Source organism: Amylibacter sp. SFDW26 (assembly GCF_009184395.1).
In the GTDB taxonomy this organism is placed as follows: domain Bacteria; phylum Pseudomonadota; class Alphaproteobacteria; order Rhodobacterales; family Rhodobacteraceae; genus Amylibacter.
Window position 1 is genome coordinate 344,274 of the sequence record NZ_WEIC01000003.1, and the last position, 55,912, is coordinate 400,185.

The window sequence follows — 55,912 nt, forward strand, 5'->3', positions numbered from 1 at the left end:
GACCTTTCTTCGCAGCTGCCAGCCGTTTCTCTAATGCATCTAAACGCTCGGGATCAGGGCCATCAGTCATTTTTCAGCCCCTCCTTAATCACGCCAAAAGACACACCTTGGACAGTTGCGCGGAAAATAGGGTTTAGGGGGGTAAGAGTCAACGAGATTGTTCTATCTCAAAAACCCTACAACACATTGTTTTTAAATAATTTTATCAACCTGTGACAGGTTTATCGCTAACGATAGACTACCCATGTACACGTTTAATGCATGAATCCATTCATTCAACCATTTGGTTGAAAATACACATTGATCCTTAAGACACGTAAAAAACTTTATCCCTGTAATCTATACGGAATGGCTTTCCTGATTTAGATGCCATCCAACCAAGATCAATAGCATCATTGATGAGTGCTGCCACAAATTTCGGCGTAATTGAATCCCATGGAACACCTCTGCACCACCAATGGGTTATGTCAAGAGACCCATCATCCGATTTGGACCACGGCAAAGTTGCCGTTAATTTACAACCAAACCCATCGCTCTTTTGCACGGTAATGACGTTATAACCACTATCAATTGTCAGCACCCAACGGTAGTCCATACCCCCGACAGAGATTTTCCTCGAATTTTTCTTTGCGATTGCCATCCTTAAAAGTAATTATCATGGCCGACATTAGTCAACTCCTGTGCAAATCGCTTTAATAACTGAGGCTGAGATATCACACCGTACGCACCCCTAACAATTTCCTAACCCTTCAAAGGGTATAACAATACCCGCTAGCAAAAGTGGTTCGAGGTTCCAAAGGGCGGGTAACAGCGTCAAATGAGGGATCACCGAAAAACAAACGTTTAAAAGTAGGTGCAAGGCTTTCAACCTTGTTCAGGCATCATACCACACTTAGGTGGCGCCACCTTCCTTATAACTTACACAAACCCAAGAAACGCAAAACCCCGCCAGCCAGATAGGGCAGACGGGGCTAAAGGCGTGTGTTTCTTTATGGCCTAAATATCCCCCGCGCGGAGCGCAAATCAAAGCTGCGCGAAGCGCATCAAGCTAAAGGCGTGCGCAGCTCAATATAGATAATCCCGCGTCACGGGTACCGCTTGCTGATCCTTGGTGATCTGAAACTGGAACACCACCTGACGATCCAGACGGAATGTCAGTTCAGAGGCAATTAGATAGTACCGCCACATCCGACAGAACATGTAATCATAAATCTCCAACACCTGATCCATATTGGCCTCAAACCGCGCACGCCAATCGCGCAAGGTGTCTGCATAATGAATGCGCCACACTTCGATATCTGTGGTGATCAAATTTGCATCTTCGATCACAGGCAGCACTTCGGACATCGCGGGGCAATAGCCGCCTGGGAAAATATATTTCGCAATCCAAGGGCTGGTGACATTCGGCGGGGCACAGCGCCCAATCGTATGGATCAGTGCCACCCCATCAGGTTTCAGTAGTTTTTTCACCTGTTCAAAATACTCGGCATAATGTGGAACGCCGACGTGCTCGAACATGCCCACAGAAACGATACGGTCGAATTGTTCGGTGACATTACGGTAGTCTTGCAAACGGAAATCCACATGTGCCTCTAAGCCTGCCGCAGCAACCCGCGCCTCTGCCACTTTGTGTTGTTCTTTGGAGAGCGTCACACCCACCACATCCACACCGTAATCACGTGCCAGTGTCAGCCCCATGCCACCCCAGCCACAACCGATGTCCAGTACACGCATGCCCTTTTCCAATCGCAGCTTGCCAGCGATATGCGCTTTCTTCTGCGCTTGCGCCATTTCCAGCGTGTCATTGGGTGTTTTGTAATAGCCGCAGGAATATTGCTTATCCTCATCCAAAAACAGATCGTACAACTGATCAGACAGATCATAATGATGTGCCACATTTTGTTGTGCCCGCCCAACAGGGTTGTGCTGCGAAATCTTTCGTAAAATTTTACGCGCAGATTGCATGAACTTTTGGCCATTCGTGGGATTGTTAAACCGTTCCCCATTCCGCCCAAGGTTCAAAATAGCCAAAGACAAAAAGCCATAAAGATCATCATTCTTAATCGTCATGGTTCCATGCATGTAAGCTTCGCCAACAGCCATATCTGGGTTTGTCAAAATCTTACGTGGCAGATCATCAGTATGGAATATCACCTCGATTGGATCGCCACTGCCATCGCCCAGCTGTAGTGTACTGCCATCATTCAAGGTGATCTTTAATGATCCGCGTTTAAACGATTTTGTTAGGAACGTTTTGAACAATCTATCCCACATACAAAAACTTCTCCGTATTATTAATACGAAGAAGCCTAAGGAATAAAATTACAAAACGAAAGTCACGTTAAGTGGCGGAACTGTTACCGCCAAAAACTGCTTATGACAGCTTTGATGCGTGTGCTTCTTTGAATGTGATCAAGCGGCGTTCTGCCTCGTCCCACAAATGCAGGTTCACACTTTTAAAGCTTTCCAAAACCGTCAGGCGCTTCATTTCGCCAAGAATCGGATGATCCTTGATCACCTCGGTCAGGCGGTAAAATGGAATGCGGCTGTATAGGTGGTGTACATGGTGCACACCGATGTTGCCTGTCATCCACTGTAATGGTTGCGGCAATACATAGTGCGAAGAGCCGTGAAGCGCTGCATCATGCATATCCCAATCCTCTGGCATATCCCAATGCGTTTCTTCGAACTGATGTTGAACATAGAACAACCACATACCCGCAGCAGCAGCTGTGAAACTTGTGATCGCGAAGATCGTAAAGAACTGCCAAAAACCGATCAGGTAAATCATAGATGCATAGACAAGGAACATCATTACAGATGTGCCCAATGAAGAAATCCAATATTTCGCACCATCTTTCATGAACCCAACAGGCAGGCGTTGCTGAATGCCAAAGATATAGATCGGGCCAATAACGAATAATGTCAGCGGGCTGCGGTACAAACGATACATAAACTGCTGCCACTTGGTGCTGTCTTTGTATTCCTGCACAGTCATTGTGTAGATATCGCCAACGCCGCGCTTTTCCAAATTACCCGATGCCGAATGGTGGATCGAATGGCTGCGACGCCACAATGTATAGGGTGTCAGTGTCAAAACACCGATCACACGTCCAACCCAATCGTTAGCCACACGTGATGCAAACAATGAACCATGACCACAATCATGCTGGATCGTAAACAGACGCACCAAAAAGCCGCCACCGATGAAACATAAAAAACCTGTCAGGATATAGCTGACGGACATCGATGCCCATGCAAGTGCCCAGCATCCAAAGAAACCTGTCGCAGTGACTGCAAGTTCAAAAACACTCCGCCACGTGCTCGGCGTTCGGTACTGCGCAAGTGTACGCAACCAATCTTTACTCGGTGTAGCTGTTTCAGTGGAAGTCGCTTGCGCCTTAAGGGCTTGCTGCCCGGACATGTCGTTCATTTAGTTTGGGCCTTAGGCTGTTTTTTGCTCGATATTTTTGGATGAGGTGTACGCTACTCGAAAAAGTGTTAACCTGAAAGATATTTTCCACATAAAATTACAAACAATCGTGTGACATATTTGCGTTTGTGATAACCGCACGCATGTTTCGTATTGTTTTTAATGGGAAAATGAAACTTTCGTAAAAAGCAATTTGTTAACTTTTATCACAATCCTTCTAGATATATTTGCATTTTAGTTAGCGCATGTTCGATGTTTTCAACTGAATTTGCATAGCTCAGACGAATATACCCCTCGCCCAACGTGCCAAAATCAGGTCCACCTATCGTTGCAACCCCTGCGGATTCGAGCAATTCAGACGCGAGTTTTTTCGCCCCCATCCCTGTCTTCGTCACGTTCGGAAACGCATAAAATGCCCCCAACGGTGTGCGGCATGTGATATTTGGCAAAGCATTCAAACCCTCCACCACAATACGGCGACGGCGATCGAACTCTGCCACCATATCCGTCACACAATCCTGCGGCCCTTCAAGTGCAGCCAATGCCGCCCATTGTGCAGGCGCATTCACACAGGACCACGAATTAATCGCCAGCTTTCGCGCTGCATCAATCAATGTGTCAGGCCAAACCGAATACCCCAAACGCCATCCTGTCATCGCATATGTTTTCGACCAGCCATCCAGCAAGATCAAACGATCGCGCAAGGATGGGTAGGACAGCATAGAGATATGCTCTTGCCCGTCATAAGTCATCTGACCGTAAATCTCGTCCGACAAAATGGCGATATCGGGGTGGTGTTCCAGCCCTTTCACCAACGCATCCATTTCCGCTTTGGGTGTGACACCACCACAAGGGTTGGCGGGTGAATTGAAAATGATCAGGCTGGTTTTATCATTCAATTGGTTCAGAACATCATCTGCCCGAAAGGCAAAATCGTTTTCCTCTTTGATAGGGATCGGAATAGGCGTTGCCCCAGTGAATTCAATCATTGATCGATAGATCGGAAACCCAGGATCGGGGTAGAGTATTTCTTTGCCTGGCGAACCAAACATTAAGATTGCCAGAAACATCGTCACCTTACCGCCAGGTACGATCAGCACGTTATCAGGGCTCACATCCACGTTTAGGCGCCGATCAATATCAGCGGCCACACCTGTGCGCAGTTCAGGGATACCCGTTGCGCCTGTATACCCATGATACCCATCACGCAGCGCTTTGATACCCGCCTCGACGATATGTTCTGGTGTATGGAAATCAGGCTGACCAATCCCAAGGTTGATAATGTCACGCCCTTGTGCTGCTAAAGCTTGGGCGCGTGCCAATACCGTAAAAGCATTTTCTTCGCCAATGCGGTTAAACCCATCAATCATCTTTAGCATGACTATCTCTTTATCTCGCACCGTTTACAACAATTTGACATTTAACCTATGTTAAATGTTTTTCTTCTCCAACCACCAGTTTTCCGCCTCGGACAGAAACAATTGACTACACTTCAAAGCAATATCTTTTACAGGGATTGGCTTACTCCTGAACATCCCATAATTCGTCTTCCCAAAACAAAACCACGGATCTTCGCCATTTACAGATCCCATTCGGCACCGATCATTAAGATTGATCGAATAAATTCTTATATTTTTAGCAGCAGTATTGGACTGAGGGTGTATATTGCTCCGTTCAGGATTAGTGTAAGCAAGATTAACACAAAAACTCCCACCAGATGAGATAAATTGAAAGTTAACTAATGCGACAAAACCTTCATCCTCTCTATAAAAATTCGGAAATGAGCCTTTGAAACCTTGTTTTCTGATTACAGGAATACATTGCCCTTTAAGCGCCAATTCCATCGTTTTACGATCTGCGCTCAAATGTGGCTTCTTAAATCTATCAAGAAAACTATTAATCATGAGAGAGACCATCATTCAAGAATTAGAAATCTTCAACAGCATTTTATAGAACCTAATACTATTAAACTCTGTCAATTTTGCGCATATTAAAACCATTCAACCCATCGGTTGACCTTTATACCTCGCAAAGTGTAGGCAATTCTTATGACTGCGAACATCGATCTTGTCTTTGCGGCCCTTGCCGACCCGACGCGCCGCGAAATCCTGACTATGTTGTTAGAGGATGATATGGCCGTGACCGATGTCGCTGAACCCTTCGAGATGTCTTTGGCAGCCATTTCCAAACACCTGCAAATCCTGACACGCGCGGGTTTGATCGCACAGGAGAAACGTGGACGGGTGAAATGGTGCAAACTACAAATGAATGCGATGAAAGATGCGTCTATCTGGATGGAAAGCTTTGGGCAATTTGAAAATGTTAATCTGGATGCATTCGAAAAGTTCCTAGAAGAACAAACAATTCAATTAGAATGATCATTAAATACTGCGCGTGCAAAGTCGCATATTAACATCTGTGCCTCATAATCTGATGGATATGTCTATAAAACCGTCAGGAATGCACAGTGATCAAAACCTTATATATATTTCTGATATGGGTTCTGTTTTACGCTACACCTGCACAGGCGCAAACGATGTTTAATCCGAAAAAGCCAACCTTCACTCCGTTAACGACCCAAGAACAGCAATACGCTCAGACCGCTTGGGCTTATTTCGCACAGAACACTGATACAAAAACCGGGTTAGTGCCGTCTGTACGTAAGTTTCAATCCATGACGATGTGGGATCAGGGTGGCTATCTGATGGCAGTCACATCTGCCTATAAGCTTGGGATCATATCGCGAGACGAAGCAACGGGGCGGATGTTGCGCACGTTTAACAGCGTCGCACGTTTGCCACTTTATCAGGGGCAATTGCCGAACAAAGCTTACAATATCACCAGTCTTACCATGACTGATTATGCTAATAAACCAACACCCAAAGGCATCGGGTGGTCGGCCCTAGATATCATGCGATTTATCACTGGCATGTTAGTGGTGACAGAAATTTTTCCAGAGCTATTACCTTATGCCCACACGATCATAAGTAAATGGGATTTATCACAATTAACCGAAGCAGGACGGTTTCGGGGATTGGCTGTGCGTGGGCAGTCCAATGGAAGGTATGTTCAAGAAGGGCGTATTGGGTATGAACAATATGCAGGGCGCACGGGCTTGAAAATTGGATTACCTGTTAAAGCCGCCGCACAATACGAACCGATATTACGTTGGCAAGGGTATTACGGCTTGAACTTACCAGGTGATGCCCGAACAGCGAAAACGCATGGGGTGTCAGCAGTTACAACATCAGAGCCCTTCTTGCTGGAAGCCTTGGAAATGGGGTGGCGTGATGATGCGTTTTGGGTTGCCCAACATGTGTTCGATGCGCAAATATTTCGCTACAATCAAACAGGCCAAATCACGGCTTTGTCCGAAGACCACATCAAAGGCCCGCCCTATTTTGCCTATAACGCAATCCTTGTGGATCACGCTCCATTCAAAAGCGTAACCGCAAGGCGTGTCGATGTATCCGACAAACGCACCATATCCACCAAAGCCAGCTTTGGGTGGTGGGCCACGATTCGTCATCCATATGCTGTAGAGTTGATTAAAACAGTAGAACATTTGCAAACTGATTACGGCTGGTATGCAGGATTATTCGAGGCGGATATGTCCCCAAATGCAATCCTAACACTCAATACAAATGCGGTCGTTTTAGAGGCATTACACTACAAAGCATTCGGGCCCCACCTTTAATTCAAAATGTCTGTGACAAAGATCACCAATACTGACAAAATCCCTCAACTTTAAGCTTGCCTAAGCTAAACTTTCGACTTAACCCTTCTAAAATACATTCTATATTCGGGGTCGATATGTCAGAAAATGCAATTGAAAAATTTAAGTTTACAGGTAATGCAAAAGAATGGTTTGGGATTTGGATCGTCAATCTTTTACTGAGCATTATAACAATCGGAATTTATTCGGCTTGGGCAAAAGTGCGTGCGAAGAAATATTTTTCCAACCACACATATGTTTCGGATCGTAATTTTGATTACCATGCAACGGGCAAGCAAATTCTTATTGGCCGTTTGATCGTAATTGGCGGTTATATCCTCTTCAACATTGTATTAATTGCGGTCCCATTTCTGGGCTTATTCCTTTTACTTGCCCTGATCGGCCTAATGCCTTGGCTGATTGTTCGTTCAATGATGTTCAATGCGCGTATGACAAGTTTTTCCAACGTACGTTTCAATTTTGTTGGCACGGTGGGTAAAGCCTTTCTTGTTTTCTTCATCTATCCGATTTTAACAGCCCTAACAGCTTATACGACAGCTCCGTTTTTAAGCCGTGCCGTTCGTAAGTTTTCCATTAACAACCACCGTTTGGGCACTGCAGAATTTCACTTCGACGGCCCAATTGGCCCATTCTACAAGGCCTTTTTAGTGGCTATTGCTTGGGTTGTTATCGTCGGCGGATTGGGAATGCTTGCAACTGGTTTTAACATCTTAGAGTTAGCATATGCCATGGATAATCTTGAAACAGACCCTTCAACTGCAGGCTCTATTATTGGTATGTTTTACTTGTTGTTATTCGTAGCAGTTTTACCTGCGGCGATGATTTATTTCGCTATGATCCGTAACACGGTTTATAATGCGACAACACTTACAGGTGGTCACAAATTCAACTCGACAGTTTCGGCAGGAAAAATGCTTTGGATCGCTTTATCAAGCTTTGTTGTCGTTGTTTGTACTTTGGGCTTGATGATCCCATGGGCACAGGTGCGTATGTCAAAATACCTTGCTGAGAACACCGACCTAATTCCAGGTGGGTCATTGGATGATTTCATCGGAACACAACAGGCAGAAGCATCTGCACTTGGCGATGCATTTACCGATTTGGAAGGTATCGATGTTGGCCTGCCCGTTTAAGATATGACGCAAAACCACAATACAGAATGCCCTGCTTTTATCGGCAGGGCATATCCAGCGTTGCAATCCAACCGAGTGGAGGCAACGCTTTTATCAAGTGTACCTTTACCATCGGAAACTGCGGATCAAGATGATTTGGCCTTAAGCATCATAGATGAACATGGTACTGTTATAGCAACCGCACTCTTATCTCATGTTACGGTTGATCCTCCACTTGGTTCTACATCACGCCGTATAACTTTTCCTGATGGCACCTTATTTGAAACGGATGAACACCAAGCCGTTGAAACGCTTACAGGGGAAACACACGGTTCTATATTGCACAGCCTAGAACAATTTCGCCCACGTCTTATGGTGCTTGTCGTAGCTTGTATTGCTGCTGTTTGGGTTTTGTGGCGTTTTGGTTTGGATATTTTGGTTGCGGCTGCAATTGCCTTAACACCACCAGTTGTTGTTGCACAAATTGATCGTGGAACGCTCAGTACTATTGATTTCACAATGTCAGAAGAAACATTGTTAGAAGATGCCCAACAAGCCAAAATACAGAAAATATTTAAACGTCTACTCTCCTATTTAGATGAAGATGACATTGGCACATCAGATTTCAAACTTCTATTCCGAAGCATGCCAGATGTCGGCCCAAATGCATTTGCATTGCCAAATGGTACAGTCGTGATCACGGATGAATTCATCGAGCAGTTCGATGATGAAGATATCTTGGCAAGCGTCTTGGGACATGAAATCGGTCACGTCATCGAGAAGCATGGGCTGCGTCAAACTTATAGATCACTTAGCATTTATGTACTTGTCGCGTTCTTGGCTGGTGAAACTGGCCCCTTTATCGAAGATCTGCTTCTTGAGGGTAATCTGATCATGTCGCTTGCGTATTCTCGTGAGCATGAAACATCAGCCGATCACTTTGGGCTGCATTTGGCACATGATGCTGGATATGATCCAAATGGCCTGAAAAAGTTTTTCGAATGGGTCACTGAAAACGCGGTTGAGCCACCGCAATGGTTATCAACGCACCCGTCCAGCACAGAGCGCGTTCAAGAAATCGATGACTTCATTAAAACGCTAAATTAGATGCGCGAATAGGCCTTTTTCAAAGTAGGCCATTGCTGAAATATCTTTTGGTCTTCATCATAGGGCCAAAGTTTTAATTCATAGACTTTTGCGGGTTCTAGCTGACCATCGACAGATGTGCGCTCATAGCTTTCGTGGTCTTTGACGAACTCAAACCCAAGCCCTTCGCAAAGCTTTTCTCCCTCCATCGAGTAGGCAACAGCGCAAATGGCTTCCGTAATTATACCCGCTTCGGCAATACCCGCAATCTGATCAAAGAATGCGTTTAACATCATCACGCGGGTTTTATAATTTCGGTCTGACAAGATCACCGATAGATCAAGGAAATAGATTTTATAACACCCAGGCAATCCCAACAGTTCAATATTCTTTGACGACAGTTTGGAATTATAGGATTTCCCAGAAACGATCTGGTTATACGCCTCATCCTTTACGGGGATGAAAAACCAATAACCCACGATATCCGAATTGTTACGCACCAAAATGCGCCCACAATCGGCCAACATTTCATGCAGTTGAACCCATTGTTTATGACTACCTAGAGCATCGTCAGAAATGCTTTCAATGGTTTCATCATCCAGATCAATTAGTTTTGTGGTCAGCGTGTCAAAATCCAACCCCATTTGCAGGCAATGACTGAAGTCATGCACCTCGTATGATTTGCTGTTGTGCACATCGCTAACCTCGGATTTTTGAACAGAGGCGCGGATCAATTCTTCGAAGTCATCGATCCCAATTTGCAATTCACGTCGAAGCGCAATGATATGATGAACCTGTGGGACGACACCCATATTTTCCCAACGACCAACAGTACGTGCGGTCGCCCCAACACGGCGCGCTAGTTCTTGTTGTGTCAGCCCACTTGATTTTCTTTTTGCAAAAATCTCCCTGCTCAACGGGGTTTCTTTTTTATTCATTTTTAGCCTGCCACCCCAGTTTTAAAGCACTTAGTCGGGAATTTGAAATCGGACACTGATGTCTACTACGTCCTATCTTACCACAATAAAAAACCTACTTATACATGACTGAATCCATTATCCTTGTAAGCGTCAAAGTAAGCATATTAAATTCAATATTAGAATTTTAATTTTGATCTTTATAGTGGTTTAACGAGTACTTTTTATACATAGGGTGGTTTTTGACGGTCTTCCTGCAAGAACCACCCTATTTTTAAGGCTTTATAGCACCACCCACACTAATTTGAGTTTGTCCTGACATACATTTTTCAATTGCGGGTCGTGCGGCACATAGATCAAAACACATTTTAATTGCAGGATACCGTTTCAAAATATCATCCATAGGTACAAACCATGTAATCAACATAACCAGATAGATATCAGCAAAGCTGAAGCGGTCACCCAAATGATAAGGTCCATTTTTTTGTAGATAAACTTCTACGCACTCCCATGCATCGTAAAGGTTTTCCACTGCGGTCGCTTTAAACGCAGCTTCGGTTTCCAATGACTGTCCAAAGCGGTCAGGGTAATAAAACGTCCGGTAAAATGCTTGAACAGTATTGGACAAATAAATTAGTGATTGCAGGAATGCTCCGCGTAAAGGGTCATTTGATAATGGTGCAAGGGCATCAAGCCCATGATGATCAATCAGATACAATCCTATCGCAGCAGATTCGTATATCACTTCTCCCTTAGGCGTAATCAAAGTTGGCACACGTCCTGTTGGGTTCACCTTTAGATAGTCCGCACCTCTATTTTCACTAGCTTCAATATCAATGGAAACCAATTTATACGGCAAACCAGCCTCTTCCAGAACTGCCTGAGGGGCAAAGCTTGCTGTGCCTTCAGACCAATAAAGTGTATACATATTATGTGCCATATAGTGAGTGATACCAAACGTTAGAGTACTTATTTTACGGGCACAACTATTTGAAACGGTTATTGGCAACAGGTTCGTTGAATTTCGTATCAAGGTTAGATTGCAATAATTTTGATGCTGCGTATTTCACGCTGCGCGTCGACTTGGTGTCTTTGATTAATTGATCATAGAAAGCCGTATCATAGCTATAAGCTCCGCCAGTCAGTAGGTCAGCTTCTAAGCGTAAATCACACTGTCTCTTTTCATCGACACTGCAAGGTATATGGGAATTATAGCCCTGCTCTAAATGCCGTGTTTCATGGATAAGGACACCCGCTATTTCGACAGGATTGCTGGTCCGTAGCTTATCAATGTTGATATCAACCTGATGTGCTTCGAAATAACTGATGCCAGAGTAGCCAAACATTAATCTCTGACTGAAAATTGGATTAACCCGTTTCATCCAATCGTAAAAATCAAATTTTTCAGGCTCAACAGTCATCCTATCAATAAGGAATATTGCATGTGCTAACTTCGCCTTGGCTGTTTCACACTCAAACAACTCAAAACTCCATGTTTCATCAAACTGAAAGTCGTTTTGGTATTTGGATTGCCACAGCATATTCAATTCAGCGCATTCCCCTTTAGACAGGTTGAAATCTGTATTGCGCGCAGGGGAGAGAATATAAAGGAGCAGGGCGATAAACCCAAAAAACAGCACAAAAGAGCGTAACTCTTTTCTTTGTGCTTTTATTCTGCCTAAACTGTCGAACATACGGGTAGTATAAAACAAACCACAGGTGCGTATAGATGCGTAACGCATTGTTGACTCTGTCACCAACACCCGTTACATCCCCGCTAAATCCATAGGAAGTGCCAAACTTCCGGTCTTGAACTGATCAAGATCGCCACCAGTCAGCGAGTTTCGCCCACTGGTGTGTTTTGCGTTTGGCCAACCACTTCCTATATTGATGAAATGATAACGGTCGAAAGGGGCCTGATATGTTTGAGAATTTATCCGATCGCCTCTCTGGCGTCTTTGACAAGCTTACAAAACAAGGTGCTTTGTCAGATGAAGATGTATCCGTTGCGTTGCGCGAAGTGCGCGTTGCCCTGTTAGAGGCTGACGTATCCCTGTCTGTTGCGCGTGATTTTATCAAAGCTATTCAGGAAAAAGCCACAGGTCAGAATGTTACGAAATCCGTAACACCGGGCCAACAAGTTGTGAAAATCGTTCACGACGAAATGGTGCACTTCCTATCAGGCGAAGATGCAAATGCGGGTCAGTTGAAAATTGACAACCCACCTGCCCCAATCTTGATGGTTGGTTTGCAAGGGGGTGGTAAAACAACCACCACAGCAAAACTTGCAAAACGCCTGCTTGAAAAAGAGAAGAAAAAAGTCCTGATGGCGTCTTTGGACACCAACCGCCCAGCGGCGATGGAACAGTTGGCAATTTTGGGTACGCAGATTGGTGTGGACACATTGCCAATCGTCAAAGGTGAAAGCGCTGTAAAAATTGCAAAGCGTGCAAAACAACAAGCGGCTTTGGGCGGCTATGATGTTTACATGCTGGATACTGCTGGTCGTCTGTCCATTGATGACGCGCTTATGGCAGAGGTTGAAGCTGTTCGTGATGTGGCAACACCGCGTGAGACATTGTTGGTGGTGGATGGCCTGACAGGTCAAGATGCTGTGCATACGGCAGAAAACTTTGACGAACGTATTGGCATTTCAGGCGTGGTTCTAACACGTATGGATGGTGATGGCCGTGGTGGTGCAGCACTTTCTATGAAAGCTGTGACTGGGAAACCGATTAAATTCGTTGGTCTTGGCGAAAAGATGGACGCGTTGGAAGAGTTCCATCCAGAACGTGTTGCTGGCCGTATTTTGGGCATGGGCGATATCGTATCGTTGGTGGAAAAAGCTCAAGAGACCATTGAGGCTGAACAAGCTGAGCGCATGATGAAGCGCTTTAAAAAGGGTCAGTTCAATATGAACGACCTACGCTCACAGCTTGAGCAGATGATGAAGATGGGCGGTATGCAAGGCGTGATGGGCATGTTGCCTGGCATGAAAGGCATGTCGAAAAAGATCGAAGAAGCCGGCGGAATTGATGACAAAGTGTTCACGCGCCAAATCGCTTTGATCCAATCCATGACCAAAAAAGAACGCGCCAACCCGCAAATCATGCAAGCCAGCCGTAAAAAGCGTGTGGCGGCGGGCGCTGGTCTGTCTGTTTCCGAATTGAACCAACTTTTGAAAATGCAGCGCCAAATGGGCGACATGATGAAGAAGATGGGCAAAGGTGGCATGTTGAAACAAGCCATGAAGGGCATGATGGGCAAAGGCGGCGATATGCCTGAGATGCCTAAGGATATGGATCCGGGCAAAATGGATCTAAAGGCCATGGAAGAAGCGGCCAAGAAAATGAACAAAGTGCCAGGTGGTTTGCCTGGTTTGGGCGGTGGCAGCTTGCCACTTGGCCTGTCAGGGTTCGGTAAGAAGAAATGATCACTTGTTCGCTGACATATGTGATCGACCCTTACAAAGTGGACGATTTTGAGACCTACGCGAAAGCGTGGATTCATCTGGTGAATAAACTGGGTGGCACGCATCACGGTTATTGGTTCCCGCATGAAGGTGCGAACAACATCGCATATTGCCATTTCTCGTTCCCATCATTGGCAGCTTACGAAGATTACCGTGAACGCATGGCGGCAGACGCTGAATGCCAAGCGGCCTATGCTTTTGCAGAAAAAACACGTTGTATCATTTCATACGAGCGCAGCTTTACGCGCCCTGTTTTGGAAGGTGCGTCACCACAGGAGCTTGGATTGGTATGATACAGCCAATTGAAACCGAGCGCCTGATTTTGCGCCGCCCTGCACCGCGTGACCAAGACATCTGTGTGGATTTCTTTATGTCCGAACGTGCTGCGGGCGTTGGCGGCCCTTTTGATCTGCACGCAGCATGGCGTCACTTTGCTTATGAGCTTGGTCATTGGGAAATCAATAACTTTGGCATGTGGGCTGTCACAATGAAGGGTGATGATACCATCCTTGGCTTGATCGGCCCTTGGCATCCTGCGGATTGGCCAGAGCGTGAAATCGGTTGGATGGTCTTTGGAAACGCCGAAGGTAAAAGCATTGCATATGAGGCAGCAGAAGCTGCCATCAAACATGCCCGTACAGAATTGGGTTGGACTGATTTCGTCAGCTATATCAGCGAAGGTTTAGATCGCTCTATCGCATTGGCTGAACGCCTTGGCGCCGCTTTGGATAAAAATGCCAAAGGCCCAGAAGCACACCCATGCCTTGTTTACCGTCACCCTATGCAGGAGGCTTTATGATGCCTGATGATGTTATTGAACTTGCCGCAGATGTTCTGAAAGGACACCGCGAAAGTATTGATCGTTTGGATGCCGTGTTGATTTATACTTTGGCCGAACGGTTCAAGCACACCAAAGCTGTTGGCGTGCTGAAAGCAGAACATACACTTCCGCCATCTGACCCGATGCGCGAAGCCCACCAAATCGAACGTTTGCAACGCATGGCGTTAGATGCAGACTTAGACCCTGAGTTCGCTAAGAAGTTTTTGAACTTCATCATTAGCGAAGTCATCCAACACCATAAGAAACACCAAGAATGAACGCAGTAAGCACTGCACTCAAATAGCTACTTTAGGAGAAATACATCATGGCTATGAAAATCAGACTGGCCCGCGGCGGCTCTAAAAAACGTCCATTTTATCGCGTTGTAGCGGCTGACAGCCGTATGCCACGTGACGGTCGTTACGTTGAAAAATTGGGTACATATAACCCACTATTGCCAAAAGACAGCGAAGAGCGCGTAAAATTGGATATGGAACGCGTAAACTACTGGTTGGGCGAAGGCGCACAGCCATCTGACCGTGTTGCACGTTTCCTAGAAGCAGCAGGCGTTTTGGCTAAAACAGAGCGTAACAACCCTGAAAAAGCTGTTCCTGGCAAAAAAGCACAAGAACGCGTTGAAGAAAAAGCTCAAAAAGTTGCTGACGCTGAAGAAGCTGTTAAGCAAGCTGAAGAAGACGCAAAAGCAGCAGCTGCGGCTCCTGCGGAAGATGTTGCTGAAGCACCAGCTGAAGAAGCTCCTGCAGAAGAAGCAGCGGCTGAGTAATTGACATTACGCTTGGAGATATAGATGCGCGAATTTTCGCAAGATTTTCAATCCGAGCTTTCTGCACTTATGAAGTGGCGCCGCGATGTGCGCCACTTCAAAACTGACACCGTTCCCCAAGATTTAATCCAAGAATGTTTGGACGTCTTCCAAGACGCGCCATCTGTTGGCTTGTCTGAACCTTGGCGCATTGTGCAGTTAAAAACGGATGCCAGCCGCCAAAAAGCGCTGGAGAATTTTCAATCTGCAAACGCTGATGCATTGGCAGATTACGATGGTGAAAAAGCCAATCTATATGCATCCTTAAAACTGTCAGGCATGAAAGACGCTCCTGTCCAATTGGCTATATTCTGTGAAGAAGACACACCAAAAGGTGGCGGCTTGGGTGCACAAACCATGCCAGAAATGCGCCGCTATTCTGTTGTGGCTGCGATCATGACATTTTGGCTGAAAGCCCGCGCCCATGGTTTGGGATTGGGGTGGGTTTCCATCCTTGACCCTGATCAGTTGCGCGCAGATTTGGATGTGCCCAACAATTGGACCTTGGTCGCCTATCTGTGCATGGGCTATCCCCAGCAAGAAACATTGACACCTGAATTGGAAACCGTTGGTTGGGAAGCACGCGACCCTGAACTGACAAAAGTGATTGAGCGATAATATGTCAAAATCTGATCTGATCTGTATTGGTGCAATTATCGGTGCCTTTGGTGTTAAGGGCGAATTGCGCGTGAAAAGTTTTTGCGCGGAACCATCTGATATTGGCAATTACAATCCTTTAACATCAGAAGATGGTGAACAGAGTTTTGATCTTACGGTCAAAGGCCCCATCAAAGGCGGCTATTCCTGCCGTATCAAAGGCGTTCAATACAAAGATCAGGCTGATGCATTACGCGGTATCCGCTTGTTTACGAACCGCGAAAACTTGCCGTCACTGCCAGATGACGAATTCTATCACGCTGATCTGATTGGGTTGGATGTGATCAATACAGGCGGTGAAAAGCTGGGCCGTATAACGGCAATCCATGACCATGGTGCGGGCGATATGTTGGAAATCGCGGGCAAAGGGATCAAGAATACGGTTATGTTGCCATTCACACGTGAAGCGGTTCCAACGGTTGATCTGGCAGCGGGGCGTATCATCACTGATCCGCCAGAGGGTGTATTCCCAGAGGCCAAAGATGAGTGATAAGCCCGCAAAATCCCATGGCCGTTTGGCTGTGCGCCCGACATTGAAACCACGTGAGTTGATGACCAATACGCCTGATATATTTGGCGCGTGGAAAGTTAAAATCATCACGTTGTTTCCAGAACTGTTTCCAGGTGTTTTGGGCGGTTCATTAACAGGCAAAGCCCTGAAAGAGGGTTTGTGGAGCTTGGAAACAATTGAGTTGCGTGGATATGGCATCGGCAAGCACAAAGATGTGGACAGCCCGCCCGCTGGCGGTGGCGCTGGTATGGTCTTGAAACCTGATGTTGTAGGTGCTGCTTTGGAAGATGCGCGTCGTGGTACGCCGATGGATCCGAAAGCGTGGCCTGTTGTGTATCTGTCACCACGAGGCAAACCACTGACACAAGCAATGGCGCGTGACTTTAGTAAGGCGCAAGGCATGACGCTGCTGTGTGGTCGTTTTGAAGGCGTCGATGAGCGCGTACTAGAAGAATATAACGTTCAAGAAGTATCGCTTGGGGATTTCGTTCTGACAGGTGGAGAGATTGCAGCGCAAGCTTTGATCGATGCAACTGTACGCCTATTGCCGAATGTTTTGGGTAATGAGGAAAGTGCTGTTGATGAAAGCTTTTCCAACGGGCTGTTAGAGCATCCGCAATATACCAAACCTGCGGAATGGAAGGGCCGTAAAATCCCTGATGTTTTATTGTCTGGCCATCATGGCAACGTTGATAAATGGCGTCAGGAGCAATCTGATAAGATCACCCAAGAACGCCGCCCTGATTTGTGGGAAAAACATACGGATGATACTGAATAAGTCCTGAGTGTCGGTTTTCACGCAATAAAAATATGTCAATCATATTGACATATTTCCAAATCTTTCACACCTTGCTGCGATTGAGACATTAATGCGAGGGGATTCTGATGGATTGGCAAACTATATTAGCCACCCGCAACGCGCGGATGAAGGCATCGGAAATACGTGAATTGTTAAAGCTGTTGGATCAGCCTGATATCATCTCGTTTGCGGGGGGTATCCCTGATCCTGCGTTATTCCCAACACAGCAAATACAAGAGGCTTATGCTGATGTGTTTGCCTCTGGCGCGCATGACACGGCTTTGCAGTATTCCGCCAGTGAAGGCTACAAACCGCTGCGCGAATGGATTTGCGCCGAGATGGCGAAACTGGGCGTGCCCTGCTCTATCGATAATATCCTGATCACATCTGGATCGCAGCAAGCATTGGATTATTTGGGGAAACTCTTGTTGTCACCAAAGGATACGGCATTGGTTGGTTGGCCAACGTATTTAGGGGCACTTGGTGCATTCAATGCTTATGAGCCCGAGTATGATCGGTTGCATCCGAATGGCAACAGAACCGCTGCGGACTATATGGAAACCGCTGGTGAAAAAGGCGGGCGTGTGAAGCTGGCCTATATGTCTGTGGATTTTGCCAACCCGACAGGGATTAGTATGGACCGCGCGGAACGGGATGCGATTTTGAACCTAGCGGATGAGATGGATATCGCGATTGTTGAAGATGCTGCGTATCAATCGCTGCGCTATGATGGCGAAGCTATTCCACCCATCCTTGCATTGGAAATTGAACGCAAAGGATCGATCGAGGACTGCCGTACGATTTACACAGGTAGTTTTTCGAAAACGCTTTCCCCCGGTTTGCGCGTGGGATGGGTTTGCGCCGCAACGCCCGTTATTTCGCAACTGGTTTTGATGAAACAAGCATCCGACCTGCATTCACCAAGTATCAATCAGATGGTGATTTCAGATGTGGCGCATAAGCATTTTGATGCGCATATCGCGGTGACACGTGCGGCTTATATGGAACGTCGTGACCATATGTTGGCAGCTTTAGAAAAATATATGCCAGAGGGCGTGGACTGGACACGACCAGAGGGCGGTATGTTTGTCTGGCTAACATTGCCCAAAGGTATCGATGGGGCGGAGCTGTTAGAAAAATCGATTGAAACGCAACGTGTGGCATTTGTCCCTGGGCAAGCATTCTTTGCGGATGGATCTGGCGCAAACACGATACGGCTGAGTTTTTCCAAGTCTAATGGCGATGCGATTGATGAAGGTATTAAACGGCTAGCATCGCTTTTATAGACGTATTAAGCGCCATTCGTTCACAAGACCGTGCAGATCGTTCCATGGTTATGGACGAATGGCAAATCACGCATATAGTAACCCTATGCTCGATTTATTAAGTGACATACTGACCAAAATCTCCCTGCAAGGGACTTTGTATTTTCGCACCGCCTTTACCAAACCATGGGGCGTTGCTGTGCCATCGTTTGAGAATGTGGCGCGGTTTCACTATGCCCATCGCGGCGATTGTTTAATCTCAGTCGATGGTGTGGATGAACCAACATTACTGGCGCAGGGTGATTTGATCATCATTCCGCATGGCAGCGCGCATTCGTTATACTGCGGCCATGATCCTGAAAATACCATCTTGCCATTGGATGAGGTTTTGGAACGATCTGGGTTTGATGGGTCTGGAGTGCTGGTGTTTGGTGGTGATGAGGATGAGCGTGAAACACAACTGATCTGTGGGCATTTTTCCTTCGTTAAGAACGCCAATCATATGCTATTGGAACGCCTGCCGCCGATCATCCATATCCGCAATTATGGCGAGGCCTCTGGCAAATGGATGGAATCCACTTTGCGGATGATTGGCGATGAAACAGGTGGGGTGCAAATTGGGGGCGACCTGATCGCATTGAAAATGTCCGAAGTGATATTTGCCCAAGCCATTCGCAGTTATCTGGACAGCGATGCATCGGCAGAGGCTGGATTGGCTGGTTTTTCCGATCCCCATATCAGTCGCGCCTTGGATGCGTTTCATAAGAAACCCACCGAAGGTTGGAGTGTGGAAAGTCTTGCACGAGAGGCAGGGTTATCACGCACAGGCTTTGCCGTTCTGTTTTCCAAGAAAATGGGGGTAACGCCCATGCAATATGTCACCAGTTGGCGGATGGAATTGGCCAAGCAGATATTGGCGGATCATAAGATATCATTGGCAGAGTTGTCCGATTTGGTTGGCTATGCCTCCGAATCCGCCTTTGCACGTGTGTTCAAAAAAGAAGTTGGCTTTACACCTGCGGGTTATCGCAATCACATTCAGTAACGAATTGTTCAATCCACCAAGCTTTCGAACGATCTGCATATAAAGGCGAACTTCTGAGCATAGTTAGAACGGGAAATCCCCATTATTCTTGTTGTTAGCGGTTCAATACCGATCACATATGAAACAACAGAAAGACATGATTATGCGCTTCATTACGAAAAATATTCACGCTTACCTAGACTATCCAGTGGCTTTGGCTCTTATCGGCCTGCCATTCATTCTTGGCTTGGGTGCGTCCCACCCATTGGCCTTTACCCTGTCTGTCGTCACAGGTGTGGCTGCATTCTTACTGACAGTACTGACGGATCATCATCTGGGTGTGTTCAAAGTTCTGCCTTATAAACTGCACCTCGCGGTTGATGGTGCTGTTGGCGCTGTCTTTACCTTAGCTCCATTCGTTTTGGGCTTTTCAGGTTTGGATATGATTTACTACCTTGCAAACGGTTTGACTGTGCTAGCGGTCGTTGGTTTGCATAAATCGGATGATGCGGCTGTCACTGCATAATATTAAAACCTTCCTTAGTTATCTTAATAACTGGGTAACTAAGGATATCTGTTCAGCGGTATTCAGCTTATATATGTGGCGGCTGTAGACAAAAAACCTGCAATTACATACTTCATTAATAAATAAGGCATTCCATTGCCCGCATAAAATGAAGATAGCAGGAGACCATTAGTATGTTTTTAAAAATGCCCCTACTTATAGCAACAGTATTGGTGATGACCAATCTAATGTCACACGCGCAAACAACAGAAACATCAGACACTCAAACTGGTGATGTTTCTGCCCGGCAAGCCGAATTAACAACGCGATTTGAAACACGCGCTGAACTCACCCAAGAAAATGTCGATCAGTTACTCACAACATACCCTCTGATAAATAGTACTCTGCAAGAAATGAATCCCCCGCAGACACCTGAAATGCAAAAAATAATGTCAATTAGCATTGATGAAAACACGCCATACGAAGGGCTTGGCACAGCATTTGAAGGTACAGATGTACTACAAAGGTTAAACGCTGTTGCTAAAGATAATGGTTATGAGAGTTACCACGAATACGCTCAAATGGCAGATTATCTTTATCAAGTGTATCTATCACAAAGCAAAGCCATCTCTGTTGTATCTAAAACTGAGAGCGATAACCCAGACGCTCCTAAAGTTGAAAACTTACCAGCCTTTTTGCAAGATGGGAGACAACCATCAGAAAGACGAGCAAAATTTCAGTCACAATTGTCTGAATTATACAAAGAGTTTCACATAACAGATGAAACACACAACGTTTTCGCTAAGAACTACGATGCGTTAATGCTTTTCTTCAATCCCCCCAGTTAAATACATGGCACTATAGACACCAAGCACCAAGACATTCCCTCTTGATTGATCCTCCCTTTAGTCCTATACCGCGCGAACTTGGTGTGTATGGATTCGTATCTGTACTTTTTATGCATGCCAAAGGCCCACAGATTTCGGGTGTTACGTGACGGGATTTCTTCTGCCCTTACACACTGCATTCATCGCCTTGCGATCCGTTATCCAAAGCTAACGAAACGTCGACCTGAATCTCTGGCGGGCGCTTATGCGGACCCGAGTGAAGACCAAGAGCCCTGAGGACGGAAAATCACTTCGCCGAATAAACGGCGGGCAAAAGGAAAACGTTATGAACTTGCTAGCACAGCTTGAAGCTGAACAAATTGCAAGCCTAGGCAAAGATATCCCTGATTTTAAAGCAGGCGATACAATCCGCGTAGGCTATAAAGTGACAGAGGGCAGCCGCTCTCGTGTCCAAAACTACGAAGGTGTTTGCATTGCACGTCAAGGCGGCGACACAATCGCTGCGTCTTTTACAGTGCGCAAAATCTCTTTCGGTGAAGGTGTGGAACGTGTGTTCCCACTATATTCAACAAACATCGACAGCATTGCTGTAGTACGTCGTGGCCGTGTACGTCGCGCGAAACTATACTACCTACGCTCTCGTCGTGGTAAGTCTGCTCGTATTGCTGAGCAAACAAACTACAAACCAAAAACTGCGAAATAGGAGCGATCATCATGAAAAGCGATTTGCACCCAGAGTACCACACAATCACTGTTAAACTAACAGATGGTTCAACTTACGAAACACGTTCAACATACGGCGAAGAAGGTTCAGTATTGTCACTAGACATCGATCCATCTGCACACCCTGCTTGGACAGGCGGCAACCAAAAGCTTATGGATGCTGGCGGTCGTGTTTCAAAGTTCAAAAAGAAATACGAAGGTTTGGGTTTCTAAGAACCGCAAACTTATTGAGTTTAGAAAGCCGTTCTTTTGGAGCGGCTTTTTTTATTGGGCATTTACGATCCAATCCACGAATAGCTTTACGGCTGCCTTTGGACGGCGGTCTTTGCGGAATAAGATGCTATAAGGTGCCGCTTGAGCGGCAGCATCCGACAACACACGAACAAGACGCCCCTCTTGCATCAAATCCTCGCTCAATGGTTTACGTGACAACGCAATTCCGAAACCGCGTGCGGCAGCAGCTTGCACTAAATCATAACTTTGGAGCTTCCTGAACTGTTTTTGCTCAGGAATGACTTGCCCCGTTTCAGTTGCCCAATATTCCCACTCCTCTTGATGCGTCTCATTTCGTATGAACGGTATTTCCAACACAGCTTGCGCCCATCCGATATCCGCAATTCTTTCTGCCAACTCTGGCGACGTTACAGGTGTCATATCTTGTTCACATAACCAAACTTGCTCAAACTCATCCCATTTGCGGTCGGATACGCGAATAGCGACATCAACACCTTCGCGGTACAAGTCGCTTACCCTATCCGTGGCGGTAATTTGCAATTCAATATTTGGGTGGATCGCAGAAAATTCAGAGATCCTAGGAGCCAACCACATAGCTGCAAATGTCCTGGGCGCACTAATGGCCAAAAGTGTTTCATGTTGTTGGGCAATAGCAGCCACACCTGCTTCAATTTCCTCAAGTGCTTTTTCAACGTATCCATAGAACATTCGCCCTGCATCGGTAAGCATCACCCCCTTACGGGTTCGCTCAAACAATTGGATGTCCAATTGTGCTTCAAGGCGTGAGATTTGATGGCTTACAGCAGATTCAGTTAGATTCAGGTGGCTTGCCGCAAGCTTGAATTGCTTAAAATGAGCAACGGAAACAAATGAAGTTAGGTTTTGCGTTGATGGTAGCATGACAAAATTTCACTCTGATAAGACAAATGATCGTTCGACTTTGGGTATTAAATATAATTTTCATGAGAAAACAACCATTCTAAGAGGTCTGATATGACAAATATTAATCTAGATAAAAGCTTTCAATCATCCGTTGGCGCAATTCGATATGGCAATATTGGCCAAGGGCCAGATGTGTTCTTAATGCACGGAACCCCGACAAGTTCGATCATATGGGAAGATATCGTTGAAGCGTTAAAGCATAAATATCATTTCCACTTTATGGACCTGCCAGGTTATGGGGAATCTGAAAAGTTCGAAGGCCAAGATGTACGGCTGCGGAGTTTTGCACGTGCGTTGAATGAGCTTATTCAAGAGCTGGAAATAGAAAACCCAACCTTAGTGGGGCATGATTTCGGCGCGGCAACTGTAATGGGGGCACATTTGATAGAAGGATTGCCCGTTAATGCGATCTGTGTTGCGGATGGTGTTTTACTTTCACCATGGGGCACAAAATTTTCGCGACACGTGAAGGAAAACGAAGCCATTTTTGCCGCTGTGCCAGAATATATCCACGAAGCGACTATAAAGGCACATTTAAACACGGCCATGTCCACACACCAAGACCGACAAAAAATGAAATCACTGATCGCTCCTTGGCTAGGCGAAGTCGGCCAAAAAGCTTACTACAGTCAGGTCGGGCAATATGACTATGATTACACAACACAATTAGAAGACTTATACCCAACTATTAACGTTCCTATGATGATCATGTGGGGTGAACGTGATCAATGGGTTCCAATCAGCGAAGGTAAACGCTTACAGACCATGATAAAAAATGCAGAATTTGCAGCCCTCCCTGATGCGGGTCATTTTAGTATGATAGACACGCCTGGTTTATTTGCAAATACATTGGACGCATGGCTATCTAAAGTCAGCATCTAATTTTTAAAGAGCTCTCCCTTTATGCCGTTCCTTTGGAGCGGCTTTTTTATTAAAATCTGATCTTGTTTTCCAGATAGTTTTCGATGGAAAATCGTGCGTTTTTTTGAATTTTCGGCGTATTATAGCCCTCTAAAAATCGCCAATACAATTCTCGCCCAACAAAAAATGCTAATGTTGTATCATATTCATCATTGCTGATAATTTCTGAAGCTAACATTGCGGACCAATCATTCGACGCAATACCATAAGTCAAATGATCTGTATCAATAGGGCTATATATTTGCAGCCAAACCAAAAACTTTGCAACATCTTTTGCTATTGGCAACCAATGCTCACCTTGAATATCAACACCACAAATCACACCCTTAGAAAAATGTGCATTTATACCAACAAAATCTCCGTGTGAGGCGGCTTGAATAACCTTACACCCTTTTATTGTATCTGCCCGTTGCCGTAAGTTTTCCAACATTCTCAAACATAGGGCTTTATCCGTTTTGTCTTTCACGTGATCAGTACTGATATCTTGCAATAGGTGGTACCAATACATTGGCCCAAACTTTGCAGACCTACTACGTGGACGTGTATATTTTTTTAACCAGTTCCCGCTTTTTTTAACAAGTTGCATACGTTTTGACGGTGGTGACTTTTCAATAACATCCCCCAAGCGACGCCCTTCAGCATAGCTTAAAACAGCGATTCCTTCATCGGGAAATGCATATAGGCACTTATTAACCTGAAGATTTCCGTGCCCCATCTTCTCGCCGATATAGTCCAGCTCCTTTTTCAAATTTTCGACTGTTCTATGCGCATTGTCGTGTAAAAATTGTTTGATAATGGCTTTTTCATTATTGATACGCGCAACAAAAACATTCGTACTTTCTGTTACTTTTAACGCTTCAATGATTTCACAACTTTTTATTTCACTTTGCTTTTCTAAGGTGCCTGTCAAATCTTGGGATATGTGGAAAGCATCCTGCAATATGTGTGGTTTACGCTCTTGGGTAAGCCCCAGTCTTTTTGCGTCGAACCCCATATTCGCGAATTTCATCAGTAACTTTTGCTCAAACTCCTTTTCATCTAGAGACAGGCAGTGTTTGGCAAAATACCAATAGACGAATTGTGCGTATCCCCCTTCTTTGCTTAGGGCTTGTGATAAGGCATCAGGAAACTCATCGGGGGTTTTCACGGTTTCCACATTGTGATGAAAGTCCGACTGCCCAAATAATATCGCAGGTTTGCGATGCAAAAAACCTTCCATAGCTACGGCTGAATTAAAGGACACAGTCACACTGCAACGCGAAAGGATATCATGTACATTTGCGTTTGTAGGATAGAATTCCATCCCTTCATGCATCAATTTAGACAGAATTTTCGCATCCTTAATCTGGTTAGATATAGGATGCGCTTTAACAACGATTGGATGGCCTTTTGAATACTTATGTACTGTGCGCAACATTTCTTCTGTTGTACAATACGCATTACCTTGTTTCTCGGGCAAACCACCTTGCAAGAATACCGCTATCGAATTTTTAGGAATTTCCTCAACTTCGGAAGGTTGATCGTAACGAGAGTGACGTTTTTCAACGAGCCGTTTTCGCAGCCTTTGAAACATCCCATTCGCAACATCGAATGGGATCGTTTCAGGATTGTATTCAGCAGTTGAAATCACACTATTACACAAAACACCTTTTGGGTCTAAATGCCAAAAAGGTGGTATGTATGCGATTGTAGCATTCAGGACATTTGGTGCACTCATCCAGCCATTTTCAACAATATGCAAATTATCGTCGTCTATCAACGCTGCCGCATCTGGATCATTTTCAATTTTCAGACGCGCATCACGCTGAACAACCTCAACCGTACCGCCGTTTTGGGTGATCGTTTCTTCGATTTTTGCAAATAAAGCCAGGTGACTTTGCTCTTTATAATTTTCTATAAAGTTTTTGGGAACGTGAAAAACAATCTTTGAGGTCAATTAACATCGTCCTTATTGGCTCAATTTTAATATATTATTAACGATATATTCATTGTAAATAAATTAGTTAATTTGATCTTGTATTATACGCCAATCTCCTTTCTTGATATTTCAAACAACTGAGTAGTTTGCATATATGCAACGTCCAGTTTCATCTTGGATATATCATTATGAATAACCTTAAAGGCATTCTGCTCGTTATTGCTTCAATGGCAGGTTTTACACTGGAAGATGCTTTCATCAAAGAGCTGTCCACCACAATTTCTACGGGCCAAATTCTGGTGATTGTCGGCATCAGTGGTGCCGTTATCTTTGCTCTTATGGCAAGTTATAAAGGACACCGCATTTTTGCGAAACGCTTTTGGACACGCATCACACTTGCACGTTCAGCGACAGAAGCATTTGCGGCTATAGCTTTTGTTACGTCATTAGCTCTTGTACCACTTTCAACAGTCGCTGCTGTTTTCCAAGCGACCCCTTTGGCAATCACGATGGGAGCAGCTTTATTTCTAGGGGAAGATGTTGGTTGGCGACGTTGGGCAGCGATTATAATCGGGTTTATTGGTGTTTTGATCATTATTAGACCAGGCTTGGGGGCGTTTAACCCTAATGTTTTATTCGTCCTAATAGCTGTAATATGTGTGGCTGCACGCGATCTGATTACGCGGCTTGTCCCAAGTGATATCCCATCCACAGTCGTATCCAGCCAAGGCTTTGCACCTGTGGCGCTAGCAGGTGCTATTTTGTTGTGGGTTCAATCAAAACCAATGACACCTGTAAACACCTTAGAAACCTATTACTTTATTGGTGCTGTCGCTTTTGGAGTCGCTGGATATTACGCTATTGTAGCAGCGATGCGTGTTGGGGATGCATCTGCTGTTACCCCCTTTCGATACACTCGATTGCTGTTTTCATTACTAGTTGGTGTCGTAATATTTAAAGAGCGTCCTGACCTATTAACACTGCTAGGAGCCGCAATAATTATCACCACTGGCCTGTATACTTTTTTAAGAGAACGGCGCTTAGCCAAAAAAAGTAGTGGATAACAATAGGTAATATAGGATATCTATTGTTTCCAGTTCACAAACAATATTGTAATCGAGTATTCTATAACGCATAGTGCGCACATGCCTATACTATTGGGGCGTTGGGGAATTGAATGGCACATATAATTGTTTTCGGTAACGAAAAAGGCGGATCGGGTAAATCTACCACTGCAATGCATGTATTAACGGCGCTGTTGCGTTCGGGTAAAACTGTGGGTGCATTGGATTTGGATCTGCGTCAGAAAACGCTGACACGTTATATTCAAAACCGTATTCTTTATATTGAACGTACAGGTATTCGCTTGCCGTTCCCTGAAACGGCTGTTCTAAAAAAACCATCTGAGCTGGGTATGGAGCCAGGCTTCAAAGCAACTTTGAAAGCATTCCAAGATGGGCTGGCGCAGTTGGATCAAACCAATGAGTTTATCGTAGCGGACTGTCCAGGCAACTATACACAGTTGAGTGAGCTAACACATGCGATGGCCGATACATTGGTCACACCGATGAATGATAGCTTTGTCGATTTTGATCTGCTTGCACGCATTGATGGCGAAACGAACAAGGTTGTTGGCCCATCTATTTATTCTGAAATGGTGTGGAAAGCGCGTAAAGCGCGGGCTGAATCAGGGTCGCGCCCAATGGATTGGTTTGTGACACGCAACCGTATGCATGCCCTGTCTATGAAGAACAAACGCCGTGTTGGGGAAGCACTGGAAGATTTGGCACGCCGCATTGGGTTTACATTGATCCCCGGCTTTTCAGACCGTGTGATTTTTAAAGAGCTGTTCCCAAATGGGCTTACCCTGTTGGACTTGGCTGACATCACTAGCGAACCTATGAGTATGTCTAATTTGGCGGCGCGCCAAGAAGTTCGCGATCTGGTGAATGCGCTGAATTTACCTGATGTGACGATCAACTTCTAAGCAGGAATTATGCCGAATCTTGTTCGTGGCAAATCTGTTTTGTTTCCAATTCTGTCAAAGGTTCTGACAATAAACTGCAGAATCCGCCTTGAGATTCTTTAGAGAAATGCCTGCATGTGTGGCAAATTCCAAAAGCTTTTCCGCCGCTTTTTTTCAATACACTCTCTAATAAATCTGTCAGACCTTTATGAAGGTCTTTTCTGTCTGATACGTTTAAATCATCCAAACCACGGTTGATAATATTGATATCAGATGTTGCTTTCTGACCTTGATCCGTCAGCGTGAAACTTACGACACGTTTATCCATTATGGAACGCTTTTCACTTAAATATCCTTTGCGAACCAATGCTTTAAGTGTTTGAGACATCGTTCCGCGCGTTGTATCCAAGTATTCTGCCACGTGTGAGGGGGATCTGGAAAACCTGTTTGCACGCGCAAGATAATCCAATGCATCTCTTTGTGCTGGATTTAAATCCCCTGCCCAACCTTCGCCCGCATCTAAGCGCGCCAATCGGTTTAGCAAACTGCGTATTTGTTCTGTTTGTTTCATATTTAAATCATAGCGACTCGAAATAAAACTTGCAATAGTTTCGACTCGCCACTAATTAAGAAACATATAACCCTAATGGAGAAAGAATCATGAAACATTATTTATCCGCAATCGCACTAAGCGCTGTTGCTTCTGTAGCAACAGCAGGTGAAGGACATGATCACGACGCAAAAGGTGCCGTGATTTCAGCAGCTGATGAAACGAAAGTAGCGGCTTTCGACATACTTTCAGCGCATGTAAGTCGTAAGGGGCGTGTTATCACGTTCAAAATGGAAGCAAATGGAACGGCTGGCAGTGCAGTTCCTGACAGTACTGGTGAATTTGGCGGCTCATCAATCTGGGCTTATGTATGGCCAACAAATTTAGACCCTAAAGTTGTAGGGTTTGAAGCAGGTACAGGTATCCTTGCCCTAGCCGCAACTAATCACCCTGACTTTGACGACACACCACTGTTTGATGAAAATATCGATGGTGACACAGGAAATGATGGCGCGCATTGGCACAGCCATTGGGTGGTTTTGACACCGAATGAAGAATGCGGCCCAGGTGCATTATCTGTACGTGATATTCCAGATGGTGAAACACCACAAATGCCAGCAACATGGCCAGGTGTTCCAATGTTCTTGGACAGCCCAGGTTACACACCTTATTTTGATGGCCCAACAATTTCCATCAATGTGGCTTTGGCAGCATCAGATGCCGCTAAAATTGATACAGCTGCATATGATGGCGTGACTGCTGCATTGCGTGTGAATGCGGACCTACACGCGCCATTGGCTTGTGTGACAGATGTATTCGATGTGGCATCTGGCGATTTGTCCCTACCTGGCAAAGTTGACTGATTACTTGGTGCAGGGCGCATAAGCCCTGCACCCCCTATTAAAGGTAAATAAAATGGCACCTGAATTAAACGTATCGCAATGGTTTAACGCACCCCAAGATCTGACTTTGAAAGATTTGCGGGGCAAAGTCGTAGTTATCGAAGCATTTCAAATGTTGTGCCCCGGTTGCATCTTAGAAGGTATACCGTTGGCGAAATCTATCCATGCCGCGTTTCCATCTGATAAAGTTGCAATGATTGGGCTGCATACTGTGTTTGAACACCATGATGCGATGACACCAGTTTCGTTAAAGGCATTCTTACATGAGTTCAAAGTTACGTTCCCTGTAGCGGTCGATAAAGCAGGGCCAAACAACATTCCGCAAACAATGGAAACCTACGGTATGCGTGGCACGCCGAGTTTAATATTAATTGACCCAGAGGGTGAATTACGCGCACATCATTTTGGTAACGTTTCCGAACTGCAAATCGGGGCAGAAATCGCAACCTTATTGAAATAATCTATCGTGGTTAACTTCTTGCTGATGCTTTTAGATGTGCTGCGAATTCATCACGTAAAAAGTCGCGTGTATTGTTACCCCTTAGGATTTTTGTCAGCTCACCTTTGCCATCAAACAGTAAGATTGTGATGTGTGGAACGTGGTATTTATTCGCGAATGCCTGACCATCTGTGCTGCGAATATTGGCAACGAGATATTGCAAATCATCATCGTCAAAATTGCCCAGAGCTTTGCGCGTTTCTTTTTGCAAAGCTTGGCAGCGGGGGCATTGCGGATCGTGGATTTGAACGATCGTTGGCATGCCGTTGCCCACTTTTGTAAGATCACCTTCTTCCAGGCTGCATTTAACATTCACGGCTGCAAATGCGCCACCTGCGCCAACCAAGCTTAGCGCAATTGTGCCATTTCTAAGCTTTCGTAAAAAAGCGCGACGATCATTTGGCGCGCTTTGTTGCACCGTATTAGGCTTATTTTTGGTTCTTTGTTTTTTCTTATTTTTGCGCATAGCGTATTATTCCCCTGATCGCATTGTGAACCAATGCATTAGGGGAATGCTAACCATAACAAGGGGAATGCAAAAGCAAGTTGGTCATCAAAATCACGTGATTGGGTTTAGCTGCCTGGGGATACCGTTACACAGGTCTGACTGCGTGCGCGCAGGCGTGAACAAGCTTTGTTTGCATCCGCTTGGGACAAGCCCACAAACCGTGCGCGGTACAAACGAGCACCGTTTACTGTCGCTGGCGCGATGCGGCGTGATGCACCTTCTAATGGGCCTAAATTGCTAAGTGCGGCTGTTAGAAGTGTTTTTTCGGCTTCAAACTTTGAGCCATATGCGCCCAATTGCACAGACCATACACGCCCCGATGTGGATTTACGAGATACGACACGCGGTTCTGTTGAAGCTTTAGCTACAGCAACAGGCTGCGGAGTCGTCACAAGCGCTACAGGCACAATATTCGTAGGACGCAATACCGGCTTTGGAGATGTCACTGCAGGTATTGGTTCTGCCGCCTGTTCTGCTAAAGCTTGTTTTAGCACGGCTTCAACTTCGGCTTGATCGACTGCTGCAACTAAGACTGGTTCTGGAGTTGGCACTGTTTTTGCGACCCGCATTTTAGGAATAGGACTTTTGCGAACGGCACCACTTATCACCACCTTGATGATCTTGGGCTTTTCGTTCGTTACAGGTGCAATCCTTGTAGGTTTGCGTTCAGCCAAACGTGGGTTCACACGACCAAAACCAAGGTCCAGAAGTTGTGCAACACGGGCATTTCGAGATGACGATGTTTTACCCCCAAACACTGTTGCAATTACACGTTTACTTCCACGTTCAGCAGACGCAACCAGATTAAAACCCGCTGCGTTTGTATAACCCGTTTTAATACCATCAGCACCACGATAGTTGCCCAACAACTTGCGATTTGTATTTGCAACTTGGCGTACACCAGCATCCGTAGAACGGCGAGAGAACAAGTTATAGTATTGTGGATAATCGTAGAACAGGCGGCGACCTAACAATGTCATATCACGTGCCGTGGATAGATGGCCTGATTGTGTTAAGCCGTGCGCATTTTTGAAAGTGGATGATTTCATCCCCAAACGTTTTGCTGTCGCTGTCATACGGCGAGCAAAAGCGGCCTCACTGCCCGAGACCGCTTCGCCCAATGCCGTAGCTGCGTCATTTGCAGATTTCACAGCAGCGCCACGGATCAGATATTTCAATTCAATACGCTGACCTGCTTTCAAGCCAAGCTTTGAAGGTGGCTCGGATGCAGCGTGTTTAGAGATACGTACTTTTTTCGTTAAGCTGAGCTCGCCGCGTTCAATAGCTTGGAACACAACATAAAGCGTCATCATTTTTGTAAGTGATGCTGGGTGAAGCCGCGTATCAGCATTACGCGAATGAACAACCTGCCCTGTGCGGGCATCCATCACCATCGCAGCATACGGTGCAGCATAGCTAATGCTAACTGCATAAAGATTCATCAATAGGAATACTACCATGGCTGTTAGCCAATGGTTCAACTGCCTTAGCATCGGTTATCTCCGATATCTGCCTGTTACTGCCTCATCCGCTTTGCGCGGTATTCATTGAGGAAAAGGTAGCATGACATTTATTTTCAGAAAATAACTATTTTACAGAAACTTAGTTTATGTTCTTATCGCAACAAAACTGGCGTATTTTTGCTCAAAGCCTTTAGCGACCACTACACCTAGTAGTTAACCTTTCATTAACCACTAGACCTCTGCCTCAAAAATGCCCCAATTGAACTCAATTGAACTCAATTGGACTTTTTTATTCCTTACAGCGGCGGTATACACTGTCTTAAATTACACACTGAAACGTACAGCTTATGACAAAACCTATTACATTATCCAACGATGACGATTTTGATAACGACACAGCCGTCGTTACAAAAACCAAACCAAAAACGGCGAAACCGCCGATGTATAAAGTATTGTTATTAAACGATGACTATACACCGATGGAATTCGTTGTGCATGTGTTGGAGCGATTTTTTGCGATCAGTCATCAATCTTCGATCGAGATCATGATGACCGTACATAAAAAGGGTGCTGCTGTTGTTGGTGTATTTTCCCATGATATAGCGGAAACCAAAGTGACCCAAGTGATGGACTTGGCACGTAAACATGAACATCCACTGCAATGCACGATGGAAAAGGAATAGGCGTTCACGCCCTACACATATGGCTCAATCTTCCCGTCTTTCTAAACTGTTTGATACTTTAACAAACGAACTGCCTGAGGGTGGTCCGATCCTGATTATGCGTGCAACAAATGATCCAGCCTATCGTCGATTTGACACAAAAGATGTACAAGCGGTGCAAAGTTTCAAACCAAGCTTTGACGCTTTAGAGAGTGTTGGATTACGCCCCACGCAAGACATGCCTGCATCAGCCAAAGCTGCGGTTGTAGAATTAACCCGATCCAAGCCAGAGAACCTTGCAAATGTTGCTAAGGCTTACGAAGTTCTAGACGTTGGTGGAACTTTGTTCATCAATGGCGCCAAGACGGATGGTATTGATAGCATCTTGAAGAATGTGAAATCTAAGATGGATGTCGAGGGGAGTTATTCAAAGTCCCATGGTAAAACCATATGGGTGAACAAAGCAGCAGTTGATAATCCGTTTAAAGAGTGGGCCGCGCTGACGGATATGTCCCAAAACAAAGATGGGTTTTGGACGGTTCCAGGTATTTTTAGTGCTGACGCTATTGATCCAGCCAGTGCATTACTGTGTGACAGCATTACAGTACCACTAAAAGGCAAAGGTGCCGACTTGGGTGCAGGTTGGGGCTATCTGAGCCAAAATGCATTACTAGCCTATCCAGAGATCACATCGTTGGATTTGTTTGAGGCTGAAAAAAACAGTCTTGTGTGTGCGCAGAAAAATATCCGCGATGAACGCGCGCGGTTTCATTGGACAGATGTACAATCCATGCCCGAAAAGGGTGCATATGATTTCATTATCATGAACCCACCATTCCATGTGTCACGCAAAGCGGATGTGTCTTTGGGACGTGATTTTATTGCAAAGGCATCTAAGCTATTGGCACCCAAAGGGCGCCTGTGGATGGTGGCGAATAAGCAATTGGCCTATGAAGCAGTACTTGATGCCAACTTTAACACTTGGTCATACGAAGAGCAGACACCTATCTTTAAGGTGATCCATGCGCGTCGCCCTAAGTAACGATTGGCACGCGGACATCCTTTCCACTAGTCTACCCTAACAGAATCACAGAACGGACCACGTATGTCTTTTTCGATTGAAGGTAAAACAGCCATAGTCACAGGTGCTGCAAATGGCATTGGGCTTGCAATTGCACGTCATTTCATCGACCAAGGTGCCAATGTCATGTTCGCCGATATGGACGAAGACAAGCTGATCATGGAATGCGATTCCTTGGATTGTCCTCAGGCACGATATTTCAATGGTGATCTGCGTAAGAAACTTACAATTGCAAACTTACAATCTGCAACGATCGACGCTTTTGATCGTATCGACATACTAGTGAATGCCAGCCGTCAGGTTTTGCCATCTAATCCGTTAGAGCCAAAAGCAGACAGTTTTGAAGCGTTGTTTCAACAAAACGTTTTGGCGAACCTGCGATTAACGCAATCTGTCGCCAAGATCATGATCCAACAAGCAGAAGGCAGTGATGAGATCAGCAATGACTGTATAGGTTCGGTGGTTAATCTAAGCTCTATTGCATCAGATCGCGCCCACCCTGACCTACTAGCCTATTCTGTAAGCTGTGCCGCGTTGAACCAAATGACGCGGTCCTTGGCTGTCAGCCTTGCCCCTGACCGCATTCGCGTGAATGCAATCGCCATTGGATCTGTGATGTCAGCCAATTTGCAAAGTTATCTGAAAGATGACGATGAGCTGCGAGATCAAATGGCAGAGGTTACGCCACTGGGGCGCATTGCAGAAGCACAGGAAGTTACCGAAGTGACGCAATTCTTAGCTGCAAACAGTGCAAGTTTTGTAACGGGCCAAATCCTAACTGTTGATGGTGGGCGTACACTTATTGATCCTATGGATACTGCCGTTCATTAAAAGGGAGAGCTGTGCTCTTACTTGAGTGGAGGAGTAAGAACACAGCTCGGGTGAATGACAAGACACATACACTGTTAAATATGTGTAATACTGGCACCCCCACAGCACATCGCTTATTATTACTCATTACAAACTCAGGAAGAATCCTGTGACACTTTAAAAGCTTGAAACAAATAAATATAACTTAGTCGAGAACACGATATATTCATTGCTTCTTACATTACACACAGCAAAAATTGCTGCTTGAATAAATGCGCTGTGATTAATGATAAGCACATAATCCGGGGCATTAAGTATCGGAATGTCACGAAATATTCAAAAACATCACGAAATTGTAACCAATAAAATTGGGGCACTCATCTGCGTTTTGTAAGGAAATTATTCCAACGGTCCTCTAGTATAACCACACTTTTAGCACTGACTGGAGCTGTTGTGTTACTCGTTAGTTCTACTAAGAATTTCCTGCCTTTTTTCCGAATACTTTTGATCGCACGAAAACTCACCCAATGTGAGCGATGAACTTTCATACCATAATTAGAATCGACTAATGCGATAACTTTTGAAAAGGGTTGCCTGATAAACTTTTCCTTATCATCCGTTATCACCCGTACATAATGACCTTCGGCTTTTATATGAATGATACTTTTAGCAAAACTTTTAAGCCGCTTATATGACGCATTCGTAGAATACATAATTGATGCAGGGTTAAGCCACCTACCGTATGTGATGAGAACACATAGAAATATGAATGCTAAAACTACCGTGGCTATTGCGGCTTGGATATAAGCAAGAAAAGGGTATTCGATGTTGAAAATTTTTATTAAGCACTCATCAACTACGTATATAAAATAGAATGTCGTTGGGAAAGCGATTGCTGAAGAGATTGTAAAGTTTCGCGTAATTTTTGGATAGAATGATCCTGCAAAGATAACGCATAAGAGACCAATCAAAATTGCCGCTAAAAATGAAATATGAAAGTAAATCAGAAGTGACAATATATCTAATTCTACCATTACAGAAATTGTCACGACGGCACTTAATTTCAAAAACCAAGCGACCAACAAAATGCTAAGCGTAATATATGAATATCCGATATAAAACGCTCTATAATAGGACGCCCAAAATACGTCTTTGAAAGCACATGATGGCGTTAATCTATGATGTATGCGTATGATTTTGTCTTTTCGAACATCAGCCAAATTACGCGATTTTACCAACATCCTTTGCAGCACTGGATGCACCCTTTACTAAACTGGCAATCATTAATAATTTCACTGCGCATATAGTTTTCGCAAACCAAAAACCATACGTGTGATTGCCCATATAAATGCAAAAAGCCCCTGCAAACGCAGAGGCTTTTAAAGTTCAAATATAGCTTAGCTTACTCAGCTTCACCGCCGTCTTTTGGCAGATTAAACAGGCTATCCGCATCAATCTCTGGCTCTTCATCTTTTTTGACGTCATCAGTCAAAGTGAAGTTCTCAAAACCACTGACTGAGCTTGGCATTTGTGGCTCGTCAGACATCTGCAGTGATTGTTCTGTAGATACAAGCTTCATGCGCTCTTCTTCTGACATCACAGTACCGTCTTTCGCAGCTTTTTTCGCAGCTTTTTGAACAGCCGCATCCAATTCGATTTGCTTACACAAACCTAATGCAACAGGATCAATCGGTTGGATATTTGCAATGTTCCAGTGTGTGCGTTCGCGCAACGCCTGAATTGTTGGCTTGGTTGTGCCAACCAACTTAGACACTTGGCCGTCTGTCAATTCTGGGTGGAATTTCACCAACCACAAGATACCTGATGGGCGGTCTTGGCGTTTTGACAATGGCGTGTAGCGTGGACCACGGCGTTTTTGTTCACCTTCAGCAGCAGCGTTATACTTCAACTCTAACTTATGGATTGGCTTTTCTTCGCCTGCTTTGATTTCTTCGGCAGTCAATTGGTTGTTTGCAATCGGGTCAAAACCCTTGATGCCTTGTGCCACTTCACCGTCAGCGATGCCGTTCACTTCTAGTTCGTGCAAACCACAGAAATCTGCGATCTGTTTAAACGTTAAAGTCGTGTTATCAACCAACCAAACAGCGGTTGCTTTTGCCATAATAGGTAGAGCCATATCAGCGTTCCTTATCCATACATCTCTCCCGTACCGAGAATCGGGTACCAGCCGCTTTGGCCAGTGAATTTTCCGTTTCAAGAGGGGAATTCTCCGTCTATATAGGGGGAAACGACCAAAAGGGAAAGTCCTAATGTTTCGCAGCCTTATCGCTCTCTTTCTGTTATCTTTCCCGGCATATGCAGAAGGCGAACGACCAGGCGATTTTGATTATTATGTTGTGTCATTGTCATGGACACCTACATGGTGCACGTTGACGGGCGATGCTCGTAAGTCCCCGCAATGTGACACAGGCAAAGGGCATGGGTTCACTCTGCATGGATTGTGGCCACAATATACTGATGGCGGCTGGCCCAGTTATTGCCGCACTGCAAAGCGCAACCCGTCGCGTGCTATGACGAACGATATGGCAGATATCATGGGCACCAGCGGGTTAGCCTGGCACCAATGGAAAAAGCATGGGCGGTGTACGGGGTTATCAGCACGGGATTACTACGCACTGTCACGCGAAGCTTACAACAAAATCAATCGCCCTGCTGTTTTGCGCAAACTGAAGAAAGACATTCAATTGCCAGCTTCGGTGATTGAGGATGCTTTCATGGAGACCAATCCAAAGTTGTTACAAAATCAAGTAACGATCACTTGTAAAGCACGCCAAATTCAAGAGGTGCGGATTTGTATGACAAAGGATTTGCAGCTGACCAAATGCGGGCGCGATGTGATTAAAGATTGTTCGTTGCGAGATGCCGGATTGGCGAAGATACGTTAGGCTTGGGCTTTCAACACAATCTTACCAATGTGTTCGCCCGCTTCCATACGTGTGTGAGCGGCAGAAGCATCGCTTAGGTCAAAGGTTTGATCCATCACTGGAGCCAGCCTTCCAGCCGCGATTAATGGCCATACTTTGGTGCGAAGACCTTTGGTGATACGGGCCTTTGTTAAATCGGTTTGTGGGCGTAGGAATGATCCAGTTAGAACCAGTTCTTTTGCCATAACCAAAGCCAGATTAACCTCAGCCTTGATACCTTGTAAAAACGCTATGTTTACAAGGCGACCGCCCTGCCCTAAGACCTTTAGGTTACGTCCTGTGTAATCACCACCGACCATATCCAAGACAACATCGATTTTCTGGCCTTTCAGCGCTTCTACGAAATCTTCATCACGGTAATTGACTGCTATATCAGCGCCTATTTCCAAACACTTAGCGCATTTATCATCCGAACCTGCTGTCACAATCGCCCGTGCACCAAAAGCATTAGCAAGCATTATCGCTGTCGTGCCAATACCACTGGTGCCCCCATGGATTAGAACTGTTTCACCAGCTTTTAGTTTCGCCTTGATAAACAGATTGAACCACACAGTGAAAAACGTTTCAGGTAGTGCGGCTGCGGATGCCACATCAATACCTTCTGGGATGGGCAAAACATGTGCTGCATTTGTAAGTGAGTATTCCGCGTACCCGCCACCTGGAAGCAATGCGCAGACCTCATCACCAACAGTCCATTGTGATACGCCCTCGCCCACCGCAGTGATGACGCCAGCGCTTTCTAGGCCCGGTAAATCAGATGCACCTTTTGGTGGGGTGTATAGCCCTGCGCGTTGCAGGCAATCTGGTCGGTTCACCCCTGCGTAATGGTTTTGAATTACCACTTGTCCGTAAGCAGGGATAGGAACATCACGTGCTCCAAGTGTTAAAACCTCTGGCCCGCCGTGACTTGGTAATTCAATGACACGCATGATTAAGCCACGTCTTTTTGGCTAAACCGTGAATGTGAATAGTCCCAATAGATTTCACGCGCGCGCATTGCGATAGGGCATTTTGGCATCATACGGTCTTCGTATTTAGCAACAGGCATCACTTTGGCGATATTACCTGTGCAAAAAATTTCATCCGCAGTTTCAAAATCACTCAGTGTCATTGTTGCTTCGGTGACTTTGATACCATCCGCTTGCAGTAACTTAATCGTTCTTTGGCGGTTTAGGCCGTTCAGGAATGTCCCATTTGGCACGGGCGTAAAGACTTCACCATCTTTTACCGTAAAGACGTTTGTTGATGCTGTTTCTGCCACGTTACCATCAATATCCAGAGACAGCGCATTATTAAAACCGCGCTTGCGTGCATCCGCCATGATGCGCCCGTTATTCGCATAAAGTGAACCTGCTTTAGCCTCGGTCATCGCCATATCTTGGCGCGGGCGGCAAAATGGTGATGTTGTTAGTGAAAACGTCCCTATGGTTGGCATTGGCAATTCTTCGATGCACAACGCAAAACCTGTGCTTTCCGGTTCAACGTCAATGATGCCAGGCGTGCCCTGTTTGGACCACATCATCGGGCGGATATAAAGTTCGGCATCAGCGTTAAACTTTTTACACCCTTCTTCGGACAAGCCAAAGATCTTATCGACATCAACGGGGGAGATCATACCCATAACTTCAGCCGAATGAATGATACGCTCACAGTTCAAAATCAAGTCAGGGCGAACACCTTCGAACTGGCGCGCACCATCAAAAACTTGGCTACCAAGCCATGCGACATGATCTGCAGCACCAATGATAGGTGCGTTTCCTTCGTGCCATTCACCTTCGTAATATGTGACTATTTTTCCGCCTAAAGCCATGCAAAACCCTCCAAATACCTTACATGGCTAACGCGGATTTAGGCACCACTCAAGGCTGAATATAAGCTCTATAGAAAATAGAAAGATTGTTGCGCCACCATATTATAGAATAATGTAAAATTATGAAATCCCTGCATTATTAAGCAACTTATAATATATTGGTTTTGTCACAAAATCTTTTCTAAAACTTCAAACGATTGTTACAGCCTCTGGATACTGAGCGATAGCTTTAACTTTGAGGACATTCCAAATGTACAATCAATCAGCAACTGCAAATGGTATATCCATTGAACACACTTTTAATTCGGGATCAGGTGATGGCGGATCAGAAGTGGTTTCCTATGAAAACGGTGTTCTATACGTAACTAATGGTACGGATGACCGTATTGACGTCTTTGATGCCGTAACAGGCGAAAAAACTGGTGAAATTGATCTTACAACACTACCAGGCTATGCGGGCGTAAACTCTGTTGCCATCAAAAATGGCAAAATTGCCGTTGCCGTTGAGCGCGATCCTGTTGACGGGGAACCTCAACCTGGGATCATCGCCGTTTACGATGCAGATAATCTACAGTTGGTTGATTCCGTTGACGTTGGAAACCTTCCTGACCAGATCACCTTTAGCGATGATGGCACACAAATATATGCTGCAATCGAGGGCGAGTTTGATGTCGATCTGAATACGCAAGCTCAAGGCGGAGTGGCAGTCATCGACATCACTGACACTGGCCTCACCGCGAACACATATGGCTTTGAAGCATTCGACGGTATGGAAGATCAATTGCGTGAATTGGGTGTACGTATTTTTGACGACCAAAGCGCCTCTGTTGACTTTGAACCAGAATATATTGCGATTGACCCAGTGACGGGTAATCTTTTAGTTTCACTACAAGAATCCAACACCGTTGCTGTTTTCGACTTAGAAACGCGTAGCTTTACAGAACTTCTGCCATTGGGCACACAAGACCATTCGCAAGAGGGCTTTGGTCTGGATCCGAACGACAAAGACGATGCAATTGCAATCGATACATATGACATTCAGGGGTTGCGTATGCCCGATGCTTTGGCAGCTGTTGAGATCGATGGAGAAACATATTTTCTGACAGCCAACGAAGGCGATGATCGTGGCGATTTTGACGAGCCAGGTGGTGATGCAGCCCGCGTTCAAGATATCTTGGATGGTAATGTTGAAGGTGTTTCCTTTGATCCATCTGTTGATACAACAGGTTTGGAGCGTTTGAACATTTCCATCATCGATGGTGACACCGACGGCGATGGGGATATTGATGTTATCCATTCATATGGCAGCCGCAGCTTTACAATTTTCGACACAGACGGAAATGTCGTTTTTGACAGTGGTGATCAGTTTGAACAACTCATAGCAGAGTTACGTGTTCCAAACGCATTCAACAATGATGACTTCCCATCCGATGACCCCGACGTAATTGACGAAAACCGCTCTGACAACAAAGGCCCTGAACCAGAGGCTATTACAGTTGGTACTATCGATGGTCGTGTGTTTGCGTTTGTCGGCCTAGAACGCGACAGTGGTATCATGATCTTTGACATCACAGACCCAGCAAACGCTACTTTTGCAAGTTATATCGAAAGCAGTCAAAACGGAGATATTTCGCCTGAGGTGATCCAGTTTATCTCTGCTGATGACAGCACATCAGGTACAGCACAACTTGCTATTTCATATGAGGTTTCAGGTACAACTGTTCTGCTGAATTTGGCAGACCGTATCGATGGACGCGGTACATTTAATAATGACGTCGCAAACGGTTCTTTGTTGGACGACCGTATTTCTGGCCGCAGTGAAGATGATACAATCAATGGTGGTTATGGAGACGATAATATTCTTGGCCGCTCTGGTGATGACGAACTGAATGGTGGTATCGGGGACGACAGGCTTAATGGCGGATCAGGCGACGACACCCTTAATGGTGACGATGGTGATGATCGTCTAAACGGTCGATCTGGTGATGATGAACTGAATGGCGGTGAGGGCGATGATGGCCTCGGCGGCGGGTCAGGAGATGACACACTAAATGGAGGCGAAGGTGATGATCGTCTGGGTGGTGGGTCAGGAAATGACACATTAAACGGCGGCGATGGCGATGATCGAATAGGCGGCGGATCAGGAAATGACACATTAAACGGCGACGAAGGTGACGATCGACTAAGTGGTGGATCAGGAAGTGACACAATAAACGGCGGCGAGGGTGATGACCGACTAAGTGGTGGGTTAGGTGATGACACCCTGAATGGTGGTGAGGGTGACGATACCCTTCTTGGAAGAGCTGGTGCAGATGTTTTCGAATTTACTCTGGGTGATGGTGACGATATGATCCTTGGTTTTGACGACAGCGATAGTATCGATCTTTCTGCAACAGGTTTAGAATTCTCAGACATCTCTATCAATGAAATCAACAGCCGCCTTACAGTGGTAACGTATGGCGCAGACACAATAACGATAACACATGCTGGCTCTGTTGAATTTACACAGGATGATTTCCTGTTTTAATCATAAACAGCATATTGAAAGAGGCTCTTATTAAGGGTCTCTTTCAGCTTGTCATCTTTTTGCCAGGCAAGTCATCTGGTGCGCATGTTGATGGTTTGCGAATGTTATCAAACAAACCAGAAACCATTTTTCCCAAAGGGTTGTTTTTCAGTTTTGCCTTAACGGTTTCAAACTGCATCACGTTATCAATACGGCGATCTAAAAACGCCCAAGTGTTGGCGAAATCTTCACTGTCGTCACCCAGCCAAAATAAGATTGTGGATGAATAAACTGCAGAAAGTGTGGCCCGTTTTGTGTACCAATTTACATCCTCAGATGTATCGCCCAATGCAGTCCATATCTTATCTGTTGTCGACCAAAGTGCTTGTGCACCCTCACCTGCGTTTTGGGGTAATGCAAAAAGTGTCACGCCACGACGCACAGCCTCTTTTTCATCTGCCACAACGCGGATGCGTAATTCTACGGCTTTAGAGATCTTATCGCGGAAACGCATATCAGATAGGTCAGCGGAATTTAGCGCATCAACCATCGCTTCATCCCCCAAACGGTGGAACCCCAGCGCAAGGTCAACGGCACCACGTGGGCATGTTTGGGCGGCTAGCCCCTCATCCACACCCGAATCTTTAACGGCTGCTTTGAACGTTGTATCGGACCAACCATCGAACATAACATGGGGTAAAGCGGCCTCTACCAACTGCTTTTGGGCCAATAAAATATGGTCTTGTTCGGTTTTCTTCTTTGGCATTGGTCTATCCTCCACACACTAGACAAACAGCAATCTCACTGCTATATGGCAGCTTCCTGCAATTCTGCAACTCTAACTCTAGAAAGGTGGTGTTACCACATGCAGGTATCAGTACGCGACAATAATGTTGATCAGGCACTTCGTGCCCTCAAGAAAAAATTGCAACGTGAAGGTGTCTTTCGTGAAATGAAGCTTAAGCAACATTACGAAAAGCCGTCCGTGAAAAAAGCTCGTGAAAAAGCTGAAGCAATTCGTCGCTCGCGCAAGCTGGCTCGTAAAAAAGCACAGCGTGAAGGTCTTTTGTAAGACCGACGACTATAAATAGATAAACCCCCACAGGTTCACCCTGCGGGGGTTTATTTTTGCCTACTTAGTTTTCAATTAAAGTATGGCGTTATTCTTCTAATGCTTTGATCATATCCACGCGTTTTGCATGTCGTCCGCCCTCAAAACGAGCGCTCAAAAAAGCGCCCACTATATCAAGAGCCAACCCTTCGCCAATCACACGCGCACCTAATGAGAGCATGTTGGCATCATTGTGCTGGCGGATCATACGTGCCGAGAATGTATCAGTGCAAACACCACACCGGATGCCTTTAATCTTGTTCGCAGCCATCATGATGCCTTGACCAGTACCGCAAAGAATAATGCCAAGCTGACAGTCACCAGAAGCAACACGCTGTGCTGCGGCTTCACCATGCTTGGGGTAATCTGTACTTTCGGATGTTGTTGGCCCGATGTCGACCACCTCCCAACCAAGAGCTTTGATATGTTTGGCAATGGCCTGACGAAGATCAATATCGGCGTGGTCACTGGAAAGTATGATGCGCTTGTTCGTTGTCATGGGTGAGTTATCCTTTTGATAAAGGGTGTTGGCTTTGTCGTCAGATAAACAAAAGGCGCGAGTGTTACCTTCGCGCCTTTGTGGTTGGGTTTAGTTTTTACCCGTATCGTTTTCAAAGTATTTATCCGTTTGAACGTTTGGCAGTTCACCAAAGCGTTTCATCAGTTTTTCTGGGAAGTATGTGGATTTCACACCTTGGAACCCTTCTAATTGATTAAGGATCGCAATCGTGTTGATTGCACAGGTTGCATCCAATGCGCGACCTTGTGCTTTTGCTGCGGCTAATGCCTGTTCTGCGATCTCAGGTGTCACATAGATCTTTTGCGAAACAACGTGATGTGTGTCGCGTGCATGGAATGATCTGTAAAGCTGTAGGATGTTGTCATTTATACCATATAATAGGTCATGACGCTCTGGTGCATGTGAGTTGAACCAACGTCCAGCAGGATCATACATCACTGTTTGCGATCCATTGATCACAAGGGAAGAGTGTCCACCGCGACCAGATTTATTACTGATCATTGTCATCAACATTAAATATGGTTGCTCTTGGCTAACGTGTTGAAATTTTGCAACTTCGGTATCAGAGGCGTATTTATCATCTGTACCATAGGCACAAGCCGACAAGATGATTGCTGCACACAGCAGCACTGCATTGCGCATCAAAGACATATTCGCCCCCAAGTAATTTTTATGAATTGAAGATTGCTAGGAAAATCAAAGCAGCAATGCTGATTGATCCTACACGGATGCTCCAACGGATGAAGCCGTCAAATGCTGCTTCTTGAGCTGAAGTGTCCATTTTTCCATGTTCGTATTTAGCCATGTCATTAACCCCTATAATCCTATTTGTCGTCTATATTTCACAAAACTACCCGTTTGCAAAGTAACGAAATCGTAGTGCGTCCATCTGATACAAGACTGTTGCCGCTTAACTTGTTGGCGTTTCTTCCAAATCTTCAGCCAACTTAAAACCAATACGGTTTGGTTCTGCTTTTTCATCTTCTTTAGCAGAGGCAACAAGCATAACATTCAACTGGCTGACGTGTTGAACCAACTGCGTTTTGGCACCATTTGGGTCAGTCCCATAAAACGTGATCAAGTCAGGTGCAAAATATCCCATACCTTGAATTCTAAGCGTACCAACTTCACCGCCTGTGAAACCCATGCCAACCTCATGTTCGCTATCCAATTCTTTTTCAAAATTTTGGATATATAAAACAATACGTTCATAGGCCCATTCCGCAGGTGTTTTCTGTTCTAATGGCTTTTTTGCAATGCCCGCTGGCACTGGTTCTGACTGAACACGTTCGCCTTTGTTTGTGTCCACACGCACAGCATAAGCTTCTGGCAAAGCTGCTGCTTCAATAGCTTCGGCTGTGGTTTTAATTCCGTCTGACATAGTTCGTCCCTATTTGCTTTGCCAAATCCAGATACCATCATCGTTGGCAGTTTTAGTCACCTTACCCGCCAGATACAAATGGTTCAAATGCGCAATCGCTTCGACCATAGCCAAACCATAGTTTCCGCCTTCAATTTTTCGTTTGAAGAGCATTGGAAAACAATCAACGGCTGTTTTAGGCGTTTCAACAAACTCTAAAAGGCGCCGCAGGCCACTGTGATGATTCTCTATCAATTGATGCAAACGTGCAGGTAAGCCTGTGAAAGGAAGCTTGTGACCTGGGAAAACAAGATGATCTTCGGTCGCCAATTTGGAAAGGCGTTCGCAACTTTCCAACCATTCCTCTAGTGGGTCTGCATCTGGTTCAGTGGCATAGACACCAACATTAGACGAAATACCTGGTAGAATTTGATCCCCTGCAATCACAAGCGGCTCTTCGTTACACCAAAGCGTGGCATGTGCAGGGGCGTGACCATTGCCGATGTGAACGGTCCATGTACGATCACCAATTGTAATAACGTCATCTTGGGTGATACGCGTAAACCCAAGCGGCATATGATGAACGATATCTGCATAGTTGAATGGCCTGTTGTTTAAGCGTTCTTGATACAGACCATCATCCATACCTGTGGATTTATAAAATGCAGCAAGCTCTGGCGGCCATTCTTTTTGTTGATCCAGCACCATCATACGGGAATAGAGCCATGCTGTGCGCGTTGAAATCGTTTCTGTGCAATGTTCTTGTTGGAACCATCCAACATTACCGATGTGGTCTGGATGGTGATGTGTCATCAGCACTTTTTTGACAGGCTTACCACCAAGTGGTCCCTTTAATAGATCATTCCACAATTTCACACCCCGTTTGGAATGATACCCCGTATCTACGATCAGCCAACCATCACCGTCGTCCAAGGCGTAAACATTCACATGATCCAAAGCCATTGGCAGCGGCAGACGTATCCACAAGATACCTTTGGCGACTTCAATCGCTTGGCCCTCTTCTGGTGCTGTTTCATGGGGAAACCTGATTATACCGAAAGTTTTCTTCATTTCACCATCTGCCCTATTCAAAACTGAGTCTTTGCATCCCAGCACCTGTCCGTTTATGAGAGACAAACACCAAAATGCTGTGGCCGCAATGCCGTATCGACAAAATGGACTTAACGTCAGATGACTGAATTGAAAACGCAAATTCTATGCGATGACCAAAATGGTTTGGAACAGGCCGCAAGCATCTTGTCGGATGGCGGCCTGGTCGCGTTTCCAACAGAAACGGTTTATGGACTGGGCGCTGATGCCTGTAATGGGCATGCAGTGGCGTCTGTTTATGCTGCAAAGGGGCGGCCAAGTTTCAATCCACTGATTGTTCATGTAGCGGATTTAGAGACAGCGAAACGGTTTGCACAGTTTGACAAAACTGCATTGGATTTGGTTGGTGCATTTTGGCCTGGACCTGTGAGTTTGGTTTTGCCGTTGGCGAAAAATCATGGGCTATCTGAATTGGTTACCGCCGGACTGGATACAGTTGCTATTCGCATCCCAGCGCATGAAACCGCACAAGCTTTACTAAAGGCATTTGATGGGCCGTTGGCTGCACCCTCAGCCAACCCATCAGGGCGCATCAGCCCAACATCTGCTGGTCATGTATCATCTGATATGGATGGTATAATTGATGCGGTTGTCGATGGTGGCAAATGTAAGGTTGGTATAGAATCTACAATTCTAAAAATAGAGGATGACCGCGTTTCATTACTGCGCGCAGGTGGATTGCCAGTGGAAGCGGTTGAAGCTTGTTTGGGACATGCGATAGCTAAACCGCAAGACCCAAAGACACCGCAATCACCAGGGCAATTACAATCGCATTATGCGCCCAATGCTGCGGTCAGGCTAAATGCAACCTCGGTTGAAAGTAACGAAGTTTTGCTTGGCTTTGGCGCTGATGTAAAAGGTACTGTGCTAAACCTATCCGCTACGGGGGATATGATTGAAGCTGCTGCAAACCTATTTGCCTATATGCGCAATATTGATGGGATTGCAGGCGTGGAGAAATCCATCGCAATCAGTCCTATTCCGATGACTGGTTTGGGCTTGGCAATCAATGACCGTTTGAAACGCGCAGCAGCACCGCGCGATTAAGCGGAGCCGCCTTCGGCAGATAACATACGGGGATCAATACCCATGCTTTCAATCGCTGCAGTCCATTTTGTTTCACTATCTTCCGAAAAAACCAGTTTGGCATCCGCATCACAGGTTAACCAACCGTTAGCGCGGATTTCATCCTCTAATTGTCCTGGCCCCCAACCAGCATAGCCAAGTGCCAATAGACAATTATCTGGACCATTGCCCTGTGAAATATCCTCTAGGATATCCAGTGTAGCTGTCATGCCAAAATCATCGTTCACATCAAGTGTGGATTCTTCGGCCACATAGTCTTTGGAATGCAATACAAAGCCACGACCATGCTCTACAGGACCGCCAAAATGAACTTCGATTGGGCGGAATGACTGTGATGGCGTAATGTCTAGCTGTTCCAATAAATCAGAGAATTGTAAATCTGATGCAGGCTTGTTTATGATCAATCCCATTGCGCCATCTTCGGAATGTGCGCACATATAAATAAGGGACTTTTCGAAACGAGCATCGCCCATGCCCGGCATTGCTATTAATAATTTTCCATCTAAATGAGGTAATTTAATTTTTGTATCCATATTTAAATCATGGGGCACAAATTCTCAGCGTGCAAGTGCCGATAAGCCGCATGACATATATGTCACCAAAATATGATTTCACCTTTATCAGCAAATCTATAGTTTGAACCCGAAGAACAAGGCCCAGACTATGTTGAAACAGATTCTAAAAATCAGCTGCTTAATTGCTGCCGTAACAAACCCTGCTGCGGCAGAGGATTATTCTGCGCAAACAGGTATTAAAGCTATTGAATTTCTGCAAGGTTGGCGCAAAAAAAACGGCAAACACATGGCCGCAATTCGTATCAGACTGGAAGATGGTTGGAAAACTTATTGGCGTGCACCGGGCGGAAACGGTATTCCGCCTGCGTTTAAATGGAACGGATCTAATAACATAAAAGGTGTTCAGTACCACTGGCCTACCCCAGAAGTTTTTAACCAAGATGGTATTCAGACACTTGGATATGAAAACGAATTGGTTTTACCAATTGAGTTTACACCATCCCAAAATGGCGCACCAATCAAAATCAAGACACATATTGATTTTGGAGTATGCGCTGATGTCTGTATTCCAGTAAATTCTCGTTTGAATGCTGAACTGATAGCAGGGACTGTTGCCTATTACGATGAAATCGAAACAGCTTTGTCTAAGCGGCCAAAATCTGCAAAAGCCGGTGGTGTACGGTCAATATCATGTAAGGTTGACCCAACCGCTGATGGCTTGAGTATTACAGCAAACATCAAATTTAAAGGGCAAGCCCCTAAGGCGCAAAGAGCTGTGATTGAATTTCCTGACAAAAATATATGGATTAATTCCACATCATTGGCACAATCAGGAAAAACTGCGACAGCACAGGCGGAATTGATTTCATTTTCAAATAATCCGTTTATTTTAGATCGCAGTAAATTACGTGTGACTTTAATTGGCGCATCCAAATCAATTGAAATCGTTGGGTGCCCCGCAGCTAGCTAAGAAAGCTTACGCGGCTTGGCAATCGCCAACAGCAACAGAGTCGTTACAGAAATTATCAGAATCATACCCAATATAATTACTATGAGTGTCGCCATAATAGGCGAGTTCGATAATACCTCAGGCAGTATGTTTCCCACCCAATTAGCCGCTGTTTGTGTTGCAAATAATGGCCCTAATGTCGCGCCCATCAATACGACAGATGCACTAATCGCCCCTATGAACAAAAGTTTGAAACGTTGCGGAATACGACGGCCCAACGTTATCCGCTTAGACGATATCACCAAGCGCGAAATATCTTTTTGAACGACGACAAGTGACGGTACTACGAGGAGAACCATTACAACACCAAAGCCCAATCCATAGCAAAGTGTAATAACAGTTGGCTTTAAGAACAAAGCTTGGCGAGATGTTTCAAACAGCAGCGGCATCAGCCCCAATACTGTGGTGAGCGTTGTGAGTAACACAGCACGCAATCGATCGCTGGTTGCATCAACGATAGCAGGAAACAATCCACGTTTTTCCGCATACTCATCAATTGTTGTCACCAGGACAATCGAATCATTAATAATGATACCCGTCATGCCAAGAAGACCGACAACAGAAAACATGGAAAGCGGAATGTCCCAAGCATAATGACCATAGATTGTGCCAACCAAACCAAATGGGATAATCGACATTACAACAAATGGGCGCGACCAACTTGCAAAAATCCATGTAAGTGTCAGGTAAATCCCTAGCAGGCATAGAATCAGCCCCTTAGATGCATCGGATAGAAAGTCTTGCTCTTGTTCCGCCAAACCAGACGTGCGCCATTCCACTCCTAATTCTGATGTAATCTTAGGAAGAATCTCTGTCCGTAATGCCGTTGTAATTTCTTCCGCACGAATTGGGTCATCTTCAGAGATATCACCTGTTACTGATACTACACGAATACCATTTTCACGGCGTACAGTGGTAAATCCTATTTTTGCATCAACAGTTACAATTGTAGAAAGGTTTACATATTCACCAGCGGGGCTGCGAACTTTAGTTCGATCCAAAAAATCGGCTGTTAGTTCATCTTCTTTCAAACGCACGATCACTTCTGATGTGCGTGCTCCAACTGGGAACGAAACGGCTTCAATACCGTTCAACCGATCTCGCAATTCGCGCCCAATGATATCAATTGTAAATCCTAATGCTTGGCCTTGAGGCGTTAACTCTAGGATCAATTCTTCTTTGTCATAGGCCAGTGTATCTTCTAATGCAGATACTTCAGGGTATTGAGATACTGCTGTTTTCAAAGCTTCTGCAGCAGCCTTCAAAACTTCGGCACTTGCTCCAAAGAACTGTACATCTAATGCATCCCCCCCAGGGCCAGATCGCCACCCCCGAAAGCTAACCGTTTCAAGACGTGGGTGATTGCGTACAGCTTCTTGAACATCGCCCAAAAATACAAAAGATGTATAAGGCCTGAAATCCGCATCAATCAACTCAACAGCAATTGATCCTAATAAATCTTTATCTTTAATATCTGCGCCAGCAAGCCCACGACCTGTGTTGCCGCCGATTTCTGCCATCACAAAAGTTACAGGGTTCACGCCGTGTTTTTGTTCGTATTCAATTGCAGTTTCATCAACGGCACGTTGTAACTCGCGCATCATTTCAAAAGTATCACTGCGATCGGCACCTGGTAACATTGCGATGTTACCCGATATTGAGCCTCGTTCTGGTGCATTAAAGAAACGCCATGTAACATCCCCTTTAAAAAACAGCGCTGAACTTAGCGACAATAATACGATCATCAATGCCAATACGGGATAACGGAAAATCAACACCCAACTCATAAACGCACGAAAATATTTGTCGCGAAAAACTTTAAAACCTCGGTTAAAAACACGGCTAGGTAAATCATACCATTTGTCGGCTTTTTGCCCAACGGAATGACTCATATGATTAGGCAAAATAATAAAGCATTCCATTAATGATGCTAATAAGACGACGATTACTGTTAGTGGAATATCAATAATAAGACTACCAAACCGCCCACCAACAAAAGTTAAACTCCAGAAAGCTAAAACTGTTGTGACTGTTGCTGAAAAAACAGGCGGGGCCATACGCCGAGCTGCATTTTCTGCTGCAACTGCACCATCTTCGCCAAAGTTTCGCGCACGAAAATCAGCATGCTCGCCAACAACGATTGCATCATCAACAACAATGCCAAGACAGATAATTAACCCAAAAAGCGATACCATATTTAACGTAATGCCAAACAGATACATAAATCCTATTGCGGCAAACATAGCTGCTGGAATGCCCGCAGTGACCCAAAATGCAGTTCGTGCGTTTAGGAAAACAAAAAGCAACATGATCACAAGTGCCAATCCTAAAATGCCGTTTTCCAAAAGCACATTCAGACGGTCTGAAATAGATTGTGATCTTGTACGGATCAAATCAACACTCACATCTTTAGGAAGTGATAGTTGCATTTCATCAGCAACGCGTTGCACAACAGCTTGCATACGAATCGCATCACCCTGGCGAGAGCGATCAACACGAATTGAAATGGCTGGGTCATCGTCAACAAAATATGCACGTCTACTATCAGCGCCTAAAACTGTGATATCTGACACGTCTGATATCCGCAGCTTAGATCCGTCTGGATTAGACTTTACAACAAGTGTGCCGATATCTTCTGCCGTGCGCTTCTCTACACCTGTCTTAACCCGGGCCAAGCCACTTGCCACATCTCCAGCAGGATCAGTATTTGCTTCTTGGGCAATAGCGTCTGCAACTTGCACCAATGTGATATCATGTTGTACTAATGCACGTTCGGAAATAGCGACAGTAATCTCTGGTGCAGAGACACCACGTATTGTTGTGCGTGTTACGCCTTCGCGAAATAGACGCGCGATAAACTCATCACCAAATCGTCCTAATTGCTCTGGAGATACAGGGCCCGTTATAACAACATCCGTGACACGGTCCCGCCATGCACCACGCCGAATTATAGGCTCTTCAATCCCATCTGGCAAATCCGTAACAGCATCTACCGCAACCTTTACATCATCTGCAGCACGCGCCATATCCCAGCCTGGTTCGAAATCCAGCGATATAGTGGCCCGTCCTTGGCTTGCATCCGATGAACTGCTTTCAACACCATCCACAGTGAGCAATACTGGTTCTAATAAAGCAACAATGCCATCATCGATTTCTTGGGGTCCTGCCCCATCCCACGCCACATCAACGCTGACGAAGTCTATGATAATGTCAGGGAAAAATTGTGCACGAATTTGCGTTGCGGCAGCTGCACCTAATGTAATCATCAATACCAAAAGCAAATTGGCAGCGGTTCCATGTCGTGTGAAATACGACAGTATCCCCCCTGCTGATTTTGGTAACTTGCGCATCGCCATCAGATCATACCTTTACGCTATATATATGATCACTGTGCATTGGCTTGCCCTGCACGTTTTGGTTCAACCTTAATACCCGCACCCAACTGTGGGGCGCGTTCTGTTATAACTTCACGCCCCTCATGCTGACCAATAGAGATAATAATCTCATCCGCTTGTTTACGTAATATATCGACCGATGCTTCCTCCAAACGATCATCATCTGAAAGCAGCAATATTTCTCCAGTCGCCGAGGCTGCTGTAGATGGTAAAACGGCAACGTCTTGCAATGCTGGCTCTTCTACAGAAACACTTACGAAATCACCCGGGCGCAATGTTTTGACAGCACCAGCATCTAGTGCAGCAATTAACACACGCCCTGTTTGCCCTTCACCAACAGCGGCGCTTACCCTGTCAATATGTGCGGGAATTGGATCGCCACCATCCGCAGTAATCAGCACAACAATGTCTTTTAAGTTCTGTGTATTCGAAACCAAACGGTTGTACTGTATGCTTGAAATTCGAAACGAAACTTCAAGTGCATTCGGATCTATCAAAGTTGCCAGACGTTCGTTCGCATTGACCAACCCACCCAGAACACTTGTGACATCACTAAGCACACCATCAAATTTGGCATAGATCGATGTATTGCTTAACTCACGTTGCGCTTCACTGTTGTTAATACGGCTACGCGCCAGTTCGATTTCAGACCGTTTAATCCGCGCCTTTGCATTCGCAATCGATTGTCGTGTCGCCAATATTTGTTGCTGTGCTGAGGATGCTGCCAATTCGGCGTCTTCCATACCAGATTCAGTTCCGACACCGCGATCCAGCAATGACTTTTGGCGTGCTATTGCTTGTTGGCGCAGTTTCAATTGATGTTCAACAGCAACCAATTCATCTTGGGCCAATATTAACGCGCCTTCTGCATCCTCTAATTCCGCAACAGCTTCGTCCAACTGTGTTTGCGAAATCTGTGCATCGGCGCTTCGTGTGGCGGGGTCCGTTTGGAATAGCAAATCATCCTTTTTCACCACCCCACCTTCGCGAAAATTAGGGGCAACTTGAACCAAAGCCCCGCCAGACGCTGCTCTTAATTCCAACGTACGCCCACTAAGCACTTCGCCGAATGTTGCAATAATTGGGGTCGCTTCCCCGCTTTTTAAAGTCAGCACATTTACAGAAAACACACGTTCTTTTGCGGCACGGTCACGCCCAGCGCTGCCATCGTCTTTGAGTGCAGAAATCATCACGGACGCAGCAGTTGCAAGCAATGCAATCGTCATCGTAAGGATAAACAAGCCCAAAAGACCGCGCGTCATAAATTTCATTCTGCCCTCATTGGATAGTCACAGCATAGAGCTCAACATTTCTAAAATTTAAACTAACACTTAGTCTGTATCCGACAAATGATATTTTTGTAACTAAGTTCGTGTTTCAAAATAATGATCAACCACTTGGCGCACAATTGGGATTAAATCGAATTGATCTAACTGGCTTTTATTGAAAAATGCAAAACCTGCACCTTCTGCTAATTCGATGTCCGATGGGTCAATAGGCTGTTCGCATATAAAAACGTAATGCTGGTGGCCTTTTTGACTGGTTGAAATAACGCGTACAAAGGGATGGAAAGCATTTGAAGGGATATTGATACCGATTTCTTCTGCGGTTTCACGGATCACAGCCTGTCGCGCAGTTTCACCTTCTTCAATCTCACCACCGAAATAACCCCATCTACCGCCTGATTTTACATGCGGAAAGTCATCGCGAAATTGTAGCAATATGCGCCCATGCCTGTCTTTTAATAAGACTACGGCTGCTTTGAACGCTCCACTATCATCCCAAGGGCCTAACGTTTCGAAAACATCGGTCATTTACGGCGTTGATGTTCTTCTAAACGCGGCATGATCTCTACGAAATTGCAAGGTTTATGACGGTAATCTAATTGAAAGCGCAGAATTTCATCCCAACCATCCTTGCACGCCCCTGGGCTGCCTGGGAGTGCAAATAAATATGTGCCTTTCGCAACACCCGCACAAGCACGTGATTGAATGGCGGAGGTGCCAATTTTAGCCGCAGAGATCATTGTGAAATAGGTTGAGAATGCATCAATTTCTTTTTCATAAACTTCGCGGTGCGCTTCTACCGAAATATCGCGCCCTGTAAGCCCCGTACCGCCTGTACTGATCACAGTATCAACTTCATCATTATCGCACCACTTACGCAATTGATCGGCGATCTGATCTTGTTCATCAGGCAATATCTGGCGGTCCGCCAATACATGACCATCATTTGTCAGACGATCCACCAGCACATTGCCAGACTTATCATCATCCAGTGTGCGCGTGTCCGATACTGTCAGCACAGCAATGCGGATAGGAATAAAGTCGCGTTCAGTCATTTGATCAGCCTTTTAATCGCGCTTGGATTGCCAGTAGATCAGCCCAAGCATCGCGTTTTTTCAATCCATCGCGCAATAATGCAGCAGGATGGAACATTGGCATTACAAGTTTACCGTAAGCCTCTACCCATGTGCCACGCATACGTGTGATGCCTTTTCGTCCCAATACAGCCTGACACGCTGTATTCCCCATAAGAACGATCACATCAGGATTTACCAATTCAATGTGGCGTTTTAAAAACGGCAACATCATTGCAATTTCTTCTGGTTCTGGATCGCGATTCTGCGGTGGACGCCACGGCATAACATTGGTGATATACACGGCGTTTTCTGGTTTATCCCCTGTCCGCGCCATACCAATAGCCGCAAACATCTTATCCAATAACTGCCCAGCAGCCCCAACGAATGGCAAACCTTGTGCATCCTCGTCACGCCCAGGCGCTTCGCCAATAATCATAACGCGTGCTGATGGATTACCATCTGCAAACACCAAGTTTTTGGCACCTTTTTTCAAAGCACAGTGATCAAACACAGCCATCGCATCACGCAAAGCATTCAAATCATCGCATTTTCCAGCCATGATACCAGCGATTTCCGCGGCACTGTCTTCGACAGGTGGAATAACAGGAATTTCACTTACAGGCGCAATATTAGACCCAGCGCCAAACTTTAGCTTTTTGGATTGTGGCTTAACTTCATAACGATTTATGGGAGTTTCAGAGATGCATTCATCAACACCCAGCTCGATTTGCCACTCAAGAGCCGCTTTTGCAGCCATGTAGTCAAATTCAGGTGTCATTAAAGGGTGCTCCAGATTCCTTTAGCAGAATAGAAACTTGCCAAGCATTCGTAAATCCCTTGTTTCCCAAACAAACCCATCCTATAAGCAGCAAAATTAAGAAAGAGGGCCTTTATGGGACTTTCAGTGCGCCACCTTTTAGGGATTGAGCATCTTTCCCCCAGCGACATTACTTCTATTCTTGATCTGGCAGACACATATGTCGATCTAAACCGCCAAGCAAATAAGCATTCAGATGTACTGGCAGGTTTGACCCAGATTAACATGTTCTTTGAAAATTCCACACGCACACAGGCCAGCTTTGAATTGGCCGGAATGCGTTTGGGTGCTGATGTAATGAACTTGGCTTTAGGGGCATCATCGATCAAAAAAGGCGAAACACTGGTTGATACAGCATTAACACTGAATGCCATGAACCCAGACCTGTTGGTCGTACGCCATCCGCATTCAGGTGCTGTTGAATTGCTTTCCGAAAAAGTTAAATGCGCCGTTTTAAACGCTGGTGACGGACGTCATGAACATCCAACTCAGGCTTTACTGGATGCATTGACCATTCGCCGCGCCAAGGGTCGCTTGCATCGCCTGAATGTGGCTATATGCGGGGATATTGCACACAGTCGTGTGGCGCGCTCCAACATCTTCTTGCTGAATAAAATGGAAAGCCGCATTCGTTTGATTGCGCCCAAAACACTCCTGCCATCAGGTATCGACCAATTTGGTGTCGAAGTTTTTGATGACATGAACGAAGGACTGAAAGACGTTGATGTCGTTATGATGCTACGTTTGCAACGCGAACGTATGGATGGCGCGTTCATCCCATCAGAACGAGAATATTATCATCGCTGGGGCTTGGACGCGAAGAAACTTGTCAATGCCAAGCCTGATGCGATTGTAATGCACCCAGGCCCAATGAACCGCGGTGTTGAGATTGACGGTGACATTGCCGATGATGTGACACGCTCTGTCATCCAAGAACAGGTAGAAATGGGTGTAGCCGTACGTATGGCCGCGATGCACCTTCTGGCAGACAATATACGAGAGCATAAACAGAAGGAGCTGATGGCATGAGCATACTTCTAACCAACGCCCGCATTATTGATCCTGCGAAAAAGACAGATCAAATTGGTTCTATCTTAATCAAGAAAACAAAAATCAAAGAAATCATTTATGGCGGCAATCCTGATCTTGGCGCAGTCGGTGATGTAGAGATCATTGATT

At 45.4% G+C, this 55,912-nt stretch carries 63 protein-coding genes (2 of these 63 only partly in view); 33 read left to right on the plus strand and 30 right to left on the minus strand.

Annotated features, from left to right (window positions below; all coding sequences use genetic code 11):
* The 6 genes from F9L33_RS11160 to F9L33_RS11185 form a co-directional block, all read right to left on the minus strand.
* On the minus strand, positions 1 to 70 hold the beginning of the coding sequence (locus F9L33_RS11160) for an AtpZ/AtpI family protein (protein ID WP_152142859.1). Its footprint begins 245 nt before the window's first position; 70 of the gene's 315 nt are visible here — the first part of the coding sequence; its start codon is at positions 68 to 70; its stop codon lies off the left edge, out of view.
* A 237-nt stretch (positions 71 to 307) separates the two neighbouring features.
* Positions 308 to 595 carry a hypothetical protein gene (locus F9L33_RS11165; RefSeq protein WP_152142860.1) on the minus strand — a complete coding sequence of 96 codons (288 nt, stop codon included), beginning with the start codon at positions 593 to 595 and terminating at the stop codon, positions 308 to 310.
* Positions 596 to 1,065: 470 nt separating this feature from the next.
* Positions 1,066 to 2,274 (minus strand): cyclopropane-fatty-acyl-phospholipid synthase family protein, encoded by a 1,209-nt coding sequence (locus tag F9L33_RS11170; RefSeq protein ID WP_152142861.1) that lies wholly within the window; start codon positions 2,272 to 2,274, stop codon positions 1,066 to 1,068.
* Positions 2,275 to 2,374: 100 nt separating this feature from the next.
* Positions 2,375 to 3,424, minus strand: a complete 1,050-nt coding sequence (locus F9L33_RS11175; protein WP_152142950.1) for a fatty acid desaturase — start codon at positions 3,422 to 3,424, stop codon at positions 2,375 to 2,377.
* Between the two features lie 215 nt (positions 3,425 to 3,639).
* Positions 3,640 to 4,812 carry a pyridoxal phosphate-dependent aminotransferase gene (locus tag F9L33_RS11180; protein ID WP_152142862.1) on the minus strand — a complete coding sequence of 391 codons (1,173 nt, stop codon included), beginning with the start codon at positions 4,810 to 4,812 and terminating at the stop codon, positions 3,640 to 3,642.
* Between the two features lie 51 nt (positions 4,813 to 4,863).
* Positions 4,864 to 5,337 carry a DUF4304 domain-containing protein gene (locus tag F9L33_RS11185; RefSeq protein WP_193222028.1) on the minus strand — a complete coding sequence of 158 codons (474 nt, stop codon included), beginning with the start codon at positions 5,335 to 5,337 and terminating at the stop codon, positions 4,864 to 4,866.
* Positions 5,338 to 5,481: 144 nt separating this feature from the next.
* Between F9L33_RS11185 and F9L33_RS11190 the strand changes: the two genes are divergently transcribed.
* The 4 genes from F9L33_RS11190 to F9L33_RS11205 all read left to right on the plus strand — a co-directional run bounded on the left by F9L33_RS11190 (position 5,482) and on the right by F9L33_RS11205 (position 9,388).
* Positions 5,482 to 5,811 carry a metalloregulator ArsR/SmtB family transcription factor gene (locus tag F9L33_RS11190; protein ID WP_152142864.1) on the plus strand — a complete coding sequence of 110 codons (330 nt, stop codon included), beginning with the start codon at positions 5,482 to 5,484 and terminating at the stop codon, positions 5,809 to 5,811.
* An 89-nt stretch (positions 5,812 to 5,900) separates the two neighbouring features.
* Positions 5,901 to 7,130, plus strand: coding sequence for a DUF3131 domain-containing protein (locus F9L33_RS11195; RefSeq protein WP_152142865.1), 1,230 nt, complete (start codon positions 5,901 to 5,903; stop codon positions 7,128 to 7,130).
* 116 nt (positions 7,131 to 7,246) lie between these two features.
* On the plus strand, positions 7,247 to 8,302 hold the full coding sequence (locus tag F9L33_RS11200; protein ID WP_152142866.1) for a YjgN family protein: 1,056 nt from the start codon (positions 7,247 to 7,249) through the stop codon (positions 8,300 to 8,302).
* Positions 8,303 to 8,305: 3 nt separating this feature from the next.
* A complete protein-coding gene (locus F9L33_RS11205; RefSeq protein ID WP_152142867.1) occupies positions 8,306 to 9,388 on the plus strand; it encodes a M48 family metallopeptidase in 1,083 nt (360 codons plus the stop codon).
* Here F9L33_RS11205 and F9L33_RS11210 read toward each other — a convergent pair.
* From F9L33_RS11210 to F9L33_RS11220, 3 genes are all read right to left on the minus strand, one after another.
* Positions 9,385 to 10,305, minus strand: coding sequence for a helix-turn-helix domain-containing protein (locus F9L33_RS11210; RefSeq protein WP_152142868.1), 921 nt, complete (start codon positions 10,303 to 10,305; stop codon positions 9,385 to 9,387). The genes F9L33_RS11205 and F9L33_RS11210 overlap by 4 nt on opposite strands.
* Before the next feature lie 253 nt (positions 10,306 to 10,558).
* The gene (locus tag F9L33_RS11215; protein ID WP_193222029.1) at positions 10,559 to 11,212 is read right to left on the minus strand and encodes a glutathione S-transferase family protein; all 654 of its coding nucleotides are present in this window, start codon (positions 11,210 to 11,212) and stop codon (positions 10,559 to 10,561) included.
* Positions 11,213 to 11,270: 58 nt separating this feature from the next.
* Positions 11,271 to 12,041 (minus strand): hypothetical protein, encoded by a 771-nt coding sequence (locus F9L33_RS11220; protein ID WP_152142870.1) that lies wholly within the window; start codon positions 12,039 to 12,041, stop codon positions 11,271 to 11,273.
* Between the two features lie 164 nt (positions 12,042 to 12,205).
* On the opposite strand from F9L33_RS11220, the gene ffh reads away from it, so the two are divergent.
* From ffh to rpmE, 14 genes are all read left to right on the plus strand, one after another.
* Positions 12,206 to 13,717 carry a signal recognition particle protein gene (ffh, locus tag F9L33_RS11225; RefSeq protein ID WP_152142871.1) on the plus strand — a complete coding sequence of 504 codons (1,512 nt, stop codon included), beginning with the start codon at positions 12,206 to 12,208 and terminating at the stop codon, positions 13,715 to 13,717.
* Positions 13,714 to 14,049 (plus strand): NIPSNAP family protein, encoded by a 336-nt coding sequence (locus F9L33_RS11230; protein WP_152142872.1) that lies wholly within the window; start codon positions 13,714 to 13,716, stop codon positions 14,047 to 14,049. The genes ffh and F9L33_RS11230 overlap by 4 nt, the downstream gene beginning before the upstream one ends.
* Positions 14,046 to 14,555: a GNAT family N-acetyltransferase gene (locus F9L33_RS11235; RefSeq protein ID WP_152142873.1), complete on the plus strand. Its 510-nt coding sequence runs from the start codon at positions 14,046 to 14,048 to the stop codon at positions 14,553 to 14,555. Before F9L33_RS11230 ends, F9L33_RS11235 begins: the two co-directional genes overlap by 4 nt.
* A complete protein-coding gene (locus F9L33_RS11240) occupies positions 14,555 to 14,854 on the plus strand; it encodes a chorismate mutase (RefSeq protein WP_152142951.1) in 300 nt (99 codons plus the stop codon). Before F9L33_RS11235 ends, F9L33_RS11240 begins: the two co-directional genes overlap by 1 nt.
* Positions 14,855 to 14,901: 47 nt before the next feature.
* Positions 14,902 to 15,360, plus strand: a complete 459-nt coding sequence (rpsP, locus tag F9L33_RS11245) for a 30S ribosomal protein S16 (RefSeq protein ID WP_152142874.1) — start codon at positions 14,902 to 14,904, stop codon at positions 15,358 to 15,360.
* A 24-nt stretch (positions 15,361 to 15,384) separates the two neighbouring features.
* Positions 15,385 to 16,017 carry a 5,6-dimethylbenzimidazole synthase gene (gene bluB, locus F9L33_RS11250; protein WP_152142875.1) on the plus strand — a complete coding sequence of 211 codons (633 nt, stop codon included), beginning with the start codon at positions 15,385 to 15,387 and terminating at the stop codon, positions 16,015 to 16,017.
* A 1-nt stretch (position 16,018) separates the two neighbouring features.
* Positions 16,019 to 16,546, plus strand: a complete 528-nt coding sequence (rimM, locus tag F9L33_RS11255; protein WP_152142876.1) for a ribosome maturation factor RimM — start codon at positions 16,019 to 16,021, stop codon at positions 16,544 to 16,546.
* A complete protein-coding gene (gene trmD, locus F9L33_RS11260; protein WP_152142877.1) occupies positions 16,539 to 17,345 on the plus strand; it encodes a tRNA (guanosine(37)-N1)-methyltransferase TrmD in 807 nt (268 codons plus the stop codon). Before rimM ends, trmD begins: the two co-directional genes overlap by 8 nt.
* A 107-nt stretch (positions 17,346 to 17,452) precedes the next feature.
* Complete coding sequence (locus F9L33_RS11265; protein ID WP_226804099.1) at positions 17,453 to 18,652, plus strand: PLP-dependent aminotransferase family protein; 1,200 nt, start codon at positions 17,453 to 17,455, stop codon at positions 18,650 to 18,652.
* Positions 18,653 to 18,710: 58 nt separating this feature from the next.
* Positions 18,711 to 19,676, plus strand: coding sequence for an AraC family transcriptional regulator (locus F9L33_RS11270; protein WP_370452122.1), 966 nt, complete (start codon positions 18,711 to 18,713; stop codon positions 19,674 to 19,676).
* Positions 19,677 to 19,812: 136 nt separating this feature from the next.
* Positions 19,813 to 20,181: a hypothetical protein gene (locus F9L33_RS11275; protein ID WP_152142953.1), complete on the plus strand. Its 369-nt coding sequence runs from the start codon at positions 19,813 to 19,815 to the stop codon at positions 20,179 to 20,181.
* A 173-nt stretch (positions 20,182 to 20,354) separates the two neighbouring features.
* Complete coding sequence (locus F9L33_RS11280) at positions 20,355 to 21,008, plus strand: hypothetical protein (RefSeq protein WP_152142879.1); 654 nt, start codon at positions 20,355 to 20,357, stop codon at positions 21,006 to 21,008.
* A 325-nt stretch (positions 21,009 to 21,333) separates the two neighbouring features.
* A complete protein-coding gene (rplS, locus tag F9L33_RS11285) occupies positions 21,334 to 21,711 on the plus strand; it encodes a 50S ribosomal protein L19 (protein ID WP_152142880.1) in 378 nt (125 codons plus the stop codon).
* An 11-nt stretch (positions 21,712 to 21,722) separates the two neighbouring features.
* Positions 21,723 to 21,944 (plus strand): 50S ribosomal protein L31, encoded by a 222-nt coding sequence (rpmE, locus tag F9L33_RS11290; protein WP_152142881.1) that lies wholly within the window; start codon positions 21,723 to 21,725, stop codon positions 21,942 to 21,944.
* A gap of 51 nt (positions 21,945 to 21,995) precedes the next feature.
* Here rpmE and F9L33_RS11295 read toward each other — a convergent pair whose 3' ends face one another.
* Positions 21,996 to 22,865, minus strand: coding sequence for a LysR substrate-binding domain-containing protein (locus tag F9L33_RS11295; protein ID WP_152142882.1), 870 nt, complete (start codon positions 22,863 to 22,865; stop codon positions 21,996 to 21,998).
* A gap of 93 nt (positions 22,866 to 22,958) precedes the next feature.
* On the opposite strand from F9L33_RS11295, the gene F9L33_RS11300 reads away from it, so the two are divergent.
* Positions 22,959 to 23,789, plus strand: a complete 831-nt coding sequence (locus tag F9L33_RS11300; RefSeq protein WP_152142883.1) for an alpha/beta fold hydrolase — start codon at positions 22,959 to 22,961, stop codon at positions 23,787 to 23,789.
* A gap of 49 nt (positions 23,790 to 23,838) precedes the next feature.
* Here the strand turns inward: F9L33_RS11300 and F9L33_RS11305 are convergent, their stop codons facing one another.
* Entirely contained in the window at positions 23,839 to 25,764 is a 1,926-nt protein-coding gene (locus F9L33_RS11305; RefSeq protein ID WP_152142884.1) for a hypothetical protein, read from the minus strand.
* 170 nt (positions 25,765 to 25,934) lie between these two features.
* Between F9L33_RS11305 and F9L33_RS11310 the strand changes: the two genes are divergently transcribed.
* A complete protein-coding gene (locus F9L33_RS11310; RefSeq protein WP_152142885.1) occupies positions 25,935 to 26,810 on the plus strand; it encodes a DMT family transporter in 876 nt (291 codons plus the stop codon).
* Positions 26,811 to 26,923: 113 nt separating this feature from the next.
* Complete coding sequence (locus F9L33_RS11315; RefSeq protein ID WP_152142886.1) at positions 26,924 to 27,733, plus strand: division plane positioning ATPase MipZ; 810 nt, start codon at positions 26,924 to 26,926, stop codon at positions 27,731 to 27,733.
* 7 nt (positions 27,734 to 27,740) lie between these two features.
* On the opposite strand, the gene F9L33_RS11320 is transcribed toward F9L33_RS11315, so the two are convergent.
* On the minus strand, positions 27,741 to 28,283 hold the full coding sequence (locus F9L33_RS11320) for a MarR family winged helix-turn-helix transcriptional regulator (RefSeq protein ID WP_152142887.1): 543 nt from the start codon (positions 28,281 to 28,283) through the stop codon (positions 27,741 to 27,743).
* 89 nt (positions 28,284 to 28,372) lie between these two features.
* Here F9L33_RS11320 and F9L33_RS11325 point away from each other — a divergent pair, with 89 nt between their 5' ends.
* Complete coding sequence (locus tag F9L33_RS11325) at positions 28,373 to 29,125, plus strand: hypothetical protein (protein ID WP_152142888.1); 753 nt, start codon at positions 28,373 to 28,375, stop codon at positions 29,123 to 29,125.
* 52 nt (positions 29,126 to 29,177) lie between these two features.
* Positions 29,178 to 29,624 carry a redoxin domain-containing protein gene (locus F9L33_RS11330; protein WP_152142889.1) on the plus strand — a complete coding sequence of 149 codons (447 nt, stop codon included), beginning with the start codon at positions 29,178 to 29,180 and terminating at the stop codon, positions 29,622 to 29,624.
* A 10-nt stretch (positions 29,625 to 29,634) separates the two neighbouring features.
* Here the strand turns inward: F9L33_RS11330 and F9L33_RS11335 are convergent, their stop codons facing one another.
* Together F9L33_RS11335 and F9L33_RS11340 are read right to left on the minus strand one after the other, a co-directional pair.
* A complete protein-coding gene (locus F9L33_RS11335; protein WP_152142890.1) occupies positions 29,635 to 30,129 on the minus strand; it encodes a hypothetical protein in 495 nt (164 codons plus the stop codon).
* Between the two features lie 107 nt (positions 30,130 to 30,236).
* The gene (locus F9L33_RS11340; RefSeq protein ID WP_152142954.1) at positions 30,237 to 31,631 is read right to left on the minus strand and encodes a serine hydrolase; all 1,395 of its coding nucleotides are present in this window, start codon (positions 31,629 to 31,631) and stop codon (positions 30,237 to 30,239) included.
* A 350-nt stretch (positions 31,632 to 31,981) separates the two neighbouring features.
* Between F9L33_RS11340 and clpS the strand changes: the two genes are divergently transcribed.
* The 3 genes from clpS (at position 31,982) to F9L33_RS11355 (ending at position 34,208) form a co-directional block, all read left to right on the plus strand.
* Positions 31,982 to 32,317: an ATP-dependent Clp protease adapter ClpS gene (gene clpS, locus F9L33_RS11345; protein WP_152142891.1), complete on the plus strand. Its 336-nt coding sequence runs from the start codon at positions 31,982 to 31,984 to the stop codon at positions 32,315 to 32,317.
* Positions 32,318 to 32,336: 19 nt separating this feature from the next.
* Positions 32,337 to 33,338 (plus strand): class I SAM-dependent methyltransferase, encoded by a 1,002-nt coding sequence (locus tag F9L33_RS11350; RefSeq protein ID WP_193222030.1) that lies wholly within the window; start codon positions 32,337 to 32,339, stop codon positions 33,336 to 33,338.
* A gap of 63 nt (positions 33,339 to 33,401) precedes the next feature.
* Complete coding sequence (locus F9L33_RS11355) at positions 33,402 to 34,208, plus strand: SDR family NAD(P)-dependent oxidoreductase (protein ID WP_152142893.1); 807 nt, start codon at positions 33,402 to 33,404, stop codon at positions 34,206 to 34,208.
* A 356-nt stretch (positions 34,209 to 34,564) separates the two neighbouring features.
* Here F9L33_RS11355 and F9L33_RS11360 read toward each other — a convergent pair whose 3' ends face one another.
* Complete coding sequence (locus F9L33_RS11360; RefSeq protein WP_193222031.1) at positions 34,565 to 35,236, minus strand: LytTR family DNA-binding domain-containing protein; 672 nt, start codon at positions 35,234 to 35,236, stop codon at positions 34,565 to 34,567.
* 353 nt (positions 35,237 to 35,589) lie between these two features.
* Complete coding sequence (locus tag F9L33_RS11365; protein ID WP_152142895.1) at positions 35,590 to 36,324, minus strand: DUF1013 domain-containing protein; 735 nt, start codon at positions 36,322 to 36,324, stop codon at positions 35,590 to 35,592.
* Positions 36,325 to 36,457: 133 nt separating this feature from the next.
* Here F9L33_RS11365 and F9L33_RS11370 point away from each other — a divergent pair, with 133 nt between their 5' ends.
* Positions 36,458 to 37,093 (plus strand): ribonuclease T2, encoded by a 636-nt coding sequence (locus F9L33_RS11370; RefSeq protein WP_152142896.1) that lies wholly within the window; start codon positions 36,458 to 36,460, stop codon positions 37,091 to 37,093.
* Here the strand turns inward: F9L33_RS11370 and F9L33_RS11375 are convergent.
* Both F9L33_RS11375 and F9L33_RS11380 read right to left on the minus strand, forming a co-directional pair.
* Positions 37,090 to 38,061: an NAD(P)H-quinone oxidoreductase gene (locus tag F9L33_RS11375; RefSeq protein ID WP_152142897.1), complete on the minus strand. Its 972-nt coding sequence runs from the start codon at positions 38,059 to 38,061 to the stop codon at positions 37,090 to 37,092. The two genes, F9L33_RS11370 and F9L33_RS11375, sit on opposite strands and share 4 nt — an antisense overlap.
* Positions 38,062 to 38,063: 2 nt before the next feature.
* Complete coding sequence (locus F9L33_RS11380; protein WP_152142898.1) at positions 38,064 to 38,942, minus strand: branched-chain amino acid aminotransferase; 879 nt, start codon at positions 38,940 to 38,942, stop codon at positions 38,064 to 38,066.
* A 250-nt stretch (positions 38,943 to 39,192) separates the two neighbouring features.
* Between F9L33_RS11380 and F9L33_RS16025 the strand changes: the two genes are divergently transcribed.
* A complete protein-coding gene (locus tag F9L33_RS16025; protein WP_152142899.1) occupies positions 39,193 to 41,469 on the plus strand; it encodes a choice-of-anchor I family protein in 2,277 nt (758 codons plus the stop codon).
* Positions 41,470 to 41,512: 43 nt separating this feature from the next.
* Here the strand turns inward: F9L33_RS16025 and F9L33_RS11390 are convergent, their stop codons facing one another.
* On the minus strand, positions 41,513 to 42,214 hold the full coding sequence (locus tag F9L33_RS11390; RefSeq protein ID WP_152142900.1) for a COQ9 family protein: 702 nt from the start codon (positions 42,212 to 42,214) through the stop codon (positions 41,513 to 41,515).
* Between the two features lie 99 nt (positions 42,215 to 42,313).
* Here F9L33_RS11390 and rpsU point away from each other — a divergent pair, with 99 nt between their 5' ends.
* Positions 42,314 to 42,520 carry a 30S ribosomal protein S21 gene (gene rpsU / locus F9L33_RS11395; protein ID WP_152142901.1) on the plus strand — a complete coding sequence of 69 codons (207 nt, stop codon included), beginning with the start codon at positions 42,314 to 42,316 and terminating at the stop codon, positions 42,518 to 42,520.
* Between the two features lie 88 nt (positions 42,521 to 42,608).
* On the opposite strand, the gene rpiB is transcribed toward rpsU, so the two are convergent.
* From rpiB to F9L33_RS11420, 5 genes are all read right to left on the minus strand, one after another.
* Positions 42,609 to 43,058, minus strand: coding sequence for a ribose 5-phosphate isomerase B (rpiB, locus tag F9L33_RS11400; protein ID WP_152142902.1), 450 nt, complete (start codon positions 43,056 to 43,058; stop codon positions 42,609 to 42,611).
* A gap of 90 nt (positions 43,059 to 43,148) precedes the next feature.
* Positions 43,149 to 43,730 (minus strand): hypothetical protein, encoded by a 582-nt coding sequence (locus tag F9L33_RS11405; RefSeq protein ID WP_152142903.1) that lies wholly within the window; start codon positions 43,728 to 43,730, stop codon positions 43,149 to 43,151.
* A 19-nt stretch (positions 43,731 to 43,749) separates the two neighbouring features.
* Complete coding sequence (locus tag F9L33_RS11410) at positions 43,750 to 43,884, minus strand: aa3-type cytochrome c oxidase subunit IV (protein WP_152142904.1); 135 nt, start codon at positions 43,882 to 43,884, stop codon at positions 43,750 to 43,752.
* Between the two features lie 105 nt (positions 43,885 to 43,989).
* A complete protein-coding gene (locus F9L33_RS11415; RefSeq protein ID WP_152142905.1) occupies positions 43,990 to 44,460 on the minus strand; it encodes a DUF6173 family protein in 471 nt (156 codons plus the stop codon).
* 9 nt (positions 44,461 to 44,469) lie between these two features.
* Positions 44,470 to 45,510 (minus strand): MBL fold metallo-hydrolase, encoded by a 1,041-nt coding sequence (locus F9L33_RS11420; RefSeq protein WP_152142906.1) that lies wholly within the window; start codon positions 45,508 to 45,510, stop codon positions 44,470 to 44,472.
* 120 nt (positions 45,511 to 45,630) lie between these two features.
* Between F9L33_RS11420 and F9L33_RS11425 the strand changes: the two genes are divergently transcribed.
* Entirely contained in the window at positions 45,631 to 46,596 is a 966-nt protein-coding gene (locus tag F9L33_RS11425; RefSeq protein ID WP_152142907.1) for an L-threonylcarbamoyladenylate synthase, read from the plus strand.
* Here the strand turns inward: F9L33_RS11425 and F9L33_RS11430 are convergent.
* On the minus strand, positions 46,593 to 47,168 hold the full coding sequence (locus tag F9L33_RS11430) for a YqgE/AlgH family protein (RefSeq protein ID WP_152142908.1): 576 nt from the start codon (positions 47,166 to 47,168) through the stop codon (positions 46,593 to 46,595). The genes F9L33_RS11425 and F9L33_RS11430 overlap by 4 nt on opposite strands.
* Positions 47,169 to 47,298: 130 nt before the next feature.
* Between F9L33_RS11430 and F9L33_RS11435 the strand changes: the two genes are divergently transcribed.
* A complete protein-coding gene (locus F9L33_RS11435) occupies positions 47,299 to 48,120 on the plus strand; it encodes a protein-disulfide reductase DsbD domain-containing protein (RefSeq protein WP_152142909.1) in 822 nt (273 codons plus the stop codon).
* Here F9L33_RS11435 and F9L33_RS11440 read toward each other — a convergent pair.
* The 5 genes from F9L33_RS11440 to F9L33_RS11460 all read right to left on the minus strand — a co-directional run bounded on the left by F9L33_RS11440 (position 48,117) and on the right by F9L33_RS11460 (position 54,694).
* Entirely contained in the window at positions 48,117 to 51,515 is a 3,399-nt protein-coding gene (locus F9L33_RS11440; RefSeq protein WP_152142910.1) for an efflux RND transporter permease subunit, read from the minus strand. The two genes, F9L33_RS11435 and F9L33_RS11440, sit on opposite strands and share 4 nt — an antisense overlap.
* A gap of 29 nt (positions 51,516 to 51,544) precedes the next feature.
* Complete coding sequence (locus tag F9L33_RS11445; RefSeq protein ID WP_152142911.1) at positions 51,545 to 52,825, minus strand: efflux RND transporter periplasmic adaptor subunit; 1,281 nt, start codon at positions 52,823 to 52,825, stop codon at positions 51,545 to 51,547.
* A 93-nt stretch (positions 52,826 to 52,918) separates the two neighbouring features.
* The gene (locus F9L33_RS11450) at positions 52,919 to 53,368 is read right to left on the minus strand and encodes an NUDIX domain-containing protein (protein ID WP_152142912.1); all 450 of its coding nucleotides are present in this window, start codon (positions 53,366 to 53,368) and stop codon (positions 52,919 to 52,921) included.
* Positions 53,365 to 53,895, minus strand: a complete 531-nt coding sequence (gene moaB / locus F9L33_RS11455; protein ID WP_152142913.1) for a molybdenum cofactor biosynthesis protein B — start codon at positions 53,893 to 53,895, stop codon at positions 53,365 to 53,367. Before moaB ends, F9L33_RS11450 begins: the two co-directional genes overlap by 4 nt.
* A 4-nt stretch (positions 53,896 to 53,899) precedes the next feature.
* Positions 53,900 to 54,694 (minus strand): uracil-DNA glycosylase family protein, encoded by a 795-nt coding sequence (locus tag F9L33_RS11460; protein ID WP_152142914.1) that lies wholly within the window; start codon positions 54,692 to 54,694, stop codon positions 53,900 to 53,902.
* 114 nt (positions 54,695 to 54,808) lie between these two features.
* Here F9L33_RS11460 and F9L33_RS11465 point away from each other — a divergent pair, with 114 nt between their 5' ends.
* Positions 54,809 to 55,762, plus strand: coding sequence for an aspartate carbamoyltransferase catalytic subunit (locus tag F9L33_RS11465; protein WP_152142915.1), 954 nt, complete (start codon positions 54,809 to 54,811; stop codon positions 55,760 to 55,762).
* Positions 55,759 to 55,912, plus strand: the start of a protein-coding gene (gene pyrC, locus F9L33_RS11470) for a dihydroorotase (protein WP_152142916.1). It continues 1,136 nt past the right edge of the window; the window shows 154 of its 1,290 coding nt (coding positions 1-154); the start codon lies at positions 55,759 to 55,761; its stop codon lies off the right edge, out of view. The genes F9L33_RS11465 and pyrC overlap by 4 nt, the downstream gene beginning before the upstream one ends.

Excerpts from the sequence above, each read along its gene's own strand:
- F9L33_RS11275 (WP_152142953.1), top strand. The coding sequence starts at position 19,813 with ATGATTATGCGCTTCATTACGAAAAATATTCACGCTTACCTAGACTAT.
- F9L33_RS11365 (WP_152142895.1), bottom strand. The coding sequence starts at position 36,324 with ATGGCTCTACCTATTATGGCAAAAGCAACCGCTGTTTGGTTGGTTGAT.
- F9L33_RS11325 (WP_152142888.1), top strand. The coding sequence starts at position 28,373 with ATGAAACATTATTTATCCGCAATCGCACTAAGCGCTGTTGCTTCTGTA.
- F9L33_RS11170 (WP_152142861.1), bottom strand. The coding sequence starts at position 2,274 with ATGTGGGATAGATTGTTCAAAACGTTCCTAACAAAATCGTTTAAACGC.
- F9L33_RS11265 (WP_226804099.1), top strand. The coding sequence starts at position 17,453 with ATGGATTGGCAAACTATATTAGCCACCCGCAACGCGCGGATGAAGGCA.
- F9L33_RS11335 (WP_152142890.1), bottom strand. The coding sequence starts at position 30,129 with ATGCGCAAAAATAAGAAAAAACAAAGAACCAAAAATAAGCCTAATACG.
- F9L33_RS11240 (WP_152142951.1), top strand. The coding sequence starts at position 14,555 with ATGCCTGATGATGTTATTGAACTTGCCGCAGATGTTCTGAAAGGACAC.
- F9L33_RS11370 (WP_152142896.1), top strand. The coding sequence starts at position 36,458 with ATGTTTCGCAGCCTTATCGCTCTCTTTCTGTTATCTTTCCCGGCATAT.
- F9L33_RS11430 (WP_152142908.1), bottom strand. The coding sequence starts at position 47,168 with ATGGATACAAAAATTAAATTACCTCATTTAGATGGAAAATTATTAATA.
- F9L33_RS11180 (WP_152142862.1), bottom strand. The coding sequence starts at position 4,812 with ATGCTAAAGATGATTGATGGGTTTAACCGCATTGGCGAAGAAAATGCT.
- F9L33_RS11350 (WP_193222030.1), top strand. The coding sequence starts at position 32,337 with ATGGCTCAATCTTCCCGTCTTTCTAAACTGTTTGATACTTTAACAAAC.
- rpsP (WP_152142874.1), top strand. The coding sequence starts at position 14,902 with ATGGCTATGAAAATCAGACTGGCCCGCGGCGGCTCTAAAAAACGTCCA.
- F9L33_RS11235 (WP_152142873.1), top strand. The coding sequence starts at position 14,046 with ATGATACAGCCAATTGAAACCGAGCGCCTGATTTTGCGCCGCCCTGCA.
- rimM (WP_152142876.1), top strand. The coding sequence starts at position 16,019 with ATGTCAAAATCTGATCTGATCTGTATTGGTGCAATTATCGGTGCCTTT.
- F9L33_RS11165 (WP_152142860.1), bottom strand. The coding sequence starts at position 595 with ATGGACTACCGTTGGGTGCTGACAATTGATAGTGGTTATAACGTCATT.
- F9L33_RS11320 (WP_152142887.1), bottom strand. The coding sequence starts at position 28,283 with ATGAAACAAACAGAACAAATACGCAGTTTGCTAAACCGATTGGCGCGC.
- F9L33_RS11280 (WP_152142879.1), top strand. The coding sequence starts at position 20,355 with ATGTTTTTAAAAATGCCCCTACTTATAGCAACAGTATTGGTGATGACC.
- F9L33_RS11330 (WP_152142889.1), top strand. The coding sequence starts at position 29,178 with ATGGCACCTGAATTAAACGTATCGCAATGGTTTAACGCACCCCAAGAT.
- F9L33_RS11205 (WP_152142867.1), top strand. The coding sequence starts at position 8,306 with ATGACGCAAAACCACAATACAGAATGCCCTGCTTTTATCGGCAGGGCA.
- F9L33_RS11185 (WP_193222028.1), bottom strand. The coding sequence starts at position 5,337 with ATGATTAATAGTTTTCTTGATAGATTTAAGAAGCCACATTTGAGCGCA.
- F9L33_RS11420 (WP_152142906.1), bottom strand. The coding sequence starts at position 45,510 with ATGAAGAAAACTTTCGGTATAATCAGGTTTCCCCATGAAACAGCACCA.
- F9L33_RS11295 (WP_152142882.1), bottom strand. The coding sequence starts at position 22,865 with ATGCTACCATCAACGCAAAACCTAACTTCATTTGTTTCCGTTGCTCAT.
- F9L33_RS11390 (WP_152142900.1), bottom strand. The coding sequence starts at position 42,214 with ATGCCAAAGAAGAAAACCGAACAAGACCATATTTTATTGGCCCAAAAG.
- F9L33_RS11460 (WP_152142914.1), bottom strand. The coding sequence starts at position 54,694 with ATGACACCTGAATTTGACTACATGGCTGCAAAAGCGGCTCTTGAGTGG.
- rpmE (WP_152142881.1), top strand. The coding sequence starts at position 21,723 with ATGAAAAGCGATTTGCACCCAGAGTACCACACAATCACTGTTAAACTA.
- F9L33_RS11230 (WP_152142872.1), top strand. The coding sequence starts at position 13,714 with ATGATCACTTGTTCGCTGACATATGTGATCGACCCTTACAAAGTGGAC.
- rpiB (WP_152142902.1), bottom strand. The coding sequence starts at position 43,058 with ATGACAACGAACAAGCGCATCATACTTTCCAGTGACCACGCCGATATT.
- F9L33_RS11435 (WP_152142909.1), top strand. The coding sequence starts at position 47,299 with ATGTTGAAACAGATTCTAAAAATCAGCTGCTTAATTGCTGCCGTAACA.
- F9L33_RS11310 (WP_152142885.1), top strand. The coding sequence starts at position 25,935 with ATGAATAACCTTAAAGGCATTCTGCTCGTTATTGCTTCAATGGCAGGT.
- F9L33_RS11340 (WP_152142954.1), bottom strand. The coding sequence starts at position 31,631 with ATGGTAGTATTCCTATTGATGAATCTTTATGCAGTTAGCATTAGCTAT.
- F9L33_RS16025 (WP_152142899.1), top strand. The coding sequence starts at position 39,193 with ATGTACAATCAATCAGCAACTGCAAATGGTATATCCATTGAACACACT.
- trmD (WP_152142877.1), top strand. The coding sequence starts at position 16,539 with ATGAGTGATAAGCCCGCAAAATCCCATGGCCGTTTGGCTGTGCGCCCG.
- F9L33_RS11215 (WP_193222029.1), bottom strand. The coding sequence starts at position 11,212 with ATGTATACACTTTATTGGTCTGAAGGCACAGCAAGCTTTGCCCCTCAG.
- F9L33_RS11300 (WP_152142883.1), top strand. The coding sequence starts at position 22,959 with ATGACAAATATTAATCTAGATAAAAGCTTTCAATCATCCGTTGGCGCA.
- rplS (WP_152142880.1), top strand. The coding sequence starts at position 21,334 with ATGAACTTGCTAGCACAGCTTGAAGCTGAACAAATTGCAAGCCTAGGC.
- F9L33_RS11440 (WP_152142910.1), bottom strand. The coding sequence starts at position 51,515 with ATGGCGATGCGCAAGTTACCAAAATCAGCAGGGGGGATACTGTCGTAT.
- F9L33_RS11410 (WP_152142904.1), bottom strand. The coding sequence starts at position 43,884 with ATGGCTAAATACGAACATGGAAAAATGGACACTTCAGCTCAAGAAGCA.
- bluB (WP_152142875.1), top strand. The coding sequence starts at position 15,385 with ATGCGCGAATTTTCGCAAGATTTTCAATCCGAGCTTTCTGCACTTATG.
- F9L33_RS11465 (WP_152142915.1), top strand. The coding sequence starts at position 54,809 with ATGGGACTTTCAGTGCGCCACCTTTTAGGGATTGAGCATCTTTCCCCC.
- F9L33_RS11315 (WP_152142886.1), top strand. The coding sequence starts at position 26,924 with ATGGCACATATAATTGTTTTCGGTAACGAAAAAGGCGGATCGGGTAAA.
- F9L33_RS11415 (WP_152142905.1), bottom strand. The coding sequence starts at position 44,460 with ATGTCAGACGGAATTAAAACCACAGCCGAAGCTATTGAAGCAGCAGCT.
- F9L33_RS11175 (WP_152142950.1), bottom strand. The coding sequence starts at position 3,424 with ATGTCCGGGCAGCAAGCCCTTAAGGCGCAAGCGACTTCCACTGAAACA.
- F9L33_RS11375 (WP_152142897.1), bottom strand. The coding sequence starts at position 38,061 with ATGCGTGTCATTGAATTACCAAGTCACGGCGGGCCAGAGGTTTTAACA.
- F9L33_RS11380 (WP_152142898.1), bottom strand. The coding sequence starts at position 38,942 with ATGGCTTTAGGCGGAAAAATAGTCACATATTACGAAGGTGAATGGCAC.
- F9L33_RS11405 (WP_152142903.1), bottom strand. The coding sequence starts at position 43,730 with ATGTCTTTGATGCGCAATGCAGTGCTGCTGTGTGCAGCAATCATCTTG.
- F9L33_RS11425 (WP_152142907.1), top strand. The coding sequence starts at position 45,631 with ATGACTGAATTGAAAACGCAAATTCTATGCGATGACCAAAATGGTTTG.
- F9L33_RS11190 (WP_152142864.1), top strand. The coding sequence starts at position 5,482 with ATGACTGCGAACATCGATCTTGTCTTTGCGGCCCTTGCCGACCCGACG.
- clpS (WP_152142891.1), top strand. The coding sequence starts at position 31,982 with ATGACAAAACCTATTACATTATCCAACGATGACGATTTTGATAACGAC.
- F9L33_RS11210 (WP_152142868.1), bottom strand. The coding sequence starts at position 10,305 with ATGAATAAAAAAGAAACCCCGTTGAGCAGGGAGATTTTTGCAAAAAGA.
- F9L33_RS11270 (WP_370452122.1), top strand. The coding sequence starts at position 18,711 with ATGGCAAATCACGCATATAGTAACCCTATGCTCGATTTATTAAGTGAC.
- F9L33_RS11445 (WP_152142911.1), bottom strand. The coding sequence starts at position 52,825 with ATGAAATTTATGACGCGCGGTCTTTTGGGCTTGTTTATCCTTACGATG.
- F9L33_RS11200 (WP_152142866.1), top strand. The coding sequence starts at position 7,247 with ATGTCAGAAAATGCAATTGAAAAATTTAAGTTTACAGGTAATGCAAAA.
- ffh (WP_152142871.1), top strand. The coding sequence starts at position 12,206 with ATGTTTGAGAATTTATCCGATCGCCTCTCTGGCGTCTTTGACAAGCTT.
- F9L33_RS11450 (WP_152142912.1), bottom strand. The coding sequence starts at position 53,368 with ATGACCGATGTTTTCGAAACGTTAGGCCCTTGGGATGATAGTGGAGCG.
- F9L33_RS11355 (WP_152142893.1), top strand. The coding sequence starts at position 33,402 with ATGTCTTTTTCGATTGAAGGTAAAACAGCCATAGTCACAGGTGCTGCA.
- moaB (WP_152142913.1), bottom strand. The coding sequence starts at position 53,895 with ATGACTGAACGCGACTTTATTCCTATCCGCATTGCTGTGCTGACAGTA.
- rpsU (WP_152142901.1), top strand. The coding sequence starts at position 42,314 with ATGCAGGTATCAGTACGCGACAATAATGTTGATCAGGCACTTCGTGCC.